The following is a 57,671-nucleotide window of genomic DNA, read 5'->3' as shown; positions in this document are numbered from 1 at the left end:
TCAGCACCGCCATCAGCACCAGCACATAGCCGACCGGCCAGAACATCCGCCCCGACGCCCTTACCGGGTCCAGCAATGCCCTGACCTCGGGGGGCAGCGGCAAGCGGGCGATGGCGAGGATGGCGAGCACGACCAGCGCCGGGACGAGGCCGCGCAGCCGCCGTACCGTCTCCCGCTCCCTCTCGCGGGAAGGTAGCCGCCGCCACGCCACGACGACGGCGAACGCGACGAGCAACAGGCCGCCGGCGCCGAGATACTGGAAGCCTTCGAAGCCGCGGCCGGGGCTCGTCTCGTGCGCCGGTAGCAGGTTGGAGAAGGGGGCGATCGCCGGATTCCACAAGGCATCGAGTGGCATCGAAAAAACGCCGAAATTGCCCGCCGGCACTTGCCCGCCGACACCGAGCCACCGGGCGAGCAGCGCGACCAGCAACAGGATCGCCGCCGCCTGCCCGAGGACCGCACGCCGCTCGCCATCGGCAAACCGGACGAGCAGGGTCGACGCCCAGATCGCCCCGACCATGATCAGAAGATAGCTATGGATTAGCGTCGCGACGGCGATCAAGGGCGCCCACCAGCGCAGGCGACGGCTGCGCTCCGGTTCGAGGAAGAGCCAGAGCGCGGCGAGGATCAGCCAATGCGCCATCAGATTGGCGTGGACGAAGCGGTTGAACAGCGTCGGCGGAAAGGCCAGCAACGCGACGCCGGCCCAGAGCGCCATCTGCCCCGGCGCATGGCGGCGGAGCAGCAGCCAGGCAAAGAGCGTCTGCAACATCAGGCACAGCAGGATGAACGGGCCGACGAGTTGCGCGTCGGCAGACAGCAATGCCGCGAACGGCTTGGCTGCAAGCGTGACCAGCGGATTGCTGTCGGTGAACAGGACCGACACACCGTCGGGTGCGTTGAGCAGATGGGTGCGCAGCGACGCGCCGGCGGCGGGGTCATGCCAATAGGCATGGGCGCCCAGCGCATTCTCCCCTGCGTCGCTGCCGTTGAGCAGCCAGCCGGCATTGCCGATGTCGAGGATCGCCGGATGGAAGAAGGCGAGGAACAGCGCGATCGGGAGCAACAGGAGCAGGACGGGCGTGGACAGGCGGCGCATGCGCGGCATCCTGATCTGATCGGAGCGCATATCTGGTTAATGGCGGCAGCAAAAAGGGACCGGCGGTTGCCCGCGCGGTCCCTTTTCGTGTTCGGTACTTGGAACGGACATCTCGGCATAGCGCCGTGATGTCGACCGGGGCAGGCAGCGCCTGCCCCGGTGCCGGATCAGAAGTCCATGCCGCCCATGCCGCCCATGCCGCCACCGCCGGGCATGGCCGGAGCCTTGTCCTCGGGCAGTTCGGACACGGTCGCTTCCGTGGTGATCAGCAGGCCAGCCACCGAAGCGGCGTTCTGCAGCGCGGTGCGGACGACCTTGGTCGGGTCGATCACGCCGGCGGTCACCAGGTTCTCGTACGTGTCGGTCGAGGCGTTGAAGCCGAACGACGTGTCGTCCTGGTCGAGCAGCTTGCCCGACACCACGGCACCGTCGTGACCGGCGTTCTGCGCGATCTGGCGGACCAGGGCGGTCAGCGACTTGCGGACGATGTCGATACCGCGGGTCTGGTCCTCGTTGATGCCCTTCAGGCCATCGAGCGACTTGGTGGCGTACAGCAATGCCGTACCGCCGCCGGGGACGATGCCTTCTTCGACGGCTGCGCGGGTCGCGTGCAGTGCGTCGTCGACGCGGTCCTTGCGCTCCTTGACCTCGACCTCGGTCGAACCACCGACCTTGATCACGGCGACGCCGCCGGCGAGCTTGGCGAGACGCTCCTGGAGCTTCTCACGGTCGTAGTCGCTGGTGGTGTTCTCGATCTGCGCACGGATCGCCTCGGTGCGGCCCTTGATCGCATCGGCTTCACCCGCACCGTCGATGATGGTGGTGTTGTCCTTGTCGATCGTGACGCGCTTGGCGGTGCCGAGCATGCCGACGGTGACGTTCTCGAGCTTGATGCCGAGGTCTTCCGAGATCATCTCGCCCTTGGTCAGGATCGCGATGTCCTCGAGCATCGCCTTGCGACGATCGCCGAAGCCCGGTGCCTTGACCGCTGCGACCTTGAGGCCGCCGCGCAGCTTGTTGACGACGAGCGTGGCCAGAGCCTCGCCCTCGATGTCCTCGGCGATGATCAGCAGCGGGCGACCCGACTGGACGACGGCTTCCAGGATCGGGAGCATCGCCTGCAGGTTGCTGAGCTTCTTCTCGTGGATCAGGATGTACGGATCGGCGAGCTCGACCGTCATCTTCTCCGGGTTGGTGATGAAATAGGGCGACAGATAGCCGCGGTCGAACTGCATGCCCTCGACGACGTCGAGCTCGAAATCGAGACCCTTCGCTTCCTCGACGGTGATCACGCCTTCCTTGCCGACCTTTTCCATCGCTTCGGCGATCTTCTCGCCGACTTCACGGTCGCCGTTGGCCGAGATGATGCCGACCTGCGCGACTTCCGACGAGCCCGAGACGGGCTTGGAGCGCGCCTTGATGTCCTCGACGACCTTCAGGACGGCGATGTCGATGCCGCGCTTGAGGTCCATCGGGTTCATGCCGGCGGCCACCGACTTCATGCCCTCGCGGACGATCGCCTGCGCCAGAACGGTCGCGGTGGTCGTGCCGTCGCCGGCGATGTCGTTGGTCTTCGAGGCCACTTCGCGCACCATCTGCGCGCCCATGTTCTCGAACTTGTCCTTGAGCTCGATCTCCTTGGCGACGGTGACGCCGTCCTTGGTGATGCGCGGTGCGCCGAAGCTCTTGTCGATCACGACGTTGCGGCCCTTCGGCCCAAGCGTCACCTTCACCGCATCGGCGAGGATGTCGACGCCGCGGAGGATGCGCTCACGCGCGTCGCGGCCGAATTTTACGTCCTTGGCTGCCATGGTGGCTACCCTTTCAGTTGGTCTGGAAATTCACAAAAGTCACACCGATTGAGGTGCGACGCGAAGTCAGCCGACGATCCCGAGGATGTCGCTTTCCTTCATGATAAGAAGGTCTTCACCGTCGACCTTGACCTCGGTGCCCGACCATTTGCCGAACAGGATCTTGTCGCCGGCCTTGACGTCGAGCGGAGTGATCGTGCCGTTCTCGGCGCGCGCACCGGTGCCGACGGCGACGACCTCGCCCTCCTGGGGCTTTTCCTTGGCGGTGTCGGGGATGATGATCCCGCCAGCCGTCTTTTCCTCGGCCTCGACGCGCTTCACGAGGACGCGGTCATGCAACGGACGAAAAGTCATTGCGAAGTCCCTCTTTCAGTCAGTGTTACAGATTTCTGGCACTCACGAAACGCGAGTGCCAACGGGGCGGATATGTGCCGGCTGCACGGGATCGTCAAGGCTTCCGCCGCGCAGAAAAACGCGATGCGGCGGCAGACGGTGCGCTGCGCGGGACGGCGGACGCAAAGTGCACCATGATCACCCGCCTTTCGACAGGCTCCGGGCGAACGGATGGCCGTGCGCCGCCCCTGCCGATCGGCTCAGCGCGCGATGACGACGTCGCGATAGCGTGGGTTGAGGAGGTGGAAGGCGAGCAGCGCGACGAGATAGGCGAGGCCGCAGGCGACGAAGAACGGGCCGTAGCTGCCGACCTTGTCGAGCAGCAGGCCGAGCGACTTGGAGGCGATGAAGCCCCCCGCCGCGCCGGCGAAACCGCCGAGCCCGATCAGCGTGCCCTGCGCATAGCGCGGGAACTGGTCGCCGGGCAACGCGAACAGGTTGGTCGAGAAGCCCTGATGCGCGGCGCAGGCAAGGCCGATCATGCCGACCGCAAGCCAGATGCTGCTCGCCTGCGCGGCGAACATCACCGGCAGCGCGAACAAGGCGCAGACGAACATCGCGCGCTTGCGGGCCCGGCCCACCGCGACGCCGCGCTTGAGCAGACGCGATGAATACCAGCCGCCGGCGATCGCGCCGAAATCGGCGAGGATGTAGATCGCGACCAGCGGCGGGCCGAAATTCTTGAGGTCGTAGCCGTAGCGGCTGTGGAAGAAGTCGGGCAGCCAGAACAGGAAGGTCCACCACACCGGATCGATCAGGAAGCGGCCGGTCATATAGGCCCAGGCCTCGCGATGGCGCAGCACCGCGAGGAAACCGGCGCGGCCGACGTCTTCCGCGGGCTCGGCCTCGATCCAGGCGCGCTCCTCGGCGCTGACGCGGGGATGCGCGTGCGGCGGGTGATAGAGCCGCCACCAGGCGGCGAGCCAGACGAGGTTGAACAGCCCGGTGACGATGAACGCCCAGCGCCAGTCGAGCACCAGATTGACAACGAGGAAGCCGATCAGCAGCGGCGTCACCACCGCGCCGACGTTGGCGCCGGCGTTGAAGATGCCGATCGCGAAGGCCCGCTCCTTGCGCGGAAACCATTGCGACGCCGCCGCGAGTGCCGACGGATAGGTCCCCGCCTCACCGAAGGCGAGCGGGATGCGCGCGATCGCGAAGCCGGTGGTCGAGGTGACGAGCGTCTGCGCGAAATGGCCGATCGTCCAGCTGCCCATCGCGAGCAGATAGCCGTTGCGCGCCCCGATCCGGTCGATCAGCCAGCCGAACAACAGGAAGCCGAAGCCGTAGGCGACCTGGAAATAGCCGGTGATGTCGCCATAGCCGGCGTTGCTCCAGCCGTAGAGCGCGGTGAGCTGCGGCTTGAGCACGCCCAGCACCAGCCGGTCGATATAGCTCAGCACCACCGCGGCGAAGAGCAGGCCGCAGATCAGCCAGCGGATGCGGCCGCGCGGCGGCGCCACCGCATGGACGGCGGTTTCGGGGGCGGTCGCCGCCGCGTCGCCGATCGCGCTCACGTCACCAGCTCCACAATGTGCCATCCTCCAGACGGTTCACGGGCAGATAGGCGCGCTTATAGGCATGAGTGGCGGCGAGATCCTCGTCGATCGACACGCCGAGCCCCGGCGCGTCGCCCGGATGCATCGTCCCGTCGGTGAAGCGATAGGCGTGCGGGAAGACAGCGTCGGTCTCGTCGCTGTGCGGCATATGCTCCTGGATGCCGAAATTGGGGACCGACAGGCCGAAGTGCAGCGCCGCCGCCATCGCCACCGGCGACAGGTCGGTCGCGCCGTGGCAGCCGGTGCGGACCTGATAGAGATCGGCGAGCGCGGCGATGCGGCGCAAATGGGTGATGCCGCCGGCATGGACGACGGTGGCGCGGATATAATCGATGAGCTGGTTCTCGATCAGATGCTTGGCATCCCAGATCGAGTTGAACACCTCGCCGACCGCGAGCGGCGTCGTGGTGTGCTGGCGGATCAGGCGGAAGGCGTCCTGATTCTCCGCCGGGGTCGCATCCTCGATCCAGAACGGCCGATAGGGTTCGAGATCTTTGCCGAGCCGTCCCGCCTCGATCGGGGTCAGCCGGTGGTGGACGTCGTGGAGCAGATGCACGTCCCAGCCGAGCGCCTCGCGCGCCGCGGCGAAGAGTTCGGGGACGACGCGCAGATATTTCTCGGTCGACCACACCGCCTCGCTCGGCAGGTCGCCGTCGGCGGGTTCGTAGCGCTGGCCCTGTTTGGCGACGCCGTAGGTCGAGGCGAGCCCCGGCACGCCGCATTGCAGCCGGATCGCGCGATAGCCCTCGTCGCGGTGGCGCAACGCGGTCTCGATCGTGTCGGCGATCGTCGTGCCGTTGGCGTGGCAATAGACGAGGCAGGAATCGCGCGCGGCGCCGCCGAGCAATTGGTAGACCGGCAGGCCGGCGACCTTCCCCTTGATATCCCACAGCGCCATGTCGACCGCGGCGATCGCGGTCATCGTCACCGGGCCGCGCCGCCAATAGGCGCCCTTGTAGAGATATTGCCAGATATCCTCGATCCGGTGCGCATCGCGGCCGATCAGGCAGGGGACGACGTGATCCTCCAGATAGCTGGCGACGCTGAGTTCCCGGCCGTTGAGCGTCGCATCGCCGAGGCCGGTGGTGCCGTCGTCGCAGGTGATCTGCAACGTGACGAAATTGCGTCCCGGCGCGGTGACGATGACGCGGGCTTCGGTGATCGTGGGCATCGGATGATCCTTCAGGCGATGTCGAGCGCGACGGTCTGGACGTCGCGACTGTTGGGGCCGGTCATGATGTCGAAGCGGCCGGGTTCGACCACTTCGCGCATCTCCCCATTCCATAGACGGAAAGCGTCGGGACCGAGCGTCAGGCGCACGGTGCGGCTCTCGCCGGGCTTGAGCGTCACGCGGGCGAAGCCCTTGAGCGCCTTGACCGGGCGGGCGACCGACGACACCTGGTCGCGGACGTAGAGCTGGACGACCTCGTCGCCGGTGCGATCGCCGATATTGGCGACGTCGACCTCGACGGTGACCGATCCCGCCACGCCGATCCGCGCCGCCGACAGCCGCGGCGGCGACAGGCGGAAGCGGGTGTAGCTGAGCCCGAAGCCGAACGGGAACAGCGGTGCATCGTCGTCGAACAGATAGCCGCGACGGCCAGAGGGCTGATGATCGTAATAGAAGGGCACCTGCCCGACGTCGCGGACCACCGTCACCGGCAGCTTGGCGCCCGGATTGACGTCGCCCCACAGGGCATCCGCCATCGCGTGCCCGCCCTGCTGGCCCATGTACCAGCATTCCAGCATTGCATTGGCGCCCGCCACCACGGTCGGCCAGCTCGGCGGGCGGCCGTTGATCGCGACGATCACGACGGGCTTGCCGGTGCCCTTCAACGCGGTGAAGAGCGCATTCTGTTCGCCGAGCAGGTCGAGCGAGGTGCGGTCGCCGAGATGCGTCTTGGCATAGCCTTCGCGGCTGGTCTGTTCGGTATCGCCGATCGCCAGCACGATCACGTCGGCATTCGCGGCGACGCCCACCGCCTCGGCGATCAGCGCGCGGTTGCGCGCGGGATCGGCGAGCAGCACCTCGTTGGCGGACCGGTCCTCGCTCTGGGTGATGAAGACGCCCTGCGCGTGGACGACCTCCGCCTTGCCTTTCAGCTTGGCGCGGATGCCGTCGAGCAGCGAGACGGGATCGGTCGGGATCGACGAATAGCCGCCGAGCCGGGCGACGGCGGCATTGGGGCCGATCACCGCGACGCGGCGGTGGCGATCGGGCGACAGCGGCAGCGTGCCGTCGTTCTTGAGCAGCGCGATCGAGCGCGCCGCCGCCTCGCGGGCGAGCGCCAGCGCCTCGGCATTCGCGGTCAGGCGGGCGGCGGCGCGGGCATCGATGCGCGGCTCCTCGAACAGGCCGGCGCGGACCTTGAGCGTCAGCATGCGCGCGCAGGCGGAGTCGATCGCCGCGACACTCACCTTGCCGGCGCGGACCTGATCGGCGAGCGTGCGATAGGCGACGCCATCGGGCAGGTCGCTGTCCACCCCGGCGGCGAGCGCGAGACGCGCCGCCTCGCCCACGTCGGCCGCGATATGGTGGAAATAGTCGAGTTCGGGGATCGCGGCGTAATCGCTGACGATCGCGCCGTCGAAACCCCATTCGCCGCGCAGCACGTCGCCGAGCAGCCAGCCGTTGGCGTGGCTGGGGACGCCGTCGATCTCGTTGTACGAGGGCATCACCGCCCCTATTCCGGTGCGCTCGACCACCGCGCGGAACGGCGGGAAATAGCTTTCACGCAGCTCGCGTTCGCCGATCTGTGCGGGCGCGACGTTGTTGCCCGCCTGCGGCTGGCCGTGACCGGTCATGTGCTTGAGCGTGGCGAACACCTTGCCCGGCGCCAGCTCGCGCCCCTCGCCCTGCAAGCCGTGTACCGCGGCGACGCCCATCTCGCCGCACAGATAGGGGTCCTCGCCGAACGTCTCCTCGATCCGCCCCCAGCGCGGATCGCGGGCGATGTCGACCACCGGCGAGAGCGCCAGCACGGTGCCGTGCGCGCGCACCTCGCGGCCGATCACCGACTGGACGCGGGTCATCAATCCGGGGTCGAAGCTGCCCGCCAGCGCGATCGCCTGCGGAAAGCTGGTCGCCTCCGGGGCCATATAGCCGTGCAGCGATTCCTCGTGGAACAGCACGGGGATGCCGAGCCGGGTGCGGCCCCGCGCCCAATCCTGCGCGGCGTTGACGAAGGCGATGGTGTCGGCGGGCTTGCGCCAGCGGCCGGTGACGTCGGTGCCGGTGTCGGTCGCGGTCGCCGCACCGCCGCGGTCGGACGGCCGCGCGATCTGGCCGATGCCGTCGGGATAAGCGGCGCTGGCGCGGGCCGGATCGAAGCCGCGCGCCTCGTCCATCACGTCGCGCTTGGTGGTCGACAGCGTGATGAGCTGCGCCACCTTCTCGTCGAGCGTCATCCGGCCGAGGAGGTCGCGGACACGCAGGTCGACCGGCGCGCGCGCATCCCTGTAGGGCGGCAGCGCGGGCCGCGCGGCGGCGGGCAGCAACGCCATCAGCGACACCCCGGCACTCCAGCGCAAGACCTCACGACGGGACGAAACGACGGGGCGTGAGGTCAAGACAGGCTCTCCGGGATTGGCAAACCAATACGATGCGGCTTGCCTGTTATGTTGATAGCGATAACATGAAAGCTGGACCGCGGGCTTGTCAATCGTCCGCGACGGGAGAGTGAGATGAACGGCTATCGTGCGCTGATCGGAGCGCTGGGCGCGAGCTGGCTGGCGCTGGCCAGTCCGGCATTTGCCGATGACGGCTATTCCCTCTGGCTGCGGACCAGTGCCCCGGCGACCGGTCAGGCCGCCGTGACGCGGCTGGGCGACAGCGCGACGCTGCGGCTCGCCGAAACCGAGCTGCGCCGCGCGCTGCCCGCGGGCACGCCGCCGGTGGTCGTCGCGACCGCCGCGGCGCCGGGGATCGCCGCACTCCGCCTGCCCTTCGCCGGGCTGGGCGACGAAGGCTATCTGGTGCGCCGCGTGACGCTGGCGGGCCGGACGGTGATGCTGGTCGCGGGCAACGGCGATCGCGGTACGCTGTACGGCGCGTTCGCATTGCTGCGCGCGCTCGGCGACGGCGACGGCGTGGCGATGGCGGGCCTGCGCTCCGCGCCCAAGGTGAAGCTGCGCGTGCTCAACCATTGGGACAATCTGGATGGCACGGTGGAGCGCGGCTTTGCCGGCCAGTCGCTGTGGGACTGGTGGACGCTGCCCGACTTCAAGGACCCGCGCTACACCGATTATGCCCGCGCCAACGCCTCGATCGGCATCAACGGCACGGTGATCAACAACGTCAACGCCAAGGCGGACAGCCTCACCGCGCCCTATATCGCCAAGGCGGCGGCGCTCGCCGACGTGCTGCGGCCGTGGGGGATCCGCGTCTATCTGTCGGCGCGCTTCTCGGCGCCGGTCGAGCTCGGCGGGCTGAAGACCGCCGATCCCCGCGATCCCGCCGTCGCCGCCTGGTGGCGCGCGAAGTCGGACGAGATCTATCGCGCGATACCCGATTTCGGCGGCTTCCTGGTCAAGGCGAACAGCGAGGGGCAGCCGGGGCCGCGCGATTACGGCGCGACGCATGCCGACGGCGCCAACATGCTCGCCGCGGCGGTGGCGCCGCACGGCGGCATCGTGATGTGGCGCGCCTTCGTCTATGCCGAGACCGACCCGACCGATCGCGCCAAACAGGCATATAGCGAGTTCAAGCCGCTCGACGGCAGCTTCGCCAAGAACGTGCTGGTGCAGGTGAAGAACGGCGCGATCGACTTCCAGCCGCGTGAGCCCTTCCACCCGCTGTTCGGCGCGATGCCGCGCACGCCGCTGATGATCGAATTCCAGATCACCAAGGAATATCTCGGCTTCGCCACCCACCTCGCCTATCTCGGCCCGCTGTTCGCCGAGACGCTGCACGCGAAGACCGGCCGCCGCGACGAGACCGTCGCCGACGTCGTCGACGGATCGGCGGAGGGCCATACGCTGACCGGCATGGCGGGCGTCGCCAATATCGGCCGCGATCGCGACTGGAGCGGATCGACCTTCAACCAGGCCAATTGGTACGCCTTCGGCCGGCTCGCCTGGGACCCCGATCTGACTTCCGACGGGATCGCGCGCGAATGGGCGGCGCAGACCTTCGGCACCGATCCGCAGGTGATCGCGACGACGACCGCGATGATGGCCGGATCGCGTGAGGCGGTGGTCGATTACACCGGCGCGTTCGGGCTCGCGCATCTGATGGCGACCGGCCACCATTACGGGCCGGGTCCGTGGGTCGCCGATCTGGCGCGGCCCGAGTGGAACCCGACCTATTATCATCGCGCCGATCAGGACGGCATCGGCTTTGAACGCGGCCGCACCGGCAGCGACGCCGTCGACCAATATGCGCCCTCCCTGGCCCGCCGGCTTGCCCGGCCCGAGACGACGCCCGAACGCGAATTGCTGTGGTTCCACCATGTCCGCTGGGACCGCCGCATGGCGGACGGGAAGACGCTGTGGGAGGATATGGTCGCGCATTACGACGCCGGCGTCGGCTATGTCGCCGGCATGCAGCGCCAATGGGACACGTTGCGCGACAAGATCGACGCCGAACGCTGGCAGAAGACCGCGACCTATCTGGCGATCCAGCAGCGCGAGGCACGCTGGTGGCGCGACGCCAGCCTCGCTTATTGGATGTCGGTCAACCACCGCCCGCTGCCCGCCGGCGTCGCGGCGCCCGAGCACGACCTCGCCTGGTACAAGGCGCAGAGCTACCCGCACGCACCGGGGCATACGCCGTGACGCGATGCCGCTGAAAGCATGAACAAAACGTCATCGGTTGGCCTAACCGAAACCGATTGACTTGCTGACCAATACGAGGAAGATAGCGCTATCAAAGGCCGCGGCAGACGGGCGTGACGAGGGACGGGATGGCTGGAACATCGCTGACATTGCTGACGGGCCGTCGCCCCTCGCCGACGATGCTGGGGACGGCATCGCCAGGCGGTGCGACCTCGTTCGCCGCCCTCATCACGACCGGGACCTGATCCGCGTCCAACCTATCCGCCGGTGGCCGTCCGCCGCCGGCGACACGTCATGCTGCGCATGCCGCGACGACGGCAGCGTGTCACCAGAGAGGAACCTGAAGTTGAGCACCGTCCGTACCCTCCGTCTCCGTCGCATCGCCTTGTTGTGCGCTACCACGCTCGGCACGCTCAGCGCGTCGATGGCCGCGGCGCAGGCCGTGCCGCCGCCGCAGGAACAGACGCCCGCCGATGGCCAAGACAACGGCCCTGCCGTCGCGCCCGCGCCGCAGACCGACCAGAGCCAGGGTGCGCCGGGTGAGGACATCGTCGTCACCGGCTATCGTTCGAGCCTCGCCAAGTCGACCGAGTCAAAGCGCGCCTCGACCGGCTTTACCGATTCGATCTTCGCCGAGGACATCGGCAAGTTCCCCGACACCAACATCGCCGAATCGTTCAACCGCATTCCCGGCGTGACGATCACCCGCGACGTCACCGGCGAAGGCACCAACGTCGCGATACGCGGCCTCGGCTCCAATTTCACCAACGTGACGCTGAACGGCGCGACGATCGCCGTCGCCTCGTCGGGCGCGACCGACGCGCAGGGCACCGACCGTTCGGTCGACCTCAGCTTCTTCCCGACCGACCTGTTCACCAAGCTGACCGTCAACAAGAGCTATACCGCCGACCTGCTGGAGGGCGGCGCGGCGGGCAACATCGACCTGCGCTCGGCCCGGCCGTTCGACCGCAACACCTCGTTCCTCGCCTATAACATCCAGGGCACCAAGCAGACGCCCGAAGACCGGATCGGCGCACGCGGCTCGCTGATCGGCAGCTGGCGCAACGACACGTTCGGCATCCTCGCCGGCGTCTCGGCACAGCGGCTGTTCACCGAGACGCGCGGGTTCGAGACGATCGGTTATACCAACCCGGCGCTCACCGCGGCGCAATGCGGCGCGACCCCGGGCTGCAACAGCACCGGCGGCGGCAATTGGACGATCCCCGCGGTGGTGCCGGCCGGCGCCGGTGCCGGGCTCGTCGCCGGCACGACGGTCAACAGCGCGTTCCTCCTCGCCAACAATCCCGGCGCGTCGATCCAGCAGATCGACAACGGCCTGCTGCCGCGCCTCGGCCGCACCGCCAACATCCGTGGCCCGCGCGACCGCCTCAACGCGATCGTCAGCGCCGAATGGCAGCCGACCGACACGCTGCATTTCTACGTCGACGGCCTGTACGGTTATAAGAAGAACGACCTGATCCGCGAGGACATGGCGTGGATCGTGCGCAACGGCGCGACGATCCCGACCAATTTGACCTTCGACAAGGCGGATTGCAGCGCGGGCTGCACCGTCACCGGCGGCACCTTCGCCAATGCGCAATTCTTCGACGAATTCCGCCCGTATATCGAGACAACCAAGCTGTTCAGCGTCAATCCCGGCGGCGAATGGGAGATCAATGACAAGCTCAAGCTAACGCTCCAGGGCAATTACGCCCGCTCGACGTTCCATCGCGAGAGCCCGACCGTCGGCCTGACCACGCCGCTCGGCGTCGGCAATACCGTCACGTATTCGAACGACGGCGGCATCCCCAGCATCAAGAGCAACCTCGACCTCAACGATCCCGCGAACTTCGGCTGGTACGCCGGCAGCCGCGTCAACATCCAGGACGAGCGCCGGCTCAACGTCAACAAGGGCTTCCGCGGCGACCTGACCTGGGGCGACAAGGCGCTCAACCTGAAGGTCGGCGGCGCGTTCGACGACGTGTCGCGGCGCATCCGCGGCTATGACAACAGCCAGGCGTGGCAGAATGCGGTCTGTGGCAACAATCCCAACGTGTCGCTGCAATCGCCCAATTCGCAGCCGCCGTGCGAGGGCCTCAACGCGCCGGGCGTGATCCCGGCGGGCTATCCGACCTATCCGGGCCTCGGCACCGGCGCGACCGCCGGGATGAGCGGCCCGGTCAGCTATGGCGGGTCGCTGATCCCCAACAGCGCGGTCCCGACCTATCTCAAGCCCGGCCCCGCCGGTTTCGTGACGGTCGACTTCCCCGCATTCGCGGCGGCGAGCAACTACGATTTCTACCACGACAATTCGCCCGAGAGCGGCGGCGCCAACACCGGCGCCAGCGGCGGCTCGATCCGCGAAGTGGTGAAATCCGCCTTCGCCACGGTGAACGGCGCGCAGGAGCTGGGCGGCAACACGCTGCGCTTCAACGTCGGCCTGCGCTACGTCAACACGATCCAGACGATCGAGGGACGCGTGTCGCTGCCCGATCCGCGCAACACGACCGCGGCCGGTGCCACCCTGCCCGACGGCAGCCGCTATCCGAACATCGTCAACATCGTCTCGACCCGCAACGAATATGCGAAATGGCTGCCCGCAGCGACCTTCGCCTACGATCTGAGCGAACATGCGGTGGTGCGCGTCGCCGGATCGCGGACGATGACCCGGCCCGATCCGTCGGCGCAGTTGCCCGGCGTCAGCTTCGGCGCGCCGTCCGCCGACCAGGCGAACATCGGCAATCCGGCGCTGTCGCCGTATATGTCGACCAACCTCGACCTCGGTTTCGAATATTATACCGGGCGCGAAGGCGTAATCAGCTTCAACGCGTTCCGCAAGGGGATCACCGGCTTCACCAACACCTCGATCACCACGGTGCCGTTCACCGCGCTGGCGCAATATGGCATCACCTACGATACGCTGAATTCGACGCAGCAGATCGCGATCAACGCGCGCGGCGGCCCCAACACCGCGCAGGTACAGGTGACCTCGCAGGTCAACGTGCCCAACAAGCTGACGATCAACGGCCTCGAATTCCAGTGGGTGCAGCCGCTCGACTTCCTGACGCGGCACATCGGCGTGACCGGCTTCGGCTTCAACGCCAACGCCACGATCGTCGACCAGACCAGCAACGGCCCCGCCACCGCGTTCGGCGTCGCGCCGTTCACCTACAACATCACCGGCTATTACGAGAAGAACGGCGTCATGCTGCGCGTCTCGACCACCTCGCGCGAGGGGTCGCAGAACAGCGGCGCCGCGCAGAACGGCATTCCGGCGGCGGCGTTGTACGGCACCGACTATACGACCTACGACTTCTCGTCGTCGTTCGACCTCGACAAGATCTTCGGCTTCGCCGGGGCGCCGCAGCTCACCGTCAACGTGGCGAACTTCACCAACGCGACGCTGCGCTCCTACTTCCAGTTCGAGAACGCGACCTTCACCCAGTACAAGCCGGGTCGCCAGTTCCTCGTCGGCCTGCGCGGCACCTTCTAGGCCGAATCGACCGGCGGGGTTTTGCAAAAGATCCTCCCCCGCCAGGGGGAGGACTTGGTTCGAATGTCGATTTTCGCCCCAGTCGATCGCCGACGGTGCGGCCGGGGTTGTCCTGCGGTGACGGAGGCAGATAGGGGAAGGCCATCTGACCCGGGAGTGCCGTTTGGAAGCCGTATCGATCGTCCTGTTCCTGTTACTCGCCGTCGTGATGAGCGGCGCGGTGTCGCGCATGCTGCCGGTGTCGGTGCCGACGCCGCTGGTCCAGATCCTGCTCGGCGCGGTGATCGGCCTGTCGACCTCGTATCGCGTCGACCTCGATCCCGAGCTGTTCCTGCTGCTGTTCCTGCCGCCGCTGCTGTTCCTGGACGGCTGGCGCATTCCCAAGGACGAATTGCTCAAGGATCTGTCGACGGTGGTCGAGCTGGCGCTCGGCCTCGTCCTGCTGACGGTGATCGGCATGGGCTTCTTCATCCACTGGATGATCCCGGCGATGCCGCCCGCGGTCGCCTTCGCGCTCGCCGCCGTGGTGTCGCCGACCGACCCGATCGCGGTGTCGGCGATCTCCGCGCGGGTGCCAATCCCGAAGCGGATGATGCACATCCTCGAGGGCGAATCGCTGCTCAACGACGCGTCGGGCCTCGTCTGCCTGCGCTTCGCGATCGCGGCGGCGTTGACCGGCACCTTCTCCGCCGCCTCCGCCGCGAGCAGCTTCCTGTGGGTCGCGGGCATCGGCCTTGCGGTCGGCATCGTGGTGACGCTGGTCGTCACCCGCATCAAGGCATGGGTATCGCGGCGGTTCGGCGAGGAGCCGGGCTCGCAGATCCTCGTCAGCCTGCTTATCCCGTTCGGGTCGTACCTGCTCGCCGAGCATATCCACGCCTCCGGCATCCTTGCCGCGGTATCGGCCGGGGTCACGATGACCTTCGCCGAAATCTCGCGCCAGGCGCTGGCGACGACGCGGATGCGGCGCAATTCTGTGTGGGACACGATCCAGTTCGCGCTCAACGGCATCATCTTCGTGCTGCTCGGCGAGCAGCTTCCCGCGATCCTCGCCGGCGCCAAGTCGACTGTGCTGCTGACCGGCCATCACGGGGCGGAATGGCTCGGCCTCTACGTGCTGGCGATCGTCGCCGGCCTCGCGCTGCTGCGCTTCGGCTGGGTGTATGTGTCGTTGCGGCTGACCCTGTTGCGGCGGCAGCTCAACAGCGAAGCGACGCTGCACAGCCCCGACTGGCGGCTGGTCGCGGCGATGTCGCTCGCCGGGGTGCGCGGCGCGATCACGCTGGCGGGCGTGCTCACCATCCCGCTGACGATGAACGACGGCAGCCCCTTCCCCGCCCGCGATCTCGCGATCTTCCTCGCCGCCGGGGTCATCATCGTGTCGCTGGTGCTGGCGAGCATCGCGCTGCCGATCCTGCTCAACGGGCTGACGATGCCGGCCGAACCGTCGAAACAGGCCGAGGAGGATGCCGCGCGCGTCGCCGCGGCGGAGGCGGCGATCTCGGCGATCGAGCGGTCGCAGCACGAACTCGCCGAGCGTGACGGCAATGCTGATTTCTACGCCGCCGCCGGCACGCGGGTGATGGACCTCTACCGCGAACGGATCGAAAGCCGCAGCGGCTCGGCCAAGGCCTCGGCGGAGGCGCGGTTGCAGGATCGGCTGGAGCGCACCTTCCGCCTCGCCGCGATCAAGGCCGAGCGCGCCGCGGTGGTCGAGCAGGTGCGCGATCGCGCCATCGGCAGCGCCACCGCGCAGAAGCTGATCCGCGAACTCGACCTGCTCGAGGCGCGCTACCGCATCTGACGGTCAGCCCGCGGCGAGCGTCGCCCGGCCGATGCCGCCGCCGTTCTGCTTCGCCTGGTAGAGCGCGGCATCGGCCAGCGCGACGAGCTCGTCGAGGTCGCTCTCGTCGCCGCCGGCGGTGACGAAGCCCAGGCTGACGCCGATCTCGATCTGGTGCGTGTCGATCTCATAGGGCGCCATGATCCGCCGCACGAGGGTCCGCGCGAACAGGTCCGCCTCGCCGTGGGTCCGGACGCCCGACTGGATGATGACGAATTCGTCGCCACCGACCCGCGCCGCCGTGTCGTGCGGCTGGAGGACCGAACGGACGCGGTCGCTGACCGCGGCCAGCAACGCGTCGCCGGTCGGATGGCCGTAGCGATCGTTGACCGGCTTGAACGCGTCGAGATCGAGGCAATGGATCGCGATATCGTATTCCGCGCGCATCTGGCTGGTGAACGCCTCGCGCAGGCCGAGCCGGTTGGGCAGTTTGGTGAGCGGATCGACCCGCGCCAGCGCCGCCATCGCCTGACGCGTGATGATATGCTGGCGCGTCACCTGATAGAGGTGGCGGATGCTCTGGAAGGCGGCGAGCATGAAGCAGATCAGGCTGGCGCCGAGCAATTGGTGCGGACTGTCGGCACGCAGCGCCGAGCTGATCGCGATCGGCATCGCGCTCAAGACGAGGCAGGCCGTCGCCAACCACGGCCGTATCGAGGTATGCGCGACCAGCCCCGAGCAATAGCCGAACAGCAGGCCGGTCGCGAGCATCTGCAACAGCACCGCATCGTGCACGAAGGCGCGCGCGCCGAGCACCCCCAATGAAAACGCCAGGCCGAGGCTGAGCACCGCGAACGCCTGCGCCCAGCGTTCCTGCCGAGCCGCATCCGGATCGGTCCGCCGCCGATGCGCCGCGATCAGCGCGAGTTTGAGCGTCCCGCAGACCACGCCGGACGTCAGCGCGCCCCAGGCGATGGCATCGTTGAGATCGTTGGCGATCTTCAGCCCCAGCGCCGTGAAGATCGCGGTCATCACCGCATTCGGCAGCGCCGTCGCGAAGAGCGCGTTGCGCAGCTCGATTCGCACCGGCTCGGCAGTGATCCGACGGGAGGAAGGCGACGTCATACTCATGAACTAACCCGATACAACGAATTAGGGGTTAATTTCACGCCAAATTGGCTCTTCACGCAAGTAAAGTACGCTTGCAGTTTAATGTCTGATTCGGACTTATCCGCGTGAGGTCTGATCTTACTTCACTACCAGCGCGGCCGAGCACTTGCCTCGGCAGTCTGATCCAAATCTACTATGCCATCGGCATTGACCGCACCTACGAACGCCGCCGCCGACATCTACGCGGATGCGGGCAAACCGCACCGGCGTGCAACGGGGCATTGCACGGCAATTGCAGGCGGCGGCACGCACGACGCGGCACCCACTCAAATTCTATAGCCGCCAGCATGCCCCTGCCCCTGCCTTTCCGCGAACGTAAGCCGCTGATTCCCGCGGATTCGTCCGGGCAGTTATGCGACGGGCCGAGGGCCCCGACAGCATTTGTTTGTTTCTTCTACACTTCTGTTGCGCATGGTAACCATATGACCGGCCTCCTTTCCCGCCTCAGACGGCTGCGCCATTCCGATCAGGCGATCGCCGCGTCGGTGCGCGAGACCTTGGTCGAATCGCTCTACGCCTCGCCGCAGTCGCTGGTGATCGGTGCGCTGACCAGCAGCGCGATCGTCGCGATCGTCGCGCTGGTCAGCGGCACGCCGTCGATGCGCGCCTGCGCCGTGGCGATCGCTATCGTCGCCGGCATCCGCGTCGGCGACGCCGTCCGGCTCAAGCGGCGCAGCGCCACCCGCATCCTGCCCACCGGCGTCTGGGCGCGGCGGCAGGAGTTCATCTATCGCGCCGGCGCGGTCTGCTACTCGGCCTTGCTCGGCACGTTCGGCATGCTGACGCTCATCAACAGCAGCGACGGCGTGCTCCAGTTGCTCGCGGTGACGACGACGATCGGTTATGCCGCGGGGATCGCCGGGCGCAACGCCGGCCGGCCGTGGATCGCGCTGGCGCAATTGTGCTTCGCCTCGCTGCCGCTCGCCGCCGGGCTGACCGTCTCGCTCGAACCGCTGAAGATCGCCTTGGCGGTGGTCATCCTGCTGTTCGTCGTCGCGATGATGGACATCACGCTGCAGACCTATGGCGTCATCCTCAAGGCCACCGTCGTCTCGCGCGAGAAAGCGGCGCTGGCCGAGCATCATGCCGCGATGGCGCGGCGCGACGACCTGACCGGCGTCGCCAACCGTACCGCGTTCCGCGAACAGTTCGAGGCGCGGTTGCAGGCGCTGACCGGCGCGGACCGCCGGCTGGCGATCCACTGGATCGACCTCGACCGGTTCAAGGAGATCAACGATTCCTTCGGCCATCTCGCCGGCAACGCGCTTCTCGCCGGGGTCGCGCGGCGCCTCGACGAGGCGTTCGCCGGCGAGGGCATCGTCGCGCGGCTCGGCGGGGACGAATTCGCGGTGGTCTGCGCGATCGCGGACCCGGCGGACGCGCTCGCCACCGGCCGCCGGATCATCGATATGGTCGAGCTGCCGGTGCAGCACAACGGACGCATGCTGCACGTCGGCGCCTCGCTCGGCATCGCCATCGCGCCCGCCGACGGCCGCGATGCCGACACGTTGCTCAAGAATGCCGATCTCGCTCTGTATCGCGCCAAGGACAGCGGCCGCGGCCAGATGTGCCTCTACGAACCGTTGATGGACGAGAAGATCGAACGCAGTCGCACGCTCGCCGCCGAGATGCAGGGCGCGCTGGAACGCGGCGAGTTCCACCTGATGTTCCAGCCGATCTACGATCTGGCCGGCGAACGCATCCTGTCGTGCGAGGCGCTGCTGCGCTGGACCAGCCGCAACCACGGCGCGATCTCGCCGGCGGAATTCATCCCGATCGCCGAGGACAACGGCCTGATCGTCGCGATCGGCAGCTGGGTGATCCGCGAGGCATGCCGCATCGCCAGCGGCTGGCCCGCCGAGGTCAAGATCGCGGTCAATTTGTCGCCGATCCAGTTGCGCTCGGCCAACCTGCCGACGGTGATCATGGGCGCGCTGGCGAGCAGCGGCTTCGCCGCCGACCGGCTCGAACTGGAGGTCACCGAATCGGTGCTGCTCGAGGATATCGAGGCGTCGCTGGCCGCGCTCGACGCGATCAACCGGCTCCGCGTCCGCACCACGTTGGACGATTTCGGCACCGGCTATTCGTCGCTGAGCTATCTCACCAAATTCCCCTTCCAGACGCTCAAGATCGATCGCTCGTTCATCACCGACCTCGAACAGAGCCACGCCTCGGTGGCGATCGTCCAGACGGTGATCGACCTCGCCGCCAAGCTCGGCATGCGCACCGTCGCCGAGGGCGTCGAGACGCAGGCGCAGCTCGATCAGTTGCGCCGGACGCGCTGCGACGCGGTCCAGGGCTTCCTGCTGGCGCGGCCGATGCCGGCGAACATGGTCGGCGCCATGTTCGCCGACGGACCGGCGGGGGGCGAGGCCAGGGCGCACGGGCGCGCCTGACCCCGCGTGGCTCAGGCCACCGCCTTTTCGAGCAGCCGCGACTGTGCGCCGACCAGGCGGCGCATCAGCTTGAGGTCGGTCTCGGTGAGCCGCAGCGCCGCATCGGCCCACAGGTCGACCACCGCCTCCAGCTCGGCGAGCGGCAGCGGATTGACCGAGCGCGACGCCTCGTAGATCGCGCAATGCCCGCTGTGGCGGCGGCGGTTCTGGCGGATATACGTCTCCACCTCGGCGCGCCCCTGCCCCCGATCGGCGAGCGCATGGATGATGCCGAGGTCGTACAATTCCTCCGCGCTATACGACCGGCCGCTGAGGATCATCTGCTCGGCCCGCGCCGAACCGAGCCGCCGCGACAGGAAGCAATGCGCCCCCATCCCCGGGAACAGCCCGAAATTGGTTTCGGGCAGGCCGAAACTCGTCCCGCGCTCGGCGATGACGACGTTGAACGACAGCAGGGCCTCGAACCCGCCGCCCAGCGCGTCGCCCTCGACCAGGCCGATGGTGATGATCGGCCGTTCGAGGCTGAGCATGTTGCGGTGGAGGATCCGCACGCACGCGCGGCCGTAGCGGACCAGGGCGTCGCGGTCGCCGCGCCGGATGTGCGTCGCGAACAGGTCGAGATCGCCGCCCAGCGAGAAGACGCCGGGAAAGCGCGACCCGAGCACGAGATACCGGATCGGCATCGCACCCGAGCCATGCGCCGCGACGATGTCGTCCTGCCATTGGTCGAACGCGGCGAGCAGTTCCGGGTTGAAGCTCGGCCGGCTGCGCTGGCGCATATAGGTCCACAAGGTGCCGAGCTCGGGATCGAACGCGGTCTCCAGATCGGTGAGGTCGAACGGGGCACGCCTGACCGGCTGATGGGAGATGTCGGCCGCGACCGGGCCATAGTGGGTCATCCGCTGAACGGGTACGACGGGAGGATATTCGAGGGTCATGACGACGTCCTTCTGCACGTACAGCATGGTGCTGCGGCCGGAGTCTACGTCGAAACGCCGCGCTAAGCGGCTGATGGATAAGCAATGGCGACGACGGCCACGCCGCGTCGGCGCCGCCATCGACTGCGGATGACGGACGGTATCGGGTGGACTGTATGAAATGGTGCCGCTTACAGGACTCGAACCTGTGACCCCCGCATTACGAAGGCTAGTGACGCCACGCAAGAAGTGCAGCTTTTTCAACGTTTTTCGCCGGAAAGCTTGGCTGCCACTGATATAACCCACCGACTTCCCAGTGTCGCTCAGAGGCCTTGATCAACCGCTTCCTTGCCAAAGCGCCTTGGCATGGGAAAAGCGTAAGATGCGACCTGCGCCAGACCTGCGGCGGCCTTACGCTACCTGTTCTGGATGGGCACTCCTGACCCCGGTAAACTTGCTGCCAAGCGAACAGCCGTGATGCGCGCGCCTGTGCTCAAAGTGCGCCCGCTGTCCCGAGGTGCCTCGTCGATGAGCACGCACTGCGCCGCCGCATTCTCGACAGCGAAGTAGCTGCCCGCGTGGCATATCAAGCGCTGCCTCTATTGCGATGCCGCGCCACTCGCCCTCGTTCCAAATTTCGCTCTCAGTGCTTTTTGTCATCGCTTACCCAAACTGGATAGAGGCCGCCAATGGCAATCGCGTGCAGCTTGAGTAAGGCTGGCGAACGTCCAACACCTGGTTTAAGCTGCCAGCCTTAATCGCTTGATCTCTTGGGTGAACTCGAAGCGGAGTTGGTCGGCCTCGTCATCTGGAAGCCAGTTTGCCATTTGAGGAAAGACCGTTTGCCACATCCGCGCCTTACGGGCGTCCCAGGGCATCTCCTGCGCGGCGCGTGCCGTGGCGAGAACAGAGTGGAGCCTCCGACGAATGTCCGCAGGATCGGGTAGGTAAGTCGGCGCTGGCCGATCAGGAATACGATCCTCACCATCACCAAACAGGCTAGCCTGCGCCGGCGTCTGGCCGAAGAGATCAGGCATTTCACTCATCTGCAGCTTCCTGCTCGGGTTCGGGCTGAGGCTCGGCAGCCAAGCCCAGATCGTCTCGGATGATCATATCCTCTAGCGTATCTGCCAGCACAAGATCGGCCTCGTCGAAACGGTGGATAAGTTCGGCAATGCGCGCGGCTATGTCGCGTAGTTCGCGCACGAAGGCTAGGTCCGCAGACTGGCCGATTCGCCCCTCAAGCCACCGCGACAGCACACGATAACCGCTCACCGCGAAATCCCATACTAACTGCGGGATACCAGTCAGCCGTCCAGTACCGTTGGCACAAAGCGTAATAACTCCGTCGGCGTAGGTGACAGCAGCAACCAACCCGTTTGGTTCATTAGCGATCCGTGCGAGCGTGGGTGGTCGGAAGCGCAATTCGGGGACCCGCACGAAAGACTCAATTGCACGTATCTCCTGCCCTACGGCCACCGCACACCGAAAGACGGCGTGCGAAGCAGGAAACGGAATATGAGGGAACACGTCCTCAAGATCCTCGGCGAAGCGGCGCGTATATGAGGTGGCAGATAGCAGACAAAGGACCGCGTCGAACACGTCTTCCGGCGACACGGGCACGCCATAAATACCACTTAGGCTGCCGATCAGCGCGGGTGAAAGATTTGCAGCGTTCGGACCCGCGCGGCGATCATAGAGAGGGAAGGCGTAGCCTCCTGTACTGCCTTTGAATGCATGGTAGTCAGGCAGAAGTGAGTGGCACCACACTGCGGGCCCGCTCCCAGTCCCGGAAGGCTTTGCGTACAAGCCTACATTCGATGCGCCCCAAGCTCTTTGCATTTCCGGTCCTGGTCGGTCCAAAAGCGCAAGGTCATTGTAGAGCCAACGTCGGTCTAATGGTCGATACGCCAACTGCCTTTCCAGTTGTTCCATGTGCGCCGGGTTATCGCGATGGGCTAGTTTCGGCGCCACCTGTGCACGCAGCTGTGATCTTGCCGGTGAAACAAAGACGGCATCATCGCCTGACTTCATGCCTGACTTACTAAAAATGAACAACTCGCGAAGTGATATCCATTCGCCATTTTGAAACGGGGTCGGCCTAAAGTCATCGAGGTCAGGCCTGTCAACTGCAACCGCACCAGCTAGAGCTCCATCACCGGCTCCTTCCATCAGCCAGTCAAGCTTACTCCTCCGCCCGAACAAATCATGTTCCCAACTGTCGTTGTAAATTATTTCCGCAAGCTCACCCTCCGGCTTGCTGCCGTCCGCAATTGCGATCGTGATCGCGGTGCCGACCATGATGTTAAAGACACCCTGATCCGCGTCGACGTTCCCGCGTACGCCTGCCCGCACGTCTCCGCGGAGGTCGATAATCTCAATGCGATCAAAGCGTTGACGCATCATTTGGCGCAACCCAGCATAGGGCCACCCGGTCAGGAACTTGCGGTTTGTGATGAACGCAATCACCCCGCGTTGCGGTGCGTTCTCTGACTCAAATAGCTTCCAGATTGCCCAGCGCCAAAAGGCGACAGAAAATTCCTCAAACGTGTTAAGCTGGTTGCCGTGACCGGCAGCGCTGACCGGCGCCTTAAGGTCGTCCCACAGCCCATCAGTACGGCGGCCCCGTTCGTCCGCGCCGCCCGCAATCCAACGTCCAATTAGCGTCTCGCGCTCGTTGCCTTCCAAACGCTTGTAAGGCGGATTACCGATGATTGCGAGGATCGGCTCGCGGGCCTTGATGGCATCGGCGGCGTGGCGCTCTTCGCGAATGCCGGCAGAAACGAAGCCGAGCGGACCGGCGGGCGCCGCGGCGCCTGGCCTCGCAAGAGTGTCCGTCAGATAAACGCCGAGCCGGGGCAGATCCAATTGCGGAAGCTCCTCCTCGTCTACATCCACCGGAACTCGGCGTAGTGCGTGATGCAATCGATAATGCGCGACGGCGTAGGGCCCGACGAGCAGCTCAAAGCCGTACATTCGGCCGGCAAGCTCACGCAGCGCCATCATCGCCTCGACGCCGCCGGAGTCTGCACTCACCTGCTCCCGAACGCGCTCGGCGACCCCAAGCAAGAAGGTGCCGGTGCCAGTCGCCGGATCAAGGATGGTTACTGCTGGATCACGCAACCCTTCAGTGCCGAGCCGGTCGCGCAGTACCCGATCGAGAGCGCCAGACATGTAGCGGACCACCTCGATTGGGGTGTAATACACTCCGTAACGGTCTCGCGCGGCTGGGTCGAAGATCGAGAGGAAATCTTCATAAAAATAGAGGATCGGATCACGACCGTTAGGTCCAATCGCAAGTATCTCCGGCGCGAAGCTGTTGACGGTATCACGCATAACATCGAAGCCGATGCCGATGTCCTGTGCTACTTCAGGCAAGCTGAGAACCCGCAGCGCCGCCTGCATAAGCGGATGCTCGGCTGGCATGTGGTTCCAAGCATCCACTGCGACAGGCTGGCCGCTCGCCTCGCGCACCAGCAGCAATCCAAACGCCAGTGTCTGCGCGAAGGCAGCGGAAAAAAGGACGTCAAAATCTGCCGCGGGATAGCCACCGGCTTCGGGGTGGGCATAAAGCACATCACGGAAGGTCTCGCGCACTTCCAGCAACGGATGGTCGACGATGGCCGCCTCGCGCAATTCGTTCAAGCGTTCGGCGACAATTCCGCGAACCAGCCTGGCGGAATGCGCCATTAGTTGAGCAAGATGCTCGGCGTTTCGCGCAGAGGGTGCTTGCGCTCTGGCGAGGATCGACAGCAATGTTACGAACTGGTCCGGATCGTGTCGCTCTATCAGCCGATCAGCCTCAACATCACTGCGATCAGGATCAAGCGCCTGCAACGGTACCACAGAGGCACTGCCGAATGGCACGGCCCGATGAAAGAGGTGGAAATCTGCGAAATTGCAGGTCGCCCAATCCGAAAGTTCTTGCAGCCGTTCGCGCTGCCGTCTGTCGTGAGAGTCGCGCCAACGGTTCGGATCGGCGGATTTGGTAATAGCTTTAAGCTCAACAAACGCACGCGGGGGCTGGCCGGGGCAAACCAAAGCCACGTCGGGCCGCCCAACGCCGGGATTGAGGTACTCTGGAACTACGGTAAGCGCTGGAAGGGCAGGAATATCGGCAAGCAGTTCAGTAATAAGCTGCTGGAACGCCGGAGCAAGGCCCGTCTCGGGGGTCATCCGGTTAGCACGCAGCAGATCACGAATGCGGCCTGCGTAGCGTTTGAGTGCATCTTGAACTGGCATGACGTGGTGGTACTGGAATGAGAAGGCCTCGTCATGGCTGATTTATGAGGCGGGCGATAAGCGTGGCGGAACAGACAATCTGGGGCATTCATATGGCCCATGACCATGGGTCGGCGCCGGTCGAGAAGGGCTACGTTGCGCTCGGCTGGAGCGCAGTCGGCGATCTCGGCAAGATCGCACCTATGCGCGACGCTTTCAAAACAAGGTACGCGGCGACTTATCCCGAGGCGAAGCCTGGGAACGTGGCTGTCTCGGCGGGGGTGCTTTTCCGGTTCGCAACGGAGATTAAGGCCGGTGATATCATTATCTATCCATCGAAAAGCGATAGGATGGTTAACATTGGCACAGTAATCAGTGGATACCGTTATGATCCAGATATGCCTGAAGATTGCCCCAATCTTCGTAACGTTCAGTGGCACCGATCTATCACTCGAGCATCTTTCTCTCAGCCAGCACTGAATGAGATTGGGTCAGCGCTCACATTATTTCGTGTGAGCTCGAACGCCGATGAATTCCTTGCGGCATTAGAGGGGCATGCTTTCGACGCTAGCGAAATCGATGAAGTAAGCGCTGACCGGGCAGCCGCGCAGGTTCAGGAGTCCACTGAGGACTTCATCATCAAGCGTTTGAAGAGCGGCCAGTCGGCATACCAATTCGAACACTTCGTGGCCCACCTGCTCAAGTGCATGGGATACTTCTCGCGGGTGACGCAGGCCTCCGGCGACGGCGGCGTCGATATCATTGCGCACCGCGACGAACTTGGTTTCGAGCCGCCAATCATCAAGGTGCAGTGCAAGCAGGTATTATCCACCATAGGACGCCCGGAGGTCCAGCAACTGCACGGCGCAATCGAGCGCGGCGAGCACGGACTTTTCGTTACGCTTGGGGGGTTCAGCGCGGATGCACGAACATTCGAGCGCACGAAGCCAAACCTCAGACTGGTAGATGGTGAGGCGCTGATCGAGCTGATCTATGCGCACTACGAGAAATTCGAACCGCGATACCAAATGCTTCTGCCCCTCACGCGCTCGTACGTTCCTGGTCCGATCGGAATGACGCAGGAGTAAGTCGTCACCCGCTCCGGCCGAGTGCGATGCACCGTTGGAGCGAGACCAAAGATCACGCGGCCTGCGCCGCTTTGAGGCACGTGAGGCGCGGCGACGCCCGCACGGAGACATATACGATCGTGGCTCGAAGGCCGCTGAGAGGCTCCATAAAGAAGCTTAGAGGCTCACGAACGGCAAACTGAGGCTGCGGGGGTAGCCGGGTAGCGGGAGTCATGTCTCGACGCTGTGAGCCTAGGCAAATCGCGATTCTAACAATCTTGCCTGACCGACCCCGCCCGCGATCACAGGAAACCAGCGAGCGAGGTCGTTAAACGATTATGGAAGCAGGCTATAGGCCTCGTCGCTGTCGCGTCGCCAGCGATGCAGTTCGGCGTTCTCGCCGGCCTCCCCATGCAGAATGATGGCGACATGCTTCCGGTTGAGGCCAAGCTCACCGCCCAGCGCGATGATCGCCGGCCCGGTATTGACGCCCGACTCTATGGCCGCCGTGATGAAGACGATGGCGCAATCGTGCTTGCTCGAGCCGCAGTTTTCGATCAGCCGACGCAACCCTTCGTGCGGATCGACCGTGGGGCGCCGGATGATGATCGATGCGGCGGAGATGGCGTTCTGAGGTTTCATGACGTGCGTTCCTTGGGATGGCCGCAGGGCGGCAGAAAAAATTGGAATGGAATAATGTCCCGCACGCCCACCGACCGAAGCCAGCGCGCGTGCGGGGTTGAGTTGATTAGGCTGTCCGGGGCTGCTGCTTCGCGGCTCCCGCCTCTACGGCGGCGAGCAGAGTGTCCTGCGCGAGGTGACTGTACCTAGCCGAACTGGCCACGTTGGCGTGTCCAAGAACTTTGCCGACAGCGAAGAGATCGACGCCTGAGTTGACCATGAAGGACGCAGCCGAATGACGGAGGTCATGAATCCGCAGTCCCGGCAAATTCGCCGCGTCGCGCGCGGTCTGCCAGCCGTGCTTGATCGTCGTCAGGTGCGTCGCCGGACATTTGGGACTGGGAAACAGGAATACAGTCCCATCCTTTTTCGGCAGGCGATCAATGATGTCCAACGCCGCCTGCGCCAAAGGTACATAGCGTGATCGCCCAGTCTTCGAGGTCGGCACAAACAAGGTGCGCCGATCGACGTCCACGTGCTCGCGGCGGGTCGACAGGAGCTCGGACACCCGCATGCCGGTGAGCAGGAGCAACCCCACCACCGGTGCCAGCAGCGGATTGCGTGACCGCTCCGCCGCCGCGAGCAGACGGCCGGCCTCGTCGGCGCTGAGATAGCGCTGGCGGGCGTTGTTCAACGGCTTCAGCTGGATGCCGCGGACGGGGTTGCGCTCGCACCCGGGGATACCCCACCGGGCGCCCAGCTCGAACGACCTGCCGAAGATAGCCTTGATCTTCACCACCGTCGCGGGCGCCAAGCCCTCAGCGCGCTTGTCCGCCAACCATTGCGCGACGGCGCGACCATCGATTTCGTTCAGGCGGGTGCGCCCCCAACGCTTGACCACGTGCAGCGTCATGTAGCCTCTAGTCGTGTCGTAGGAGCGCTGATGAAGCTTGGCGTCGGCGAGGTGCATCGCGGCCAACGCGGCGTAGGTCGGCACCGCTCGCGCCTCCGCCTTCTTCGCCGCGGGATCGCCGCCCATGACAACCTCGGATCGCAGCCGCTGGGCAGCCTTCCGAGCGACGGCGAATGAAATGTCCTCCGCGCGTCCGATCTTATGTTGCCGCTGCCGGCCGCCGGCGTCTGCGAAGCGAAGGTAGTAGGTACGCCCGCCGGTCGAGCGGACCTCAAGACAAAATCCAGTTGTCACAGAATCATAATAGTCCGTTTTGGACTTACCATGTTCGCAAGGTGCGGTGAGCACGAAAGAGGCGGTAAGAGTAGCTTTAGGCATTCGGATATCCTTCTCTGAAGATCATGGCTCGGAAGCGCGGAAGGGCGCCGCCGGCGGGAGGGGTTAGGGTTCACGGGTGCGCCCAGCGGCGCTGTGGGCTTTGTCGTCGGGCCGTCTCGCGGGGTTGCGAGGAGGCGCGTTCCGGCGATCGCACCGCCGGGTCTGGCCTCCACCGCCAACTCGCCGACCGCACCGGCGCGAAGGGGGCAAAGGGGGTAGATCAGCCGCCGGCCGCCTCGACCGCCACGACGCGCCAGCCCTTGCGTTCGGACACGTGAGCGTCCTGCAGTTCGAAGCCGCCGACGACCCGATTGGCGTTCTTCTTCAGGTACCAGCCGAGCTTCGATCGGTTGATGACGTCGCGATCGACGACGGGCAGTTCGAGCAGCGCGTCGTGTAGGTCCGGCCGATCGGCACTTTCGTCGATGAGATCGCGGACCGTGATAGCTTGATCGCCGACGGCGCGGTGCCAGGCCTTCAGGAACTGCTCGAGATCGTCCTGATCCGGATCGTGCAGCACTTGTTCGATGACGCTGGTCGCCGGGTCCGGCAGCCCGAGCCAGATGAGCGGCTCCCGGCACATGTCGCTCCATTCGCCGAAGCTAGCGATGCTCGGGACGTCGGCTTTGGGCGGCTTGGCTCGCCGGTGAGCCGCGATGATCGTCAGCGCCGCCGCGACGTACTTGCCGCGGTTCGCCGCCACGGTTTCCGCCGGACGTCCCTCATATCGCTCGAGGGTGGGCGTTGCGGTCTTGTGATGCAGCCTGATCGTCACGACGCGGCGGGTCATGTCGCGGACCGGACCGACGTTGTTGCCGGTGCCGATGATCAAGCTGCGGGTGCCAACCGTGATGGTGCGGCTGATGCCCAGGACACGATCGGTGATGGTGTCGCTGGTCAACGCACGATTGATGGCTCCGAACGGCATCCATTGAGTCTGCATGTCGTCGAACACGATCGCCGCGGGCGCGCTGAGGAACGCCGACAGCATCGACTTCGAAGCCTCATCGGCGGAGTTCGGATAACTGATCTTCATCGGCACGCCGGGTCCGGCGAACGGGGTTATCGTCGCGGCGAGGTAGCTCTTGCCGCTGCCCGGCGTCGAGGCCGTAATGTTGAAGGCTGGTGCCGTCGCGAGGCTCGGCCTCACCGCCGCGGTCAGCATGGCGCAGAGAGCCGCTGAGCGGTCCGCCTCCCCGGCGAAGCGGTACTCCTCGAGCAGGCCGTTCAGCGTCGCCAACGCCTCTCGCGCCGCCGCCTCGGTCGGCTCCGGCATGATGAAGCCGCCGACGTCGAAGGCCGCGTATCGCTTGGACGGCGCGTCGTAGCCGGGCGTTATGACCAACGCGCCGTCGCTTTCGCGGAAAAACGGTTGGCGCGCCAACCCGTTGAGGACCGGCAGATAGTCGAACTGCTGCGCTTTCAGCAGCGTCTGCACGTTGCGCGGCGGCGGGTCGCAACGGACGAATTTCTCGGATCGACCGTCGTAGCGATACCAATCCGCCGCGTCGGACAGAGCGGCCGTTAGCGGGGCCTCCTGCAGCAGCTCCGTTGACACGTCTCCGGTACCCGGATCGTTCCGGACGACTACTATTGCGCCGCCGGCCTGATAATAGCCCCCGTGCAGCGCCAACGACTGCTCGGCGGCGCGCCTGACCCGGTTCATCTCCCCGGCCACGATGTCGATCCGCGCCTTGCCGCGGGCGCGATCCGCCTTGATCCCGAGATAGTCGAGCAGTTCGCCGAGATGATACTTGTCCCCGTGGGAATGCATACACTTAAAGCCGCCCCCCGGATGATCCGCGTCGGGTTCGAAGTAGGCTGTGCCGGTGTCCAAGGAGTCGCTGTGCTCATGGACCCACGGGCAGGTCACGTCGTGTCTGCGGGGCGATATCTCACTCTTGTAAAGACCCCGGCTCTTCAGCTCGGCGAGCACGGGGTTTTCTGCCGGCGGCGCGGTCCAGACGGTGTCGCCCGGCGAACCGTTGCCCTTGCCTCCCCCGCTCGCCTTGGACGAACCCGCGTCGGCCTGCCGCGTCTCGTCGAGGTTCAACTCCAACGCTTCGGCCAATTCCGCCACGGTGTACGAGACGTCTTCGTTCCATTGGATCAGTCGGCACGCAAACGGCCGACCATCGGTTCGATGTTCGGCTTTGCCGTTGACGGCGTTCGGCAGTCGGGCCCAACGCGCTATGCCCTTGGCGCCGCCGTCACTCAGACCTGCCCGCACGATCGCCGCTTGCAGGCGAGCGACCATCGCCGCTTCGGTGAGCGGCTCGGTGAGCCGTACACCGAGCTGACTGTTCCCCGGGCTCGTCTCGATCTCGTAGGTCGGGGTGAAGTCCGCCAGCTTCGTCCGATCCACCTTAGTGCCGACGTCGTCCAGGACGAGGACGTGATACGCCTCGGCGCGATCAGCGAGCGCCCTTACCCGCCCGTCTGGCTCGACCGTAAAGGTTGAGCAATTGAAGTAGTTGTTGCGGTCGTCGGGGCATTGCCGATTGACGTCGTCGGCGACGAGCGCGGTCCAGCCGCCCTGGGTCGGGTCGCCGGCTTTCGAAGAGATGACCGGGTGTGCGCCGGCGGGCACGTCCCGCACGACGCTCGCGAGGAAGGTCGCGTTGGAAGGGGGCGAAGGAGGTGGTCCCCCTTCCCCACCTTCACCCCCTTTGGGTGCCCCGGTCGGCGAAGTTGCGACCTGCGACGGGACCGCCCCGCCCCGCTCGGTCGTGTTCAAGCGCACAGCGGCGATGCCGCCCCCCGCGCCTGTCTCGGAAATGAAACTCATGATGACGTACTCGCTATCGTTGACACGCCAACCTTGATGAGGGTGGGCGTCCGCCTACTTTTTCGGGCGGCGTCACGAGATGTGCGAGAGGTAAACTTGTTGTTCAATAGTACTTAGATTTGACAATAGTATACGAGACGGCGTTTAGCTTTTGACGGAGACTTCAACTCCCAAACTTTATTTTATGACGTGAAAGAGCTTTGACAAGGCAATACGCCAACAACCTTGCTTAGGGGTCTTCACAAGGCAATCTCAGACAATCAATGCGAACGCCCCTTCACAAGGCAACGGTCGACGGAAGCTTGTGAAAGGCCTTCCACAAGGCATTCAGGGAAAGGCACCGGATCAGATCAGCTACCCCCCTACGTAAAACTGCGCCGCCGCGCTGAGTGAGGACCAACTTCAAGGAAAACTTGCGTTTAGCCGCGGCCTCACCCGCCGCCCTCAGTCGGGCGAAGCTGAGCAATAATGTCGGCACATGCGTCGCAGCGCCGGCAGCGTGCCGTCCGCGTCCTGGATGAAGAGCAGCAGACCATATGAACCGCCGTAGCTCTGGCACATCTCGAACCATCCGCCGTGATCGATCAGCCAGTCCCAGTGCGGATGGAAGCCCGGCTCACCAAAGCGTATCCCGTCGTATGGCTCGGTCAGCGGCGATGCGCCGATCGTCTCGACGATGTGATCCTCGCTGTCCCCGGGCAGAATCACCGACAGATCTGTCCACGCCATCAACTCTTCGCCGATCGTCTCGATGCGCTCCCGTAGCAACCGCCGAAGCATCGGGTTCAGAGGTCCGGCCATTGCGGCGGTAATCGAAGCGTTATTGTTAAGGTATAACATATCATTATCTCGCCTATAGTTGAGTTATGGTTAGGGTATTGCAGGGCTCTGAATCGGTAGCCGTGATTGAGGGGGTCAACCTTGGCGACGGAGCAGCGCCAGCAGATCGGGATCAGTGTCGACCCGATCCTGCACGAGCAGCACGATCCCGAAGCCGTCGTCCGAGAGGATCATGACCGCCTCGAGCCAGCAGCCATGTCGCTCGACGTACTCGAACGAGTGTTCGAAATCCGGCGACCCCAGCCGATCACCCGTCACGAGATTGCTAGCCAGCGCCACGCCGGCTTCGGCCTCCACCGCCGCGATAGTGTCGCCCCGTTGCGTCACGATGATGTGTGCGAGATCGCCCAGCTCGCACCCGTAGTCGAGCAACTGGTCGCGCCGCTCGGTGAGCAGGCGTCGAAGGTCTGGGTCGAGCAGAGTATCGAGAGCGGCCGCCATCGCGGCCCAACTGCGAATGGAAATCATGTTACGTCTCCGAAACGAAAAAGGCCCTCGGATTTCTCCGAGGGCCTTGGTGGGATGATGTTGCCGGCGAGTGCCGGCCGAGATGTCAGTTCATCGGTATTCGAACGTGATCGGCGGCGGATCGGCGCCGTCCGCGGCACGCCGCAACAGTGGCGTGAGAAACCCCCGGAGTGCTCTCTCGCTTGTAGGCAAGACGTCGTGGCGTTTGAGTGCGGCCTTCGCCAGCCGCTCCGCCTCGGGTTGGATACGTTGCTGGAGATCGAGAAGCGCGACCTTCTCGTCGATGAGCACCCCGCTTTCGAGGATGTCGTAGGCGAGCAGCTTGACCGACGGCCGGGCTATCAGCCGCGGTCGGTGCAACGTGATGACCAGCGCGTCCGCGCCACCGGTCACTCGGAATTTCCCGGGCGCCAGCACATACCCGATGGGATACTCGACGTGATATTTGACCCTGATGCGCGCCGTCGAATCCGGAAACGGCGTGAACTTGATCGACGTCTTTAGGTCCTGATCACGCACGATGTCGCCGGACAGGGTCATGGTGAGGAAGCTGGCTTTCTCCGCCACGGCCTCCCTCACTACGGTTTGATAGTCGATTGTCCGCCGTCGCACGAACAGGCCGTCGTTTGTGCTCTCCCCGGTCTGCCGCATCGTTATGGGCGGCGCCGGTTCGCCGTTGCGTTTGATATAGAAGTAGCCCCCAGCCGCCAAGGCAATGACGGACACGGTGATGAGCAGTTTGCCGGCAGTACTCCGCACGTCAGCGCTTCCACTTCGCTTCGGCGAATGCGCGGCATGCGGTCCTGGCCTTGATGATGTTGCGCCCGGTCGACACCCGAATGGTCTGTTTGTCGATCGGCTCGATCTCGCGGCCCCGCGCTTTGGCTTCGTCGTAGGCTCGGCTCGTGACCAGCGAACGGCAGGCGTCGAGCAACGCTCCGGCCTCCGGCACAAACTGATATCGGCTATATTTAACGTCGACCGAGAAGCCGGTCGGCGTTTCCTTGATCGCGAAGTGGGCGTTCTTGTCGCCGACCTCCGTCAGCGGGCGGGAGACGTCGGCGGGGTGGGTGCAGGCGGTCAGCGCGAGAGTGACGGCCAGTGCGAGCGTCTTCGTGTTCATAGGCATGGTGGTTCTCCCGGTGATGTGACGTGGACGCACAGCATCGCGCCGGACGCGAGTGCGCCGACGTGTCAGAAGTGTGGATGCTGTCGATGATGCCGCCCCTAGCGGGGCGACGTGCGGCTTAGACCTTGCGCCACCCCTATGTTCCTCTCGGGGCGACGGCCGAAGCCGGATGTTGAGAACCTGATCGATGAGCAGGCGCATGCGCCTTTATCGATCGAAACCGACTGGACATGCGCGCATGCCACCCGGCCCCTGAATCAGCGACCGAGTTCATCGATTGAGGTTCTCACGCCCCGCCCCCCGGCTTTCACGGGAGGCGCAACGATCATGGAAGGCTGGCGGGCGGATCGCAATAGCCCTTTGCAGGACTGCAGCCGGGTTCATGTCCAGCCTTCATATAAGATGCCGCAGCTCCCGCGCACTGCCGTCAGCCGTCCGCGTTCCGTCCAGAGCTTCTTCTAAAGGCATCGCGCCATCATCCTGCGTCAGCAAGCCGAACTGGCGTAGACAAAGATCAAACGTGATCTTGGCAGCCGCTTATTCGGCGCTGTCCGCCTCATCGTCGGCCTGCGGGTCGGCCTCCTCAAAGTAACGTGCGTATGTTCGCTTAAGCTTGCGAACCGCCGCTTCCGAATCAATCTCAAGATTGAGCCGTTCCTTGTAAAATTGCATCCGGACCCGGGCGTCGTGAATAATCTCCGCCCATGTTCTGGCCCACACGCGAACTTTCGGATTTGCAGTTCCTCCGTCGTAATAGAGGCCGGGGGGCTTGCCAGCCTGATTGGCTAGGGCACGCGCTTCTGTCGTCATACCGGCCGAAACGATCCAAAACTCCCATTCCGCGTGCCCAACGGCGAAACGATCATCGGAGGCGACCGCCATCGCATAGCTGAATGCCTGTTGAAGCTGCGGCATCCCGATATCGACAGTTGGGCGCTTCAATTCGATGACAAGGTGTTCAATCTCTCCGGAACGCATTGGCTTGGCCGCGCGTGAAAGCATTAGATCCACTATACCGATGGAGCCATCAAGCCGCCGAACCGGGCGATCTATGACTTTCTTTTCCTTCATTATCTTGGCATGCTTTTTCAGCGCCTGCGAAAGCCCCTTGTCTGAGACTGTCAGATTGTATTGCTCGCCGAATAGCCAGATGTTTTGAGCTACAAGCTGGTGCAACTGGGCCCGCTCGAGCAGGTCTTCACTATGTTCCTCGTTATAGACAAGCTCCTCAAGACCGTGAACGAACGTCAGTCGGTCAGCAACCGTTGCCGATGCTTCTATTATGTTGGATAGAGTAACGTCTTCCAAAAGAGCTGCCAGCTCTGCCAGCTTGTTTTCCGGCAGCTTAAGAACGTGCTCCAATACCGATCGCAATTCGGTTGGATTGCGCTCAATCGCTTGTCGGAGGAGTTCGAAGTTGAATCTGCGCGCTGCGGCAGGTTGCGCATCAAAATCTTGAATGTGATCTTTTACAGATACTGCTACAAGATCGAAAACTTGACGTTCAGCCTCCTGCGCTACCGTAAGCGCCTCCGCCTCATAAGGATAAACGTTTTCCTCCTTCCACTTTTGGATGACAGATCGCGTGTCTTTGATACGACGTTGGCGATAATAAGCCTTTGTCAAATCCTTCGCTTGTTCAAGGATGTCGGCAACCTTGCTGTCGAGTCCATCGACGTCGATGAGGTTCTGCTCCGCTAACGCGGCAAAGTAATCGGAGCGGATATATCCGACGAAGTCCAAGCCAGGAACGTGAAAACGAGGATTGCGTTCTGCGAGTGGGAAGCCCTCAGCATCGCAGAGGTAAATACGGCGTTCGCTCCGCACTGCCCATTCGACAATGTCATACTCTACCGCATAGGTGTAATCGCCGATCGATATGGGTTTCAGCGTGAACGGCTCGACAGACACGATGTAAGTTTCAGGTTGGATTAGAGTTCCGCGGAAATTTATTTCCACGTCTCGATATTGGTTTAGGTAAAGCGCAAACTTCTCACCGATACGATCCAGAGCGTCCACGTTCATGAGTGCACGCGTAGTAGGATTTAACTCGGCGACCCGGACTGTAACCCCGGTAGGCCGCGAGGTCTTCTCGGGCGCGTCTGATATAATGAGGTCCGTGGGATCGTCTGCTATTAACTGAGCAGAATAGGAGAAGTTCTGGCCGCCTTCCGCGTATACGATACTCCACCGTACGACTCGTCCGAGTGAAAGCGCTTTGAACCGCCCCTGACCATCCTTGCCATGCAAAAAGCGGCCTTGTTTCTTCGACAAGCGGGATGAACGCTTCCAAGAGTCTCCCAGGCGTTTAAAGCGTTCGACGATCTGTTCAAAGGGGATGCCGCCTCCATTGTCAGCCACAACAATCCCAGACATTGACTGTAGTACGTCAAATTCAGTCGATACAGTAACCCGGTCAGCGTCGGCGTCCAGGCCGTTCCAGATGAGTTCGGATACAGCCTCCAATGGATTAGTTGATGCGAAGCGCGTCAGATGGTGCGCCGTCAGTTCTATTTTATGATGGGTCATGTCCGATGGTCCCTGCCTATCGATGCCATGATACGAGACTCATGCAGCCCGCACATGAATGCAATGCACTTAGGTCACCAAGGTGATGCGAGGTTCGTCGTGTCGTGAGTCAGGTGACCGGGTCGCTGCGTGGGTTGGCATGTACCATAAGCTGGCCGCGTCCGCGCCCCAATCGCCGGTTGATCGACTCCGCGGTCGCGCTTAGTCAAGTGTCGATTGATTACGCTCCAAAGAAAACCAGCGTAGGCGGCCCACCGTGAAGCTCTACATATCTACAGCTAAGGTTCGCAAAGATTGCGGATTAGTTCGACCAGATAGCGTACGTCTGCGGGGATTTCTTCCGCCCGCATAGCCTTGGCAATGTCGATCGGCCGGATACCGAATTTCGCCTTAATTGACTCAGCGTGCTCTTGAGTAATTTCCTTCCCACGAGCGTCGACCATTGCATCCGCAACTTCCTGAGAGGCAAAGTCAGGAGGCACTGCAAGAGCGTGGTCGGCCATCAACTGAACGACCTCGGCTTCGGGTCGGCCGCTCGCCCGCGCGATTGCAGGGGGCCACAGCAGGTAATTTTCAATGTGGCGCCGCCGCCAAATTTTAAGGTGGAGGTTCGGATCGACGTTGTTCTGCGACCGGTCAGACAAGGTGGCCTTTTCGATCTGGCCGATCGCCATGTCGTCGCGGTCCCGCAGGCTGACTGCGACCAAGTCCGGTATTTCTGCCTTTAGCTGCAGGAAAAGGTGCTTCCGCTCGGTGGCGCCGCCGGTCCATGGCCAAATCACCATCTTCTTTGGCCATTCGACGCCGAGTTGCATCGCCCAAGCTTGAAGCATCCTGGCGTCACTCAATGCCTCTACGACCAGCATCCGCTTCGACTTGCGCAGGGGGTCTAGCTTCGGCGCGTATTCGCTGCCGAGGCCGATGAAGAGGCTGACCTTCCGCTCGTCCTGCTCGAGGTATTTAGCCGAAGTGCCTTTGAACTCCACGATCTGCGTGTGCTCGGCCGCGCGGAGGATCTCGGTGCTGTGGGTGGCGAGCAGCACTTGTTTGCCGGAGGCAGCGACGATCTCGTCCAGCGCCTCGACGAGTTGGGCCTGAAGCGACGGGTGTAGGTGCGAGTCCGGCTCGTCGAGGAGCAGAGTGCAGGTGCTCGGGCTAAGGGCAAGCGCGTAAACGCTAAGCCACTGAAGGAACCCGCTGCCCTCGGCCATGAGATCGCGCGCATTAAAGTTAGGAAAACGCCTGAAGGTGGTGCCGTCGAGCTTCCCCTTAGCGCAATTGACCCTGATGTAGCTGTGGAATAGGTCGTTGAAGGGTTCAACGGTGAGCTGCATGCCAAAAATGCGGCCCATCGTTGCCTGGAGAATTTCCCATGGATCTTCCTCGCGCAGCCGCTTGAGGTCGGAAGACTTGATCTTGGTCCTGCCCTCTTTCAGCCGAGCGCGAGCGGCGAGGTTGGCCTCGCTCATGTCAAGTAACAGGTTTCGAATAACGCCGCCGGCGAGGCCTCGGCCGATCAGTCCGCGCCGCTCGGCACCTGACATCTTGTTCTCGCGTTGCGCGATGCCGGCAAATGGCGGCAAGTAGGCGACCGCCGGCAAGGTGTCGTCGTCTGCCAGGTTCGAGTCCGCCGCTTTCACGAATAAGCGGTCGTTGGTGAGCGCGAGCGATATGCGCAAATGCTTCGCCACGCCGGCGGCTTTCCAGCCGCATTCGATGGACAGCGAGTAGCCGTCCTGCCCTGGAATCTGGCTCTTTAAGTTGGTCCACAAATGCTTGAGGCTGGCGACCGCGATCGGCGAAAACTCGTCGTCTGAAAGGCCAAGACCCTGTCCGCCGTACCCGGAATTGAGGCTCTCGCGGCCACGCTCATTCTCGAGCACGAGGCGACAAAACTCCCAAACGGCAATCGCCTGCAATAGCGTTGACTTGCCGGAGTTATTACCCCCTGCGAGAAATGAGATACCAGCTGGATGCAAAGCGAACGAAGAATCTGTAAACCGCTTGAAGCGGTTGAGTTTTACGCTCTCGATCATTGCAATGTCCCCGCGACCTTCAAGCCACCGTCGGCTTCAGTGTGTCGCGCGTCAACACGGATCACCGTCTACCGGTGTGATCCGACCATGTCAGTCATGGCGCTGAATGCCTAGAAATTAACGCGTGGACTGCTTTCCACCAGCTAAGTCCACCCAAGCAGAACCCAGCCGCCTCCCGAGCTGAACGCCCGTTCAATAGGACGCCGCCGGGTTGCCTTGTGGAAGGCCTTTAAAGAAGGTGGTGCCGCTTACAGGACTCGAACCTGTGACCCCCGCATTACGAATGCGATGCTCTACCAGCTGAGCTAAAGCGGCACGGGGTGATACGGGTGTAACGCCGTTCGGGGGTGCGCCTAACAGGTCGGATTGCCGCTGACAAGCGCCCAACCGCCCTGCATCTTCGCTTTGCCGGCTTTACGACCCGTTTACCACGGAGCGTGCACAAGCGTTCCGAACCAGGGTCCTGCGACCCGGTGTATGAAGGGTTTGGGCATGGGTATCGCGCGCGGCTTCGAGGACGAGCGGGTGGACATCGACGAGGCGATCGACGCGGCCGGCGAGCCCGACGTCGATGAGGGCGGCGTCGGGGATGCGATGTTCGATCTGGGCGGCGACGAGCGGCGCATGCACGTACGCGCCTATAATCATTGGGTTTCGCTGCTGAAGGGGCGCCCCTATCCGGGGATCGGCGATCTCGATCCGGCGAACATCGACTTCGGGCCGCACAGCGTCCTCATCGATTTCACCAACGGGATCGACGATCCGACGATCGCCTTCCTCGGCGAGCGATTGCGCCGGGAATGCGGGCTGGAGACCGACATCGTCCGCGTCGCCGACGTGCCGGGCCGGTCGCTGCTGTCGCGGCTGACCGACCATTATCTGCAGATCATCGCGAATCGTGCGCCGATCGGCTTCGAGGCGGAGTTCGTCGGCACGCGCGGTCGCACCACTTTGTATCGCGGCATCCTGATGCCCTTCTCGTCCGACGGCGAGGCGATCGACTTCATCTATGGCGTCATCAACTGGAAGGAGATGGTCGACGACGCGACGCAGGCGACGCTGGACGCCGAGCTCGACGCGGCCGTCCGCGCCGCACCGCGCGCGCCCGTCGCCACGCCGATCTGGGCGGACGGGCCGAGCGGCGGGCTGGAGATGGTGCAACTGCCCCCCGCGCCCTTCGCCGACGATGCCACCGCAGCGCGCGCCAGCGCGATGGCCGCATGGCGTACGCTGCCGGCGATCGGCACCGTCGCGATCGGTGCGGACGCGGACGAATTCGTCGTGCTGCTCGCGCGTGCGCGCCCCGACGGCACGCTCGACGTGATCAAGCGCGTCGCCGGTGACGACGCGATCGACGGCATCGCCCGCCTGCCCGGCGCCTAGTCGTCCGCTTCGGGCGGCAGCAACGTCTTGACGAAATGGCCGCGCGGGCCGGCATCGCCCTCCTGCCGGATCATCGCCTGCGTCGTCTTGGCGAACCACATCCGCGTCACCCCGTGCTCCGGCGCGTTGTAATCGGTGGTCATCAGCCAGCAATCGATCGGCTTGCCGTCGGGGCCGGCGATCCGCGCCGTGCCGGCGATGGTGAAGCGATAGCGGTCGGGCTTGCCCGATCCGGGATCGTAGAGGCTGGCGACGAAGCTGGTCCCCGCCGCCATCGGCAATTGTTGGAACCATTCGCTGTCGGGCACGAAGTTGAACAGCGGCTCGCTGCCCGCGATCGCGAAGTCCTTGGCGTCGTTGTCGGCGCGATCGGCGATCCCCGTCACCCGCGCGCCGTCGAAGCGATAGGCGGCGGTCTTCGTCACGCCGTCGCGCGATGTCGCGCGGACCTGTTCGATCGGGCGCATCGTCCCCGCCTCCATCAGGCTGTCCTCGCGGCGGACGCTGCCGTTCGGCCCCGCCCCGTCCCAGAGTTGCGCGACACGGACCAGGCGGCGCCCGTCGCGCGTCTCGAAACTGACCGTCCGCGACCAGATGTCGATCGCGGTGCGGTGGCCGTCCTTGACGACATAGCGCAGGTACCGCTGCGTCCCCGGCTTGAGCAACGCCGCACGTGCCAGCGGCGCACCGACCCGTACCACCACCTCCCTGCCCGTATCCTTCGCCACTGCCGGCACAGCGAGGATCGCGACCGAACAGCACAACATCGTCAGCGTTTTCATCAGGGCCCCCAGCCAGCTCTTTGGTGTTCTATAAAGCTACCACACATAAAGTTGCTCGCACGCGTTATTTTCGCACTGCGGCAAGCCTTGAGGTCCTTGGATTGCAGGAGCATAGGCGACAAATGGCCGACCAGAACCAGAGCATGGCCGAGGCGCTCGCCGCCCGGCTGACCAAGGGCGCGCTACCGGGAGAGCTGACGGGCTTCGGCGCTGCCGAACGCACCGCCGCCGCCGCGTTCGTCGCGCAGACCGCCGCGCGGCGCGAATCGGGCAAGCCCGCGGTCGCGCTCGAACCGATCGCGTCGGACGACGTGCGGCGACGGATGCGACTCGCGATCGTCAACGACGACATGCCCTTCCTGGTCGATTCGATCGCCGCCGCGATCGGCGAGCTGGACCTCGACATCGATCGCGTCATCCACCCCGTCGTCCGCGTGACGCGCGACGCCGACGGCGCGATGACCGACATCGGCGGCGCGGGTGCGCCCGAATCGATGATCTATATCGAGCTGGAACGCGCCGATGCGCGCGACCGGCGCGGGCTGATCGAGGAATTGACCGCGGTGCTCGCCGACGTGCGCGCCGCCGTCACCGACTGGCCGCAGCTACAGCGCGCGATGGCGCGCGACGAGGCGGCGCTGCCGCAGGGTGAGGGTGCGGCGCTGCTGCAATGGTTCCTCGACGGCCAGTTCACCCTGCTCGGCCATCAGGTCTGGCGGCGCGACGGCAGCGCGGGCGAGGCGTTGGGCCTCGCGCGCAATCCGCACCAGACGCCGGTGCTCGCCGAGGCGAGCCGTGCGCTGGCGATCCAGTGGTTCGAGGATGGCAACGAGGCACCGCTGCTGCTCAAGTCGAGCCTGATCTCGACCGTGCATCGCGCGGTGCCGCTCGACCTCGTCATCGTGCCGATCGTCGATGGCGGCACGATCGACGGCCTGTCGATCCACGCCGGCCTGTGGACCAGCGCCGCGCTCAGCGTCCGCCCGCGTGACGTGCCGGTGCTGCGCGCGCGGCTGGCGGCGCTGGAAGCGAAATTCGGCTTCGATCCCAAAGGCCACGCCGGCAAGGCGCTGACCCATGCGCTGAGCGCGCTACCCCACGACCTCGTCGTCGCCTTTCCGGCGCCGGCGCTGGAAGAGGTGGTGCTGACCGCGATGAGCCTCGCCGACCGGCCGCGGCCGGCGCTGGTGCTGGTGCGCTCGGCGCTCGGCCGGCATCTGTTCGCCTTCGCCTGGCTGCCGCGCGACGACCTCACCACCGCGCGCCGCGTCGCGATCGCGCAGATGCTGACCGAGGCGTCGAACGGCACCGTCCTCAACTGGTCGATCAGCCTCGACGACGGCGTCGTCGCGCTGCTGCGCTATACGATCGACCTGCGCGGCGACGGCCGCATGCCCGAGACCGAACCGCTCGCCGAGCGGCTGCGCCGGATGGTGCGCGGCTGGGTGTCGGACGTCGAGGCGGCGCTCGCCGAACGCGTGCCGGCGGCACGCGCGGCACGGCTGGCGCTGCGCTGGGCCAACGCCTTCCCGCCCAATTACCGCAACGTCAGCAGCCCGGCGGAGGCCGCCGCCGACATCCTGCGCATCGCGACGCTCGACGATCCCGATGCGCGCTCGGTGCGCCTGTTTCCGGCGGTGCCGGGCGAGGACCGCCAGCTCAAGATCTACAAGCTCGGCGGCGCGCTCGCGCTGTCCGACGCGGTGCCGGTGCTCGAGAATTTCGGCTTCCGCGTGATCGGCGAATTGCCGACGCGGCTGCGCGAGGATGCCAATACCTTCGTCCACGACTTCGTCGTGGAGACCGACGCCAACGACGATGCCAACGACGCCGCCGTGCTGGAAGGCGCCGTCGCCGCGGCGCTGGAAGGCGCGGCGGAGAATGACGCGTTCAACCGGCTGATCGTCGACGTCGGCCTGTCGCCGCAATCGGTGGTGCTGCTGCGCGCGTGGTTCCGCTATCTGCGGCAGGCGGGCCTGCCTTATGGCCTGACCACCGTGGTCGACGCGCTGCGCCGCGCGCCCAAGCTGACCAAGGCGCTGATCGCGCGCTTCGCCGCGGCGCACGATCCGGCGCAGTCGGGCGACGTGCAGGCCTGCGACGAGGCGATCGAGCGCGGCCTCGATGCGGTGTCGGCGATCGACGACGATCGCATCCTGCGCGCCTATCGCAACCTGATCGCCGCCTGCCTGCGCACCAACGCCTTCGCCCCCGCCGCGGCGGAAGCGCTGGCGTTCAAGCTCGACAGCCACCTCATCCCCGGCCTGCCCGCGCCGGTGCCGTGGCGCGAGGTCTGGGTCTATTCCCCGCGCGTCGAGGGCATCCACCTGCGCGCCGGCCCGGTCGCGCGCGGCGGGCTGCGCTGGTCGGACCGCCGCGACGACTTCCGCACCGAAATCCTCGGGCTGATGAAGGCGCAGCGCGTCAAGAATGCGGTGATCGTGCCGACCGGTGCCAAGGGTGGCTTCTATCCCAAGCAGCTCCCCTCGCCCGCGGTCGATCGCGACGCCTGGCTGGCGGAGGGGACCGAGAGCTACCGGATCTTCATCCGCTCCTTGCTGTCGATCACCGACAATATCGTCGAGGGCCGCGTCGTCCACCCGCAAGGCGTGCAGGTGCTCGACGGCGAGGACCCCTATTTCGTCGTCGCCGCCGACAAGGGCACCGCGACGTTCAGCGACGTCGCCAATGCGTTGGCGCTGGAGCGCGACTTCTGGCTGGGCGACGCCTTCGCCAGCGGCGGCAGCGTCGGTTACGACCATAAGGCGATGGGCATCACCGCCAAGGGCGCCTGGGTGTCGGTGCAGCGCCATTTCGCCGAGCGCGGGCTGGACGTGCAGACGCAGCCGATCACCGTCGTCGGCTGCGGCGACATGTCGGGCGACGTCTTCGGCAACGGCATGCTGCTGTCGAAGGCGCTCAAGATCGTCGCAGCGTTCGATCACCGCCATATCTTCATCGATCCCAACCCGGACCCGGCGGCGAGCTGGGACGAGCGCGCCCGCATGTTCGCGCTGCCGCGGTCGAGCTGGGCGGATTACGACGCCGGCCTCATCAGCGAAGGCGGCGGCGTCTGGGCGCGCAGCGAAAAGGTCATCAAGCTGTCGCCGCAGGCGCAGGCGGCGCTCGGCATCACCGCGACGCAGCTCGATCCGGCGGCGCTGATCTCGGCGATCCTCAAGGCGCCCGCCGACCTGCTGTGGTTCGGCGGCATCGGCACCTATGTGAAGGCGGCGGCGGAGAATAACGTCGCGGTCGGCGATCCCGCCAACGACCGCCTGCGCGTCAACGCCGAGGAATTGCGCGTCACCGCGATCGGCGAAGGCGCCAACCTCGGCGTCACGCAGGCGGCGCGCATCGCTTTCTCGACGCGCGGCGGGCGGATCAACACCGACTTCATCGACAATTCGGCGGGCGTCGATTGTTCGGATAACGAGGTCAACATCAAGATCGCGCTCAACCGCGAGATGAACGAGGGCCGGCTCGGCTTCGAGGAGCGCAACGCGCTGCTCGCCAGCATGACCGACGACGTCGCGCATCTGGTGCTGGAGGACAACCGCCTGCAGACGCTGGCGCTGTCGATCGCCGAGGCGGACGGCGCGGCGGCGATCCCGAGCTACGTCCGCGTCATCGAGATCTTTGAAGGCAGCGGCCGGCTCGACCGCGCGGTCGAGGGGCTGGCGGGCAACGAGGACCTGCTGCGTCGCGGGCAGGAGGGCCATGGCCTGACCCGCCCCGAGCTGGCGGTGCTGCTCGCCACCGCCAAGCTGGCGTTGCAGGACGGCATCGAACATGCGCCGCTGGCGATGGCCGCGGAGCTCAGGCCCGATCTCCACGCCGCCTTCCCGCCGGCGATGCAGCGCGATTATGCGCAGGCGATCGACGACCACCGGCTGCGCGGCCAGATCGTCGCGACCAAGCTCGCCAACCGCATCGTCAACCGGCTCGGCATCCTCTTCCCGTTCGAACTCGCCGAGGAGGAAGGCGCCGCGATCGCCGATATCGCGGCGATGTTCGTCGTCGCCGAACGGGTGTTCGGCCTCGACGCGCTGTGGGCGGAGATCGAGCGTGCCGACATCAGCGAAGGCGCGCGCATCGCCCTGTTCAACGAGGTCGCGGTGGCGACGCGTTCGCATATCGCCGATCTGTTGCGCGCGGCGCCGCCGGGGACCTTGCCGGGCGTGGTGCTCGACCGGCTCGGCACCGGCATCGCGCAGCTCGAACGCCAGACCGCCGCGCTGCTGCTCGAAGAGGCGAGCGCGCAGAGCGCCCGCATCGCCGCGCAGCTCCGCGCCGCGGGCGCACCCGCCGATCTGGCGCAGCGCGTCGTCCGCCTGTTCGACCTCGACGGTGCGGTGGGGCTGGCGGCGCTCGGCGAGCGGCTCGGCCTCGACGAGATCGAGCTGACCCGCGCGTTCACGCATCTCGGTCAGGCGCTCGGCCTCGACTGGGCGCAGGCGACCGCGGCGCGGATCGTGTCGAGCGATCCGTGGGAACGGCTGCTGCTCGCCGGCTTGTCGCGCGAATTCCAGCAGCAGCGGCTCGAGTTCCTCGCGCGCAGCGGCGGCGCCGACCCGCGCAGCGCGGTGAACGACTGGCTCGCGGCGAATGCGGCACGCGTCGGCCAGTTCAAGGCGGTGATCGACCGCGCCCGCCACGCGGCGCAACCCAATGCGGCGATGCTCGCGCAGATCGCCGGTCAAGCGCGGGTGCTGCTGGGCCGCTAAATCCTCCCCGATACGGGGAGGTGGCACCGCGCAGCGGTGACGGAGGGGGGCTTCCGCAGGCGTCGCGCGATATGGAAGCCCCCCTCCACCGGCTTCGCCGGTCCCACGCCGGTCAGGCGCGGGTACTGCTGGGCAGGTAAATCCTCCCCGATACGGGGAGGTGGCACCGCGCAGCGGTGACGGAGGGGGGCTTCCACAGGCGTCGCACGATATGGAAGCCCCCCTCCACCGGCTTCGCCGGTCCCCCTCCCCGTACCGGGGAGGAATCCCCCGAAATTCCTCCCCCTTGCGGGGGAGGAATTCAGGTCACCCCGGCACCTTCGCCCGCCAGTCGCGCGCGCGCCACCACATGATGATCCCCGTCACCGCGAGCACCGCCGGCGCGATGCCGCCGAGGAAGATCACGATCTGCCAGACGATCCCCATGCCCTCGCCGTCATGGATGCGGCGCATCGTCAGCGCCAGCCCGCCCGGCCGCCGCGCCGGCGCCGCGACCGCGACGCCACTGTCGTCCGCCACCTTGACGACATGGCCGCCGGCATAGGTCACCGTCCAGTCGGCGCTGCGTGCCGTCGGCCAGGCGATGCTGCGGAGCGCACCGCGGCGCACGCTCGCCGCGCGCGCGACGACCAGATCGAGCGGTTGCCCCGGCTCGGCGAGCGGCACCGCCCGCTGCGCGCCGCGATCCGGCGCGCGCTGGCCCCCGAAAAACGCCGGAAAGCTGATCCACGCCCCGGTCAGCGACAGCACGAACAGCGGCAAGGCGATCCAGAAGCCCGCCATATGGTGCAGGTTGGTGTCGGTGTTGCGATGCCGCCGCCAGCGCAGCCCCTTGCGCCACGCCCCGACCGTCGGCCACCACAGCCATAGGCCGGTGAAGCTCGACACCATCATCGCGACGCCGATCCAGCCGACGATCGTCCGCCCGATCCCTGGCACCTGCAAACTGCCGTGCAGCACGTGGAGGAAGCGGACGAGGCCGGCGTTGCTCCCCGCCACCTCCAGCACCCGCGCGGTCGGCGGGTCGAGATAGACGATCGTCCGCGGCGGCGGTCCGCGCCGGTCGGGATCGACGCTGGCGGGCGACACGGCGACGGCGATCGGGCCCTCGCCCTCCGGCATCGTGATCTGCGCGATCCGCTCGCCGGGCTTCAGCACCGCCTGCGCCGCCCCCGCATAGGTCTCCGGCGTCTGCCGCGTCGTGCCGCTGATGTGATAGCGCGCCGGATTGACGATCCGGTCGAGCGCATCGTGCCAGACCAATGCCGCGCCCGAGAGCGACAGCGGGATGATCAGGATCGCAAGGATGAGGCCGATCCATTTGTGGACCTGGAACCATGTCCTGCGCCACGCCAGTTTCGTCATCGCTCGCTCCAACCCATTGGCGCGGCGTCGCACGCGCGCCGGGGGAAGGTCAATCGAGGAGCATGTCCTCCACGGTCGCCATCCCCGCGGCCGCTGGACCTTGGGGGGATCGACATTCATCGTCGTAACGTAAGTCCTCCCCCGCCAGGGCAGGGCTATCGCGTATGACCGATTGAGGTGTTGGAACGGCTTTCCCATCCCCGTCATGCCGGACTTGATCCGGCATCCCGCTTCTTCGCACCGTCCAAAGAAGCGGGACCCCGGCGCAAGGCCGGGGTGACGGAACGGATTTGGAGGGCGAACGACTTACGGGGAGGGCCATATGCGATCGCCCTGCCCTGGCGGGGGAGGAATTCGACTGAATCTGATCGCCCCTACACCTCCGCCCAGCGGCGCAGCAGATTGTGGTACACCCCGGTCAGCTTCACCACGGCCGGTGCATCCGCGCCCATCGCCGCGGTCGCCTCCTGCACGCCCTGGTCGAGCTCGAACAGCATCCGCCGCGCGCCGTCGTCGCGGACCATCGACTGGACCCAGAAGAACGATGCGACGCGCACGCCCCGCGTCACGGGCGTCACCCGATGCAGGCTCGACGCGGGATAGAGCACCATATGCCCCGCCGGCAGCTTGACCGATTGCGCCCCGAACTGGTCCTCGATCACCAGCTCGCCGCCGTCGTAATCGGCGGGATCGCTGAGGAACAGCGTCGCCGACAGGTCCGAGCGGATACGGAAGTCGCTGCCGCGGCGGATGCGGATCGCGCTGTCGACATGCGTACCGAACGTCGCCCCCGCCCCGTACCGGTTGAACAGCGGCGGAAACACCTTGAGCGGCAGCGCCGCGGCGACGAACAGCGGCGCGGCGGCCAGCGCATCGAGCACCACCGCGCCCCCTCCCCGCGCCGCGGCGCTGTCCTCCGGCAATTGCTCGTTGCGCTTGGCCAGCGCCGATTGATGGCCGGAGGTGGCATTGCCATCGGTCCATGCCGCCGCATCGATCGTCGCGCGCAGCCCCGCCACCGCCGCCGCGTCGAGCAGGTCGGGTATCGCGATCAGCATGCGCGCGTGCCCGCCAGCGCCGCCGGCCCGCGGCTGCGCAACGCGGCATGCGGACAGGCGGCGAGCCAATCGCGCACCTGCGCGACGAAGCGCGCATTGCCGAGCGCGCCGGCGCGGCCGATCCAGTGCAGGGCTTCGTCCATCCGCCCGGTGTCTGCCAGCATCCGCGCATGATTGAAACAGCCGCGGAAATCGCCGCCCGCCGCGGCGCGCTCGTAGCATTTCGCCGCCCGCGCCATGTCGCGCGGGTGGACCCAGCCGTCCTCGGCGAAGCTGCCGACGAAATTGACCGCCTTGGCGTTGCCGAGCGCCGCAGCCCGCTCCAGCCAGCCGAGCGCCGCCGCTTTATCTTCCGCGACGCCCGCGCCGAGCGCGAGCAGGGTCGCGTAATTGTACATCGCCCAATCGAGCCCGCGTTCCGCAGCGACGCGATAGCATTCCGCCGCCCGCGCCTTGTCGACCGCGGTCCCCCAGCCGAGGTCGTAACAGCGCCCGACCATGTTGAGCGCCATCAGATGCTGCGCCGCCGCCGCCTTGACGAACCAGCCGAGCGCCACCGCGGGGTCCGCCGCGACGCCGTTGCCGTCGAGCAGCATCTGCCCGAGCATCGCCTGCGCATCGGGCAGCCCCGCCTCCGCCGCCCGCCGCACCAGCGCGACCTCGTCGTCGGCGAGCGCGGCGGCGGTCATCAGAAGCGCACGCCGACCGTGCCGAACACCGTCCGCCCCGGCGCCACCTGCGCGAAATGGGTGGTGTAGACCTGGCTGTAGAAAACCTTGTCGGTCAAATTCTGCGCATTGACGCTGAGATCGACATTGTCGGTCAGCTTGACGCTGGCCCGCGCATCGAAGCGCCAATAGGCCGGCGCCTGACGGACGAGCAGCTTGGTCGCAACCAGCTGCGTCGCGCTGCGATCGTCCGAATAACCGGCGATCTGCTTGCCCATATAGATGGCGGTGCCGCCGACCTCGAGCCGGTCCCACAAGGTGACGTTGGTCGTCGCGGTGAAGCTGTTGCGCGTCGTCTGCGGCATCTGCTTGCCGGTATTGACCGAGGGGACCGGAACGCCGCCGAGGACCGTCGAGCCGCCGTCGATCACCTTGGGGTCGAGGTGGGTATAGCCGCCGAACACCGTCCAGCCCGGCAGGATCGTGCCCGTCGCGCCCAGCTCGATCCCGCGGATGCGCGATTCGCCGATGAATTCCGGGTTGCCGTCGGCGCCGGTGACGCGGGCGTTGGCGATCTCGGTCTGGAAAGCCGCGCCGGTCAGCAGCAATTTCTCGCCGAGCAGCGCCACCTTGGCGCCGACCTCGTACGACTTCGTCTTCTGCGGCTTGAGCAGATCGATGATCGCGGCGGTCTGCGCCGTGGTGGGCAGCGCATTGTCCTCGCGTCCCTCGCCGAGCAGGCTGTTGGGCGGCGTCGCCGCGGTGGCGTAGCTCGCATAGAGGCTGGCGTCGGGCGTCGGCTTGAAGACGAGCCCCGCCTGCCAGTTGAACAATTCGTCGGTGCGCTTGATCTGGAACTGCGTCGCGCCCGGCAGCCGCGTCGTCGACGAGAACCGGTCGTAGCGCACGCCGAGGTTGAGGATGAGCTGCGGCACCAACGTGATCGAATCGAATGCATAAGCGGCGCGCGTGTTGGCGTCGTTCTGCGTCTGCGCGGCGAGGCTGCCGCGGACGATCGGCGTCGCCACCGTCGACGTGTCGCTGGCATAATTGACCCAGGGATCGTTCGGATTGGGCGCGAACAGGCTGGTGCAATTGTAGCGTGCCAGCGACGCGCTGTTGCACCGCGGCGACACGGTCGAGCCGTTGGCGAGCACATAGGTCCCGCGACGTGCCTTCTCCCACGCGAATTCGGTGCCGGCCGCAAAGCTGTGCGCGACGCTACCGGTCTTGAACGTGCCGTACAGATCGGTCTGGTTGATGATCGATTCGGTATAGCCGAAGCGCGTGTTCGAGCGCCGCCAGACATAGCCGCCGCTGGTCCGGTCGCCGCGCAGCCCTGCCGCACCCGTCGTCGGGTTCGTCGCGGTCGTGCCATAGACGTTGCCCTGGCTGTCGTCGGGCATCGACATGATGTAATTCTGGTCGGTGTGGGTGTAGCGCGCGGTGTTGCGCAGCGTGATGCCGCCGAAATCATGCTCGGCGCGCAGCGTCGCCTGATGCGTCTTGGTGTCGCGGAAGTCGCGGTCGGTCAGCCCGTAGAACACCGAACGGTCGACATAGCCGGTCTGGCCGCCGCGCGTGGTGACCGTGCCGAGCGCCGGCCGCGAGGCGATCGTCCCCGTCCCCGGCGCGTTGGCGATCGTGTAGAGATAGGGGATGCCCGCGTCGGGCAGTTCGTGGCTTTCGAGATAATAATAGCTCGCGGTCAGCCGCGTCGGCGTGCCGAGGCCGAGCGTCACCGACGGCGCGATGCCCCAGCGCCGCGCGTAGAGCGAATCGCGGCCGGCGATATCCTGATCGTGCCACAACCCCTCGATGCGGAACGCCGCCATGTCGCCCAGCTTGAGATTGAGGTCGGCGGTGACGCGCTTGAAATCGGCATTGCCGTAGCTGCCGGCGACGCTGCCGAAATCGTCGAGTTGCGGCAGCTTGGAGATGATGTTGATCGTGCCGCCCGCCGAGCCGCGCCCGCCCAGCGTCGAATCGGAGCCGCGGACGATCTGGATCGTCTCGGTGGCGAACACCTCGCGGCTCTGCGCGCCCAGGTCGCGGACGCCGTCGACATAGATGCTGCCCTGCGTGTCGAAGCCGCGGATGAACGGCCGGTCGCCGAGCGGATTGCCGCCCTCCGCCGCGCCGAAGGTGATGCCCGGCACGGTGCGCAGCGCATCCTGCAGGCTGATCGACCCCGTCTGCTGGATCACCTCCTTGGGGATCAGCACGATCGATCGCGGCGTGTCGATCAGCGGCGCGACCGCCTTGGGGTCGTCGGTCCGCCGGACGCGCTCGCCGGTGACGAGGATATCGTCGGGATCGCGGCGCTGATCGGGATCGGCGACGGGGGTCGGCGTCGGTTTCGTCGCGTCCTCGGCATAAGCGGGCAGCGTGTGGAACGCGCCGACGCACGACAAGGCCAGGAACGAAACGGACGATTTGGACATTGAGACCCCCTGCTTTTTGTTGAGGGCTCGCTATTGAGAGTCGTTCGCACTGTCAACGTTATTGCGTGGCATTCTCACTGATCGCGATCACGTGCGCCGATCTGTGCCTGCGCGAACAGCCAGCTGCGCAGCGCGCTCGCCAGGTTGGGCGGCTCGTCGGCGGCGATGCGCAGCACGTCGATCTGCGCGACCAGCGCCGACAGCGGCAGCGCATGCGCGACCGCCGCCACTTCCAGCGCCGCCCAGAACGCCGGCTCCAGGCTGATTGAGGTCTGATGGCCGGCGATCGTCATCGACCGTTTCACCGGGCCTTCGAACCCGAAGCGCGGCGGCTGAATGGCAGGCGACATGAGCAGGGCGAAATCCGATAGTGGAACGCCCGTCATCGCGGCGAACCGCCGCCACGGCAAGCCGCCGCCCATCCGATCAGGCCGCCTGCGTGATCGCCCCCCAGATCTTCTCGATCAGCGCCTTGGTCTCGCGCACCTGCGCCTCGATCCCGTCGAGCAGCGCGTTGAGGTGGTGCTGATTGCCCGACAATTCGCGATGCGAGGCGATCTGCACCGCCTCGATCTGCTGACGCGCCAGCTCGCCGTTCTTGAGCAGCGCGGCGACCAGCCCGATCCGCGCCGGGTCCTGGTCGAGATAGGCGCGCAGCAAGCTGTTGCGGTACAATTTGCCGTATTGGTCGTACCGCGCCTGTCCTTCGGTAACGGTATTCGTATAGTCGCCGACGCCGGGCGAGATGCGGATGTGATAATTCGCCAGCGGCTCCGCGATCAGGGCGATGTCGGCAAGCCGCAACCCGCGCAGGATCAGGTCCCAATCGTCGTAGATCGGCAGATGTTCGTTGAGGAAGCCGGCGCTGGCGACGACGTTCCGCCGCCACAATAGCGCGATCGGCGGGATCATCGGCCGACGGATGACGTCGAGCATGTCCAGCGCCTCGCCGTCATACCCCTCGACGTCGGCATTGACGATCTCGACGGACGATCCGTCGAAGGTTTCGCCGATCCGCACCCATTTGGTGAGCACCGCACCGAACCGCCGGTTGGGCGATGCGAGGAGGAACGACGTGGCGATCGCGAGGTACGATTCGTCCCAGGAATCATCGTCGTCATGAACCGCGATGAAGGGCGAGGTTCCGCGGCACAGACCCAGATTGGCGGCCCCGCTCATGCCCAGGCTGACGGGATTGTGGATGACCGTGATCCGTCCGGCAAGATCGCCGCCGAACGTCGCGACCAGCGCATCGACGCGTGCCGCCTCCCCGCCGTCGTTGACCAGATAGAGATGCCAGTTGGTATGCCGCTGGTTCAGCACGCTCGTCAGCGCCCGGCTCAGCAGCGCCGGCCGATCCTTGGTCCGCATCACGATATCGACGCCGTCCCCGGTCGCGTCGTCGCGCAATTTCGCCATGCTGTTGGGAAAGATGTTGCTCATGGATACGGCAGATCCCTCTAGGAATTCCCCGTATCATAGGAACGGCTCGAAGACCGGAGACGCGGCACGGGCATTTAGCGCATGCGGTCCGTCGACCGGTCCGCCGTAGGCGGACCGACATTCACGAAAGTCCTCCCCCGCCAGGGGGAGGTGGCGCGGCGAAGCCGTGACGGAGGGGGAGGTAAGCGACGACCTCGGTTGCGTGTCCTCCCCCTCCGTCATGCCTTCGGCATGCCACCTCCCCCTGGCGGGGGAGGAATTTAGCCAAAATCTCCGAACGACGATCGGCAGGTCGGCCACGCCGTTCATCGCGAGCACGACCCCCTGTATTGTCGCCCTAATACGGACCGTTGCGCGGCACGCGCGGCTGCTCTAGCGCTGCACGGGAATAGAAGGAGCGACGCGTGAAGCTGGTACGGGGCGCATGGAAGCTGCTGGTGGCGATCAAGGACGGTCTGGTCCTGATCGCGATGCTGTTGTTCTTCGGTCTGCTGTTCGCAGCGCTCAACGCGCGGCCGGGGTCGAAGGCGATCGTTCCCGGCGCGCTGGTGCTCGACCTCGACGGCACGATCGTCGAACAGCCCGAGGAACAGGCGCCGTTCGCCGCGCTCTCCGGCCAGGCGATGCCGCGCCAGTATCGCGCCCGCGACGTGCTGCGCGCGATCGACGCCGCACGCAGCGATGACCGGGTCAAGGCGCTCGTCCTCGACCTCGACCGGTTCGGCGGCGGCTATCCGGCGACGCTCAACGAGGTCGCCGAGGCGATCCACCGCTTCCGCGATACCAAAAAGCCGGTGCTCGCCTATGCCACCGCTTATACCGACGCCGGCTATCGCCTCGCCGCCAGTGCGAGCGAGATCTGGGTCAACCCGCTCGGCGGCACGATCTTCACCGGCCCCGGCGGCAGCCAGCTCTATTACAAGGGCCTGATCGACAAGCTCGGGGTCAACACCCACGTCTATCGCGTCGGCAAGTTCAAGAGCTTCGTCGAACCCTATACCCGCGCCGACCAGAGCCCTGAGGCGCGCGAGGCGAGCCAGCAGCTGCTCGGCGCGCTGTTCGGCCAGTGGCGCGAGGCGATCGCCAAGGCGCGGCCCAAGGCGCAGGTCGGCGCGTTCCTCGCCAGCCCCGACCGGATGATCGTCGCCGCCAACGGCGACATCGCCAAGGCCAATCTCGCCTCGAACATCGTCGACACGCTCGGCGACCGCGTCGCCTTCGGCCGCCGCGTCGCCGCCTTGGTCGGCAGCGACGCCAGCAGGCCGGTCGGCACCTTCAACACGATCAAATACGACGCCTGGATCGGCGCCAACCCGCTGCCGAAAAGCGGTGACGGCATCGGGGTGATCACCATCGCCGGCGACATCGTCGACGGCGAGGGCGGGCCGGGCAGCGCGCATGGCGACACGATCGCCAAGCTGATCCTCAACGGCCTCGCCAAGAAGAACCTCAAGGCGCTGGTCGTGCGGGTCGATTCGCCAGGCGGCTCGGTGCTCGCCTCCGAACGCATCCGCCTCGCCATCCTCGAAGCGAAGAAGAAGGGGCTGCCGGTCGTCGTGTCGATGGGCGGGCTCGCCGCGTCGGGCGGCTATTGGGTGTCGACGCCGGGCGACGTGATCTTCGCCGAACCGGCGACGATCACCGGCTCGATCGGCATCTTCGGCATCATCCCGACCTTCGAGAAGACGCTCGCCAAGATCGGCATCACCGCCGACGGCGTGAAGTCGACGCCGCTGTCGGGCCAGCCCGACGTCTATGCCGGCACCACGCCGCAGCTCGACACGATCCTGCAGGCGGGGATCGAGAACGGCTATCGCCAGTTCCTCGCCCGCGTCGCGCAATCGCGCGGGATGACGCCGCAACGCGTCGACGAAATCGCGCAGGGGCGCGTCTGGGACGGCGGCACCGCGCGCCAGCTCAAGCTGGTCGATCGCTTCGGCGGCCTGCAGGACGCGGTCGCCGAAGCGGCGAAGCGCGCCAAGCTCGATCCCGCCAAGGTGCATGCCGAATATCTGGAAAAGGCACCCGGCTTCGCCGCGCAGATCGCCGCCGGCTTCGCCGACAAGGACGACGACGATGCGACCGAAGAGGCGCAGGGCGGCGACGTCTTCGCGCGGATCGCGGCGGAGCGGCGCGGGCTGCTCGCGCAGGCGCTCGGCGACGTCAAGCGGCTCGCCACCGCGGGGTCGGTGCAGGCGCGCTGCCTCGAATGCGGCGGCCTGGGGCCGAGCGACACCGCCGGATCGGACGCGCGGCTGCTCGACCTGATCCTCGCGCGCGTCGGGCTGTGAGATGATCGCGCTCCGCCCCGCCACGCCCGAGGACGCCGCGGCGGTGGCGGCGATCTACGCGCCGCACGTGCTCGCCGGCACGGTGTCGTTCGAGACCGAGGTGCCCGATACGCGCACGATGCGGACACGGATGGCGTCCGCCGCCGGCCTCTATCCCTGGATCGTCGCGACCACCGGCGAGGCGACCGGCGGCGTGCTCGGCTATGCCTATGCGACGCGCTTCTCGGAGCGCGAGGCGTATCGCTGGGCGGTGGAGACGACGATCTACGTCGCCGACGTCGCGCAGCGCCAGGGCGTCGGCCGGCTGCTGTACGAAGGGCTGATCGACACGCTGCGCGCGCAGGGCTTCACACAGGCGATCGGCCGCATCGCTCTGCCCAACAGCGCCTCGATCACGCTGCACGAGCAGGTCGGCTTCCGCCGCGCCGGCGTGTTCCGCGCGATCGGCCACAAGCACGGCCAATGGATCGACGTCGGCTATTGGCAATGCACGCTCGCCGAACCTACGACGCCCCCCGCCGAGCCGAAACGATTCGCCGACACCGGCGTCGTGCGCGGCTAGGCGAGGCGGAGCGGTACGCCGTTCCCAAAACCCACTCCGTCACCCCGGCCTTGTGCCGGGGTCCCGCTTCTTCGGACGGCGCGAGGAAGCGGGATGCCGGATCAAGTCCGGCATGACGGAGATATACCCGGGCAAAGCGACCAACGCGAACACCCGCCTGTCCTATTCGGCACGCCGCTGATACCGAACCGACCGACGCACTTTCTCATCGTCGAGATCATAGCAAAAACGGAAACGATAAACCCGGATCGTTTCCGTTAAGGTGTCCATCTTGTCCATGTCGCCCGACACGGGCGCGATCAGTCGCCCTCGGGCCGATCGTCGTCGCGGCTGCGATACGCGGGCAGCGCCAGCCGGAAGCGGATCGCGAAGGCGCGCAGGCCAAAGCCCGCCGCCGCCGCGATGATCGCCGCCGGCGCGCCTGCCAGCCCGACCAGCCCCAGCGCCACGTACAGCGCCGACGACAGGGCCGCCGCGGTGACGTACAATTCCGGCCGCATCAGGATCGACGGTTCGCCTGCCAGCACGTCGCGGATGATGCCGCCGACGCAGGCGGTCACCACCCCCATCAGCGCCGCCGGCACCGGCGGCACGCCATAGCCGATCGCCTTGGCCGCGCCATAGACCGCATAAGCGGCGAGCCCGACCGCATCGAACCAGGCGAGCGCGCCGTCCTTCCACCACCGCTCCGGCGTCACCCAGACCAGCGCCGCCATCAGCAGGCACACCGTCGCCGCGCGGGGATCATGGACCCAGAACACCGGCGCATCGATCAGCAGGTCGCGCACCGTGCCGCCGCCGACCCCGGTGATCAGCGCGAAGAAGGCGAGCGTCACCGCGGTCTGCCCGCGCTTCGCCGCCGCCAGCGCGCCGGAGACGGCGAACACCGCCAGCCCCGCGACATCGAACCACGGCGCGAAGGCGGGAAGCAGATCGGCGGCGGGCAACGGCGGCAACATCACCGCCGCCTACCGTGTTCGCGACCGCCGAGAAAGGCCGCGTCGCCCGTCCCTGCCGTGTTCCCCCCGGCGCGCGACCTCTGCGGGTGACGGCATCCCGTCAGAACCGCCGCCCGACCACCAGATGCACCATCGGGTTGACCGGATTGCCCGCGCCGCGTTCGCCGCGCAGCCGACGCGTCGCATCGGTCGCGTTGGCATAAGCGCTGCCCTTCATCGCGCCGATCTCGACGCCGATACGCGTGCGGTCGGCGAGCGCCCCGGCATACCCCAGCGTCAACGCCGGCGTCCGACGCAGACCGGCGCGACCACCGGGCACGTTGGGCTGGCGCGGCGCACCGATGAGCCCGCGACCGGTCGATTGCTCGCCGGCGCGCGGATCGTACATCCGCGTTCCCGCCGACAGGTGGAAGCCGCTGGCCCCGACCGGGTAGAATTCGACCATCGAACTGCCCAGCCGCTGATGCGTCTTCTCGCGCGGACCGGCCGCGGTGGCGACGGTGGTGACGCGCAGCCGCAGGTTGGCGGTCAGCCGGCTATCGTGCTCGACCCCGCTGCCGAGTGCCAGCGGCTGAAGCGGCGACCGCGCCACCCCGTCCGCCGCCGTCGTGCCCGGCAGCGCCTGCGCGGCCCCGGACAATGCCGGGCACGACGCGGCGACTGCGCCGATCACCCCCGCGACCCGCGTCGCCATTGCCCCCGCGCCGCGCGCGCGCCGCCGTCCTGCCACCTGTTTCGTTCCGCTATCCTGCATTCATGCAAGATACAGGTTCATAATGGTCTTTTTCTTAACGCGCGCCGGGCCGTGGCAATCCAGCGACGAACCGCATCGCGCAGCCGCCATCTGGTCAAACCGGGCCGCGGACGGTAAGGCGCGCGCTTTCCCCCCATCAGAATAGAGCGCATCATGGGTTTCCGCTGCGGCATCGTCGGCCTGCCCAACGTCGGCAAGTCCACCCTCTTCAACGCCTTGACCGAGACGGCCGCGGCGCAGGCGGCCAATTATCCGTTCTGCACGATCGAGCCGAACGTCGGCAACGTCGCGGTCCCCGACCCGCGGCTCGACCAGCTCGCCGCGATCGCCGGCTCGGCCAAGATCATCGAGACGCAGCTCGCCTTCGTCGACATCGCCGGGCTGGTCCGCGGCGCGTCGAAGGGCGAAGGGCTCGGCAACCAGTTCCTCGGCAACATCCGCGAGGTGGACGCGATCGTCCATGTGCTGCGTTGCTTCACCGACGGCGACGTCACCCATGTCGAGGGCAAGGTCGATCCGATCGCCGATGCCGAGACGGTCGAGACCGAGCTGATGCTCTCCGACCTCGAAAGCCTTGAAAAGCGCGTGCCCAACCTCGTCAAGAAGGGCCAGCAGGGCGACAAGGAGGCCAAGATCGGCGCCGCGGTGCTCGGCCAGGCGCTCGAATTGCTGCGCGAGGGCAAGCCGGCGCGGCTGACCCAGCCCAAGGACGCCGAGGAAGCGCGCGTGTTCGCGCAGGCGCAGCTCATCACCGCCAAGCCGGTGCTCTACGTCTGCAACGTCGACGAAAGCGATGCCGCGAACGGCAACGATCTGTCCGCCAAGGTCTTCGAAAAGGCCAAGGCGGAGGGCGCCGAGGCGGTCGTCGTCTCCGCGGCGATCGAGGCGGAGATCGCGACGATGCCGGTAGCGGATCGCGCCGAATTCCTCGCCGAGCTGGGCCTTGCCGAAACCGGTCTCGCCCGCGTCATCACCGCCGGCTACAAGCTTCTGAACCTGCTGACCTTCTTCACCGTCGGGCCGAAGGAGGCGCGCGCCTGGACCGTCCATGCCGGCGCCAAGGCCCCGCAGGCGGCGGGCGAGATCCACACCGACTTCGAACGCGGCTTCATCCGCGCCGAGACGATCGCCTTCGCCGATTACATCGCCTGCAAGGGCGAGGCCGGCGCGCGCGACACCGGCAAGCTGCGCCAGGAAGGCAAGGACTATGTCGTCCACGACGGCGACGTGCTGCTGTTCCGCTTCAACGTCTGACCCGATTCCTCCCCGGCGGGGGGAGGAGTTTCGGTTGTGGCAGCACCCCTGTCGCGCGTAGAGGACGCACGCCCTCCACGTCCGGGACGATCCGCCTGTGAGACTGATTCCCCTCGCCGCCCTCGCGCTGTCGCTTGCCGGTTGCGCGCTGCCCTACACGCCCCCCGCCCTCTCGCCCGCGACGCAGCCTGCACCGGCGCCGGCGTCCGCCAGCCTGCCGCCCGCACCGCTGCCACGGACGCAGACCGCGCCGGTGACGATCCTCGTCTCGATCGACGGCTTCCGCCCCGATTATCTCGACCGCGGCGTCACGCCCAATCTGTCGGCACTCGCGGCGAGCGGCGTCAGCGCGGCGATGCGGCCGTCCTACCCCTCGGTCACCTTCCCCAATCACTGGACGTTGGTCACCGGAGAGGTTCCCGATCACCACGGCATCGTCGGCAACAAGATGGAGGACCCGGCGCGCCCCGGCGAGACCTTCACGATGGCAAGCGACGACCCCTTCTGGTGGAACGCCGCCGAGCCGATCTGGGTCACCGCGGAGAAGGCGGGGGTGCGCACCGCGACGATGTTCTGGCCGGGCGCCAACGTCGGC

At 66.0% G+C, this 57,671-nt stretch carries 39 protein-coding genes and 1 tRNA gene (2 of these 40 only partly in view); 11 read left to right on the top strand and 29 right to left on the bottom strand.

The genetic code is table 11. The features are described from left to right. The 6 genes from SFC76_RS08165 to SFC76_RS08140 all read right to left on the bottom strand — a co-directional run. Positions 1–1,099, bottom strand: partial view of a DUF6311 domain-containing protein gene (locus SFC76_RS08165; protein WP_322848976.1) — the 5' portion only. 458 nt of this gene lie to the left of the window's left edge; the window shows 1,099 of its 1,557 coding nt (coding positions 1–1,099); the start codon lies at positions 1,097–1,099; the stop codon falls past the left edge of the window. 167 nt (positions 1,100–1,266) lie between these two features. Continuing rightward, complete coding sequence (gene groL, locus SFC76_RS08160; protein WP_322848975.1) at positions 1,267–2,910, bottom strand: chaperonin GroEL; 1,644 nt, start codon at positions 2,908–2,910, stop codon at positions 1,267–1,269. Positions 2,911–2,976: 66 nt separating this feature from the next. Next, a complete protein-coding gene (gene groES, locus SFC76_RS08155) occupies positions 2,977–3,264 on the bottom strand; it encodes a co-chaperone GroES (protein WP_322848974.1) in 288 nt (95 codons plus the stop codon). Positions 3,265–3,503: 239 nt separating this feature from the next. After that, positions 3,504–4,811 carry an MFS transporter gene (locus SFC76_RS08150; protein ID WP_322849094.1) on the bottom strand — a complete coding sequence of 436 codons (1,308 nt, stop codon included), beginning with the start codon at positions 4,809–4,811 and terminating at the stop codon, positions 3,504–3,506. Between the two features lie 10 nt (positions 4,812–4,821). Next, on the bottom strand, positions 4,822–6,033 hold the full coding sequence (gene manD / locus SFC76_RS08145) for a D-mannonate dehydratase ManD (protein ID WP_322848973.1): 1,212 nt from the start codon (positions 6,031–6,033) through the stop codon (positions 4,822–4,824). Positions 6,034–6,044: 11 nt separating this feature from the next. Beyond that, a complete protein-coding gene (locus tag SFC76_RS08140; protein ID WP_322848972.1) occupies positions 6,045–8,366 on the bottom strand; it encodes a glycoside hydrolase family 3 N-terminal domain-containing protein in 2,322 nt (773 codons plus the stop codon). Positions 8,367–8,546: 180 nt separating this feature from the next. Here SFC76_RS08140 and SFC76_RS08135 point away from each other — a divergent pair, with 180 nt between their 5' ends. From SFC76_RS08135 to SFC76_RS08125, 3 genes are all read left to right on the top strand, one after another. Beyond that, complete coding sequence (locus SFC76_RS08135; protein WP_322848971.1) at positions 8,547–10,637, top strand: alpha-glucuronidase family glycosyl hydrolase; 2,091 nt, start codon at positions 8,547–8,549, stop codon at positions 10,635–10,637. 424 nt (positions 10,638–11,061) lie between these two features. Beyond that, positions 11,062–14,130 carry a TonB-dependent receptor gene (locus SFC76_RS08130; RefSeq protein WP_416222404.1) on the top strand — a complete coding sequence of 1,023 codons (3,069 nt, stop codon included), beginning with the start codon at positions 11,062–11,064 and terminating at the stop codon, positions 14,128–14,130. Between the two features lie 163 nt (positions 14,131–14,293). Further along, entirely contained in the window at positions 14,294–15,934 is a 1,641-nt protein-coding gene (locus tag SFC76_RS08125) for a Na+/H+ antiporter (protein ID WP_322848969.1), read from the top strand. 3 nt (positions 15,935–15,937) lie between these two features. Here the strand turns inward: SFC76_RS08125 and SFC76_RS08120 are convergent, their stop codons facing one another. Then, positions 15,938–17,044, bottom strand: a complete 1,107-nt coding sequence (locus SFC76_RS08120) for a GGDEF domain-containing protein (protein ID WP_322848968.1) — start codon at positions 17,042–17,044, stop codon at positions 15,938–15,940. 461 nt (positions 17,045–17,505) lie between these two features. Here SFC76_RS08120 and SFC76_RS08115 point away from each other — a divergent pair, with 461 nt between their 5' ends. Then, positions 17,506–19,479 (top strand): putative bifunctional diguanylate cyclase/phosphodiesterase, encoded by a 1,974-nt coding sequence (locus tag SFC76_RS08115; protein ID WP_322848967.1) that lies wholly within the window; start codon positions 17,506–17,508, stop codon positions 19,477–19,479. 11 nt (positions 19,480–19,490) lie between these two features. Here SFC76_RS08115 and SFC76_RS08110 read toward each other — a convergent pair whose 3' ends face one another. The 3 genes from SFC76_RS08110 to SFC76_RS08100 form a co-directional block, all read right to left on the bottom strand. After that, entirely contained in the window at positions 19,491–20,417 is a 927-nt protein-coding gene (locus SFC76_RS08110; protein WP_322848966.1) for a crotonase/enoyl-CoA hydratase family protein, read from the bottom strand. Positions 20,418–21,136: 719 nt separating this feature from the next. Then, a complete protein-coding gene (locus SFC76_RS08105; protein ID WP_322848965.1) occupies positions 21,137–21,433 on the bottom strand; it encodes a hypothetical protein in 297 nt (98 codons plus the stop codon). Between the two features lies 1 nt (position 21,434). Then, positions 21,435–24,638 carry a type ISP restriction/modification enzyme gene (locus SFC76_RS08100; RefSeq protein WP_322848964.1) on the bottom strand — a complete coding sequence of 1,068 codons (3,204 nt, stop codon included), beginning with the start codon at positions 24,636–24,638 and terminating at the stop codon, positions 21,435–21,437. 92 nt (positions 24,639–24,730) lie between these two features. Between SFC76_RS08100 and SFC76_RS08095 the strand changes: the two genes are divergently transcribed. Beyond that, entirely contained in the window at positions 24,731–25,705 is a 975-nt protein-coding gene (locus tag SFC76_RS08095; RefSeq protein ID WP_322848963.1) for a restriction endonuclease, read from the top strand. A 315-nt stretch (positions 25,706–26,020) separates the two neighbouring features. Here SFC76_RS08095 and SFC76_RS08090 read toward each other — a convergent pair whose 3' ends face one another. From SFC76_RS08090 to SFC76_RS08045, 10 genes are all read right to left on the bottom strand, one after another. Continuing rightward, entirely contained in the window at positions 26,021–26,326 is a 306-nt protein-coding gene (locus tag SFC76_RS08090) for a hypothetical protein (RefSeq protein ID WP_322848962.1), read from the bottom strand. A gap of 106 nt (positions 26,327–26,432) precedes the next feature. Beyond that, positions 26,433–27,596: a site-specific integrase gene (locus SFC76_RS08085; RefSeq protein WP_322848961.1), complete on the bottom strand. Its 1,164-nt coding sequence runs from the start codon at positions 27,594–27,596 to the stop codon at positions 26,433–26,435. Positions 27,597–27,816: 220 nt separating this feature from the next. Continuing rightward, a complete protein-coding gene (locus SFC76_RS08080; protein WP_322848960.1) occupies positions 27,817–30,384 on the bottom strand; it encodes a DNA-primase RepB domain-containing protein in 2,568 nt (855 codons plus the stop codon). A gap of 444 nt (positions 30,385–30,828) precedes the next feature. Next, complete coding sequence (locus tag SFC76_RS08075) at positions 30,829–31,185, bottom strand: hypothetical protein (RefSeq protein WP_322848959.1); 357 nt, start codon at positions 31,183–31,185, stop codon at positions 30,829–30,831. Positions 31,186–31,299: 114 nt separating this feature from the next. Continuing rightward, a complete protein-coding gene (locus SFC76_RS08070; protein WP_322848958.1) occupies positions 31,300–31,692 on the bottom strand; it encodes a hypothetical protein in 393 nt (130 codons plus the stop codon). Between the two features lie 90 nt (positions 31,693–31,782). Then, a complete protein-coding gene (locus tag SFC76_RS08065) occupies positions 31,783–32,451 on the bottom strand; it encodes a hypothetical protein (protein WP_322848957.1) in 669 nt (222 codons plus the stop codon). A 1-nt stretch (position 32,452) separates the two neighbouring features. Next, complete coding sequence (locus SFC76_RS08060) at positions 32,453–32,815, bottom strand: hypothetical protein (protein WP_322848956.1); 363 nt, start codon at positions 32,813–32,815, stop codon at positions 32,453–32,455. Positions 32,816–33,358: 543 nt separating this feature from the next. Then, positions 33,359–35,350, bottom strand: a complete 1,992-nt coding sequence (locus SFC76_RS08055; RefSeq protein WP_322848955.1) for an ATP-binding protein — start codon at positions 35,348–35,350, stop codon at positions 33,359–33,361. A 278-nt stretch (positions 35,351–35,628) separates the two neighbouring features. After that, positions 35,629–37,386 (bottom strand): ATP-dependent nuclease, encoded by a 1,758-nt coding sequence (locus SFC76_RS08050; RefSeq protein WP_322848954.1) that lies wholly within the window; start codon positions 37,384–37,386, stop codon positions 35,629–35,631. 239 nt (positions 37,387–37,625) lie between these two features. Beyond that, a tRNA-Thr gene (locus tag SFC76_RS08045) sits at positions 37,626–37,701 on the bottom strand. A gap of 177 nt (positions 37,702–37,878) precedes the next feature. Here SFC76_RS08045 and SFC76_RS08040 point away from each other — a divergent pair. Further along, on the top strand, positions 37,879–38,769 hold the full coding sequence (locus tag SFC76_RS08040) for a hypothetical protein (RefSeq protein ID WP_416222399.1): 891 nt from the start codon (positions 37,879–37,881) through the stop codon (positions 38,767–38,769). Here SFC76_RS08040 and SFC76_RS08035 read toward each other — a convergent pair. After that, positions 38,766–39,551 (bottom strand): hypothetical protein, encoded by a 786-nt coding sequence (locus SFC76_RS08035; RefSeq protein WP_322848953.1) that lies wholly within the window; start codon positions 39,549–39,551, stop codon positions 38,766–38,768. The two genes, SFC76_RS08040 and SFC76_RS08035, sit on opposite strands and share 4 nt — an antisense overlap. A 122-nt stretch (positions 39,552–39,673) precedes the next feature. Between SFC76_RS08035 and SFC76_RS08030 the strand changes: the two genes are divergently transcribed. Further along, positions 39,674–44,278, top strand: coding sequence for an NAD-glutamate dehydrogenase (locus tag SFC76_RS08030; protein WP_322848952.1), 4,605 nt, complete (start codon positions 39,674–39,676; stop codon positions 44,276–44,278). Positions 44,279–44,584: 306 nt separating this feature from the next. On the opposite strand, the gene SFC76_RS08025 is transcribed toward SFC76_RS08030, so the two are convergent. The 6 genes from SFC76_RS08025 to SFC76_RS08000 all read right to left on the bottom strand — a co-directional run bounded on the left by SFC76_RS08025 (position 44,585) and on the right by SFC76_RS08000 (position 51,256). Next, positions 44,585–45,643, bottom strand: a complete 1,059-nt coding sequence (locus SFC76_RS08025) for a PepSY-associated TM helix domain-containing protein (RefSeq protein WP_322848951.1) — start codon at positions 45,641–45,643, stop codon at positions 44,585–44,587. Positions 45,644–46,017: 374 nt separating this feature from the next. Continuing rightward, positions 46,018–46,701 (bottom strand): Fe2+-dependent dioxygenase, encoded by a 684-nt coding sequence (locus SFC76_RS08020; protein ID WP_322848950.1) that lies wholly within the window; start codon positions 46,699–46,701, stop codon positions 46,018–46,020. Then, positions 46,695–47,390, bottom strand: coding sequence for a tetratricopeptide repeat protein (locus tag SFC76_RS08015; RefSeq protein WP_322848949.1), 696 nt, complete (start codon positions 47,388–47,390; stop codon positions 46,695–46,697). The genes SFC76_RS08020 and SFC76_RS08015 overlap by 7 nt, the downstream gene beginning before the upstream one ends. Then, positions 47,390–49,813: a TonB-dependent receptor gene (locus SFC76_RS08010; RefSeq protein ID WP_322848948.1), complete on the bottom strand. Its 2,424-nt coding sequence runs from the start codon at positions 49,811–49,813 to the stop codon at positions 47,390–47,392. The genes SFC76_RS08015 and SFC76_RS08010 overlap by 1 nt, the downstream gene beginning before the upstream one ends. A gap of 74 nt (positions 49,814–49,887) precedes the next feature. Continuing rightward, entirely contained in the window at positions 49,888–50,163 is a 276-nt protein-coding gene (locus tag SFC76_RS08005; protein WP_322848947.1) for a ribbon-helix-helix domain-containing protein, read from the bottom strand. A gap of 76 nt (positions 50,164–50,239) precedes the next feature. After that, complete coding sequence (locus SFC76_RS08000) at positions 50,240–51,256, bottom strand: glycosyltransferase family 2 protein (protein ID WP_322848946.1); 1,017 nt, start codon at positions 51,254–51,256, stop codon at positions 50,240–50,242. A 404-nt stretch (positions 51,257–51,660) separates the two neighbouring features. Between SFC76_RS08000 and sppA the strand changes: the two genes are divergently transcribed. Both sppA and SFC76_RS07990 read left to right on the top strand, forming a co-directional pair. Next, positions 51,661–53,547, top strand: coding sequence for a signal peptide peptidase SppA (gene sppA, locus SFC76_RS07995; protein WP_322848945.1), 1,887 nt, complete (start codon positions 51,661–51,663; stop codon positions 53,545–53,547). Position 53,548: 1 nt separating this feature from the next. Continuing rightward, positions 53,549–54,109, top strand: a complete 561-nt coding sequence (locus SFC76_RS07990; RefSeq protein WP_322848944.1) for an N-acetyltransferase family protein — start codon at positions 53,549–53,551, stop codon at positions 54,107–54,109. A 299-nt stretch (positions 54,110–54,408) separates the two neighbouring features. Here the strand turns inward: SFC76_RS07990 and SFC76_RS07985 are convergent, their stop codons facing one another. Further along, positions 54,409–55,068: a trimeric intracellular cation channel family protein gene (locus SFC76_RS07985; protein ID WP_322848943.1), complete on the bottom strand. Its 660-nt coding sequence runs from the start codon at positions 55,066–55,068 to the stop codon at positions 54,409–54,411. A gap of 100 nt (positions 55,069–55,168) precedes the next feature. Continuing rightward, a complete protein-coding gene (locus SFC76_RS07980) occupies positions 55,169–55,822 on the bottom strand; it encodes a hypothetical protein (protein WP_322848942.1) in 654 nt (217 codons plus the stop codon). A gap of 153 nt (positions 55,823–55,975) precedes the next feature. On the opposite strand from SFC76_RS07980, the gene ychF reads away from it, so the two are divergent. After that, complete coding sequence (ychF, locus tag SFC76_RS07975; protein WP_322848941.1) at positions 55,976–57,076, top strand: redox-regulated ATPase YchF; 1,101 nt, start codon at positions 55,976–55,978, stop codon at positions 57,074–57,076. Positions 57,077–57,173: 97 nt separating this feature from the next. Beyond that, on the top strand, positions 57,174–57,671 hold the 5' portion of the coding sequence (locus SFC76_RS07970) for an ectonucleotide pyrophosphatase/phosphodiesterase (protein ID WP_322848940.1). Its footprint extends 816 nt past the window's final position; the window shows 498 of its 1,314 coding nt (coding positions 1–498); the start codon lies at positions 57,174–57,176; its stop codon lies beyond the right edge, outside the window.

This window comes from Sphingomonas sp. CD22, from assembly GCF_034556155.1.
Lineage (GTDB): Bacteria > Pseudomonadota > Alphaproteobacteria > Sphingomonadales > Sphingomonadaceae > Sphingomonas.
The sequence above is the reverse complement of the archived record's forward strand: the minus strand, read 5'-3'. Positions and strand labels throughout refer to the sequence as shown.

Bases quoted from the DNA above. Each gene is read 5' to 3' on its own strand.
- groL (WP_322848975.1), bottom strand. From the start codon at position 2,910: ATGGCAGCCAAGGACGTAAAATTCGGCCGCGACGCGCGTGAGCGCATC.
- groES (WP_322848974.1), bottom strand. From the start codon at position 3,264: ATGACTTTTCGTCCGTTGCATGACCGCGTCCTCGTGAAGCGCGTCGAG.
- manD (WP_322848973.1), bottom strand. From the start codon at position 6,033: ATGCCCACGATCACCGAAGCCCGCGTCATCGTCACCGCGCCGGGACGC.
- SFC76_RS08140 (WP_322848972.1), bottom strand. From the start codon at position 8,366: ATGGCGTTGCTGCCCGCCGCCGCGCGGCCCGCGCTGCCGCCCTACAGG.
- SFC76_RS08135 (WP_322848971.1), top strand. From the start codon at position 8,547: ATGAACGGCTATCGTGCGCTGATCGGAGCGCTGGGCGCGAGCTGGCTG.
- SFC76_RS08130 (WP_416222404.1), top strand. From the start codon at position 11,062: ATGGCCGCGGCGCAGGCCGTGCCGCCGCCGCAGGAACAGACGCCCGCC.
- SFC76_RS08120 (WP_322848968.1), bottom strand. From the start codon at position 17,044: ATGAGTATGACGTCGCCTTCCTCCCGTCGGATCACTGCCGAGCCGGTG.
- SFC76_RS08115 (WP_322848967.1), top strand. From the start codon at position 17,506: ATGACCGGCCTCCTTTCCCGCCTCAGACGGCTGCGCCATTCCGATCAG.
- SFC76_RS08110 (WP_322848966.1), bottom strand. From the start codon at position 20,417: ATGACCCTCGAATATCCTCCCGTCGTACCCGTTCAGCGGATGACCCAC.
- SFC76_RS08105 (WP_322848965.1), bottom strand. From the start codon at position 21,433: ATGCCTGATCTCTTCGGCCAGACGCCGGCGCAGGCTAGCCTGTTTGGT.
- SFC76_RS08100 (WP_322848964.1), bottom strand. From the start codon at position 24,638: ATGCCAGTTCAAGATGCACTCAAACGCTACGCAGGCCGCATTCGTGAT.
- SFC76_RS08095 (WP_322848963.1), top strand. From the start codon at position 24,731: ATGGCCCATGACCATGGGTCGGCGCCGGTCGAGAAGGGCTACGTTGCG.
- SFC76_RS08090 (WP_322848962.1), bottom strand. From the start codon at position 26,326: ATGAAACCTCAGAACGCCATCTCCGCCGCATCGATCATCATCCGGCGC.
- SFC76_RS08085 (WP_322848961.1), bottom strand. From the start codon at position 27,596: ATGCCTAAAGCTACTCTTACCGCCTCTTTCGTGCTCACCGCACCTTGC.
- SFC76_RS08080 (WP_322848960.1), bottom strand. From the start codon at position 30,384: ATGAGTTTCATTTCCGAGACAGGCGCGGGGGGCGGCATCGCCGCTGTG.
- SFC76_RS08075 (WP_322848959.1), bottom strand. From the start codon at position 31,185: ATGGCCGGACCTCTGAACCCGATGCTTCGGCGGTTGCTACGGGAGCGC.
- SFC76_RS08070 (WP_322848958.1), bottom strand. From the start codon at position 31,692: ATGATTTCCATTCGCAGTTGGGCCGCGATGGCGGCCGCTCTCGATACT.
- SFC76_RS08060 (WP_322848956.1), bottom strand. From the start codon at position 32,815: ATGAACACGAAGACGCTCGCACTGGCCGTCACTCTCGCGCTGACCGCC.
- SFC76_RS08055 (WP_322848955.1), bottom strand. From the start codon at position 35,350: ATGACCCATCATAAAATAGAACTGACGGCGCACCATCTGACGCGCTTC.
- SFC76_RS08050 (WP_322848954.1), bottom strand. From the start codon at position 37,386: ATGATCGAGAGCGTAAAACTCAACCGCTTCAAGCGGTTTACAGATTCT.
- SFC76_RS08040 (WP_416222399.1), top strand. From the start codon at position 37,879: ATGGGTATCGCGCGCGGCTTCGAGGACGAGCGGGTGGACATCGACGAG.
- SFC76_RS08035 (WP_322848953.1), bottom strand. From the start codon at position 39,551: ATGAAAACGCTGACGATGTTGTGCTGTTCGGTCGCGATCCTCGCTGTG.
- SFC76_RS08030 (WP_322848952.1), top strand. From the start codon at position 39,674: ATGGCCGACCAGAACCAGAGCATGGCCGAGGCGCTCGCCGCCCGGCTG.
- SFC76_RS08025 (WP_322848951.1), bottom strand. From the start codon at position 45,643: ATGACGAAACTGGCGTGGCGCAGGACATGGTTCCAGGTCCACAAATGG.
- SFC76_RS08020 (WP_322848950.1), bottom strand. From the start codon at position 46,701: ATGCTGATCGCGATACCCGACCTGCTCGACGCGGCGGCGGTGGCGGGG.
- SFC76_RS08015 (WP_322848949.1), bottom strand. From the start codon at position 47,390: ATGACCGCCGCCGCGCTCGCCGACGACGAGGTCGCGCTGGTGCGGCGG.
- SFC76_RS08010 (WP_322848948.1), bottom strand. From the start codon at position 49,813: ATGTCCAAATCGTCCGTTTCGTTCCTGGCCTTGTCGTGCGTCGGCGCG.
- SFC76_RS08005 (WP_322848947.1), bottom strand. From the start codon at position 50,163: ATGTCGCCTGCCATTCAGCCGCCGCGCTTCGGGTTCGAAGGCCCGGTG.
- SFC76_RS08000 (WP_322848946.1), bottom strand. From the start codon at position 51,256: ATGAGCAACATCTTTCCCAACAGCATGGCGAAATTGCGCGACGACGCG.
- SFC76_RS07990 (WP_322848944.1), top strand. From the start codon at position 53,549: ATGATCGCGCTCCGCCCCGCCACGCCCGAGGACGCCGCGGCGGTGGCG.
- SFC76_RS07985 (WP_322848943.1), bottom strand. From the start codon at position 55,068: ATGTTGCCGCCGTTGCCCGCCGCCGATCTGCTTCCCGCCTTCGCGCCG.
- SFC76_RS07980 (WP_322848942.1), bottom strand. From the start codon at position 55,822: ATGCAGGATAGCGGAACGAAACAGGTGGCAGGACGGCGGCGCGCGCGC.
- ychF (WP_322848941.1), top strand. From the start codon at position 55,976: ATGGGTTTCCGCTGCGGCATCGTCGGCCTGCCCAACGTCGGCAAGTCC.